The 56792-nt window shown below is 62.0% G+C and carries 53 protein-coding genes and 1 pseudogene (1 of these 54 running past the window's edge); 23 read left to right on the top strand and 31 right to left on the bottom strand.

The annotated features are described in order from the left end of the window. The 7 genes from paaE to ATC00_RS28690 all read right to left on the bottom strand — a co-directional run. A protein-coding gene (gene paaE, locus ATC00_RS28720) for a 1,2-phenylacetyl-CoA epoxidase subunit PaaE (RefSeq protein WP_037387803.1) crosses the window boundary here: on the bottom strand, positions 1-127 show its beginning. 950 nt of this gene lie to the left of the window's left edge; the window shows 127 of its 1077 coding nt (coding positions 1-127); the start codon lies at positions 125-127; its stop codon lies off the left edge, out of view. Between the two features lie 26 nt (positions 128-153). Continuing rightward, the gene (paaD, locus tag ATC00_RS28715; RefSeq protein ID WP_037387805.1) at positions 154-678 is read right to left on the bottom strand and encodes a 1,2-phenylacetyl-CoA epoxidase subunit PaaD; all 525 of its coding nucleotides are present in this window, start codon (positions 676-678) and stop codon (positions 154-156) included. Between the two features lie 9 nt (positions 679-687). Further along, on the bottom strand, positions 688-1470 hold the full coding sequence (gene paaC / locus ATC00_RS28710) for a 1,2-phenylacetyl-CoA epoxidase subunit PaaC (RefSeq protein ID WP_064255308.1): 783 nt from the start codon (positions 1468-1470) through the stop codon (positions 688-690). Beyond that, positions 1470-1754 carry a 1,2-phenylacetyl-CoA epoxidase subunit PaaB gene (gene paaB / locus ATC00_RS28705; RefSeq protein ID WP_026614670.1) on the bottom strand — a complete coding sequence of 95 codons (285 nt, stop codon included), beginning with the start codon at positions 1752-1754 and terminating at the stop codon, positions 1470-1472. Before paaB ends, paaC begins: the two co-directional genes overlap by 1 nt. A gap of 18 nt (positions 1755-1772) precedes the next feature. Next, positions 1773-2774, bottom strand: a complete 1002-nt coding sequence (gene paaA / locus ATC00_RS28700) for a 1,2-phenylacetyl-CoA epoxidase subunit PaaA (RefSeq protein ID WP_037387812.1) — start codon at positions 2772-2774, stop codon at positions 1773-1775. 156 nt (positions 2775-2930) lie between these two features. Further along, positions 2931-3146: a hypothetical protein gene (locus ATC00_RS32705; protein ID WP_037387814.1), complete on the bottom strand. Its 216-nt coding sequence runs from the start codon at positions 3144-3146 to the stop codon at positions 2931-2933. A 419-nt stretch (positions 3147-3565) separates the two neighbouring features. Next, on the bottom strand, positions 3566-4042 hold the full coding sequence (locus ATC00_RS28690) for an Lrp/AsnC family transcriptional regulator (protein ID WP_037387816.1): 477 nt from the start codon (positions 4040-4042) through the stop codon (positions 3566-3568). A 101-nt stretch (positions 4043-4143) separates the two neighbouring features. Here ATC00_RS28690 and ATC00_RS28685 point away from each other — a divergent pair, with 101 nt between their 5' ends. The 7 genes and pseudogenes from ATC00_RS28685 to ATC00_RS28655 all read left to right on the top strand — a co-directional run bounded on the left by ATC00_RS28685 (position 4144) and on the right by ATC00_RS28655 (position 12052). Beyond that, positions 4144-5331, top strand: coding sequence for a diaminopropionate ammonia-lyase (locus ATC00_RS28685; RefSeq protein ID WP_064255307.1), 1188 nt, complete (start codon positions 4144-4146; stop codon positions 5329-5331). A gap of 3 nt (positions 5332-5334) precedes the next feature. Further along, positions 5335-6573: a Zn-dependent hydrolase gene (locus ATC00_RS32410; RefSeq protein ID WP_064255306.1), complete on the top strand. Its 1239-nt coding sequence runs from the start codon at positions 5335-5337 to the stop codon at positions 6571-6573. A gap of 3 nt (positions 6574-6576) precedes the next feature. Then, positions 6577-7732: pseudogene (locus tag ATC00_RS32405) on the top strand (M20 aminoacylase family protein). Positions 7733-7838: 106 nt separating this feature from the next. Continuing rightward, positions 7839-8762, top strand: a complete 924-nt coding sequence (gcvA, locus tag ATC00_RS28670; protein WP_064255305.1) for a transcriptional regulator GcvA — start codon at positions 7839-7841, stop codon at positions 8760-8762. 265 nt (positions 8763-9027) lie between these two features. Continuing rightward, on the top strand, positions 9028-10068 hold the full coding sequence (locus ATC00_RS28665) for an alcohol dehydrogenase (protein WP_064255304.1): 1041 nt from the start codon (positions 9028-9030) through the stop codon (positions 10066-10068). After that, a complete protein-coding gene (locus tag ATC00_RS28660; RefSeq protein WP_064255303.1) occupies positions 10055-10735 on the top strand; it encodes a cupin domain-containing protein in 681 nt (226 codons plus the stop codon). Before ATC00_RS28665 ends, ATC00_RS28660 begins: the two co-directional genes overlap by 14 nt. Before the next feature lie 207 nt (positions 10736-10942). After that, the gene (locus tag ATC00_RS28655) at positions 10943-12052 is read left to right on the top strand and encodes a flavin monoamine oxidase family protein (RefSeq protein ID WP_064255302.1); all 1110 of its coding nucleotides are present in this window, start codon (positions 10943-10945) and stop codon (positions 12050-12052) included. Positions 12053-12161: 109 nt separating this feature from the next. On the opposite strand, the gene ATC00_RS28650 is transcribed toward ATC00_RS28655, so the two are convergent. Continuing rightward, positions 12162-13061, bottom strand: coding sequence for a LysR family transcriptional regulator (locus ATC00_RS28650; RefSeq protein WP_064255428.1), 900 nt, complete (start codon positions 13059-13061; stop codon positions 12162-12164). A 118-nt stretch (positions 13062-13179) separates the two neighbouring features. Here ATC00_RS28650 and ATC00_RS28645 point away from each other — a divergent pair, with 118 nt between their 5' ends. The 7 genes from ATC00_RS28645 to ATC00_RS28615 all read left to right on the top strand — a co-directional run bounded on the left by ATC00_RS28645 (position 13180) and on the right by ATC00_RS28615 (position 21256). Next, a complete protein-coding gene (locus tag ATC00_RS28645; protein WP_064255301.1) occupies positions 13180-14418 on the top strand; it encodes a MalY/PatB family protein in 1239 nt (412 codons plus the stop codon). Positions 14419-14428: 10 nt separating this feature from the next. Then, entirely contained in the window at positions 14429-14902 is a 474-nt protein-coding gene (locus tag ATC00_RS28640) for a RidA family protein (protein WP_064255300.1), read from the top strand. 113 nt (positions 14903-15015) lie between these two features. Further along, complete coding sequence (locus ATC00_RS28635; protein WP_037387835.1) at positions 15016-16032, top strand: amino acid ABC transporter substrate-binding protein; 1017 nt, start codon at positions 15016-15018, stop codon at positions 16030-16032. A gap of 116 nt (positions 16033-16148) precedes the next feature. Further along, positions 16149-17402 (top strand): amino acid ABC transporter permease, encoded by a 1254-nt coding sequence (locus tag ATC00_RS28630; RefSeq protein WP_064255299.1) that lies wholly within the window; start codon positions 16149-16151, stop codon positions 17400-17402. A 1-nt stretch (position 17403) separates the two neighbouring features. Continuing rightward, positions 17404-18693, top strand: coding sequence for an amino acid ABC transporter permease (locus tag ATC00_RS28625; RefSeq protein ID WP_064255298.1), 1290 nt, complete (start codon positions 17404-17406; stop codon positions 18691-18693). A gap of 11 nt (positions 18694-18704) precedes the next feature. After that, positions 18705-19496: an amino acid ABC transporter ATP-binding protein gene (locus tag ATC00_RS28620; RefSeq protein WP_037387839.1), complete on the top strand. Its 792-nt coding sequence runs from the start codon at positions 18705-18707 to the stop codon at positions 19494-19496. A gap of 1235 nt (positions 19497-20731) precedes the next feature. Further along, positions 20732-21256, top strand: coding sequence for a tetratricopeptide repeat protein (locus ATC00_RS28615; RefSeq protein ID WP_037387841.1), 525 nt, complete (start codon positions 20732-20734; stop codon positions 21254-21256). Positions 21257-21475: 219 nt separating this feature from the next. Here the strand turns inward: ATC00_RS28615 and ATC00_RS28610 are convergent, their stop codons facing one another. The 14 genes from ATC00_RS28610 to ATC00_RS28545 form a co-directional block, all read right to left on the bottom strand. Beyond that, positions 21476-22036, bottom strand: a complete 561-nt coding sequence (locus tag ATC00_RS28610) for a hypothetical protein (protein ID WP_064255297.1) — start codon at positions 22034-22036, stop codon at positions 21476-21478. A gap of 124 nt (positions 22037-22160) precedes the next feature. After that, positions 22161-23453: a hypothetical protein gene (locus ATC00_RS28605; protein WP_064255296.1), complete on the bottom strand. Its 1293-nt coding sequence runs from the start codon at positions 23451-23453 to the stop codon at positions 22161-22163. Between the two features lie 18 nt (positions 23454-23471). Then, the gene (locus ATC00_RS28600; RefSeq protein ID WP_064255295.1) at positions 23472-24413 is read right to left on the bottom strand and encodes a type II secretion system F family protein; all 942 of its coding nucleotides are present in this window, start codon (positions 24411-24413) and stop codon (positions 23472-23474) included. 9 nt (positions 24414-24422) lie between these two features. Further along, a complete protein-coding gene (locus ATC00_RS28595) occupies positions 24423-25376 on the bottom strand; it encodes a type II secretion system F family protein (RefSeq protein WP_064255294.1) in 954 nt (317 codons plus the stop codon). Beyond that, positions 25373-26824, bottom strand: a complete 1452-nt coding sequence (locus ATC00_RS28590; RefSeq protein WP_064255293.1) for a CpaF family protein — start codon at positions 26822-26824, stop codon at positions 25373-25375. The genes ATC00_RS28595 and ATC00_RS28590 overlap by 4 nt, the downstream gene beginning before the upstream one ends. 18 nt (positions 26825-26842) lie before the next feature. Continuing rightward, positions 26843-27376 (bottom strand): L,D-transpeptidase, encoded by a 534-nt coding sequence (locus ATC00_RS28585; protein WP_064255292.1) that lies wholly within the window; start codon positions 27374-27376, stop codon positions 26843-26845. A 56-nt stretch (positions 27377-27432) separates the two neighbouring features. After that, entirely contained in the window at positions 27433-28575 is a 1143-nt protein-coding gene (locus ATC00_RS28580; protein WP_064255291.1) for a hypothetical protein, read from the bottom strand. A gap of 28 nt (positions 28576-28603) precedes the next feature. Beyond that, complete coding sequence (locus ATC00_RS28575; RefSeq protein ID WP_064255290.1) at positions 28604-29227, bottom strand: TadE/TadG family type IV pilus assembly protein; 624 nt, start codon at positions 29225-29227, stop codon at positions 28604-28606. Then, complete coding sequence (locus tag ATC00_RS28570) at positions 29221-29703, bottom strand: TadE/TadG family type IV pilus assembly protein (RefSeq protein WP_064255289.1); 483 nt, start codon at positions 29701-29703, stop codon at positions 29221-29223. The genes ATC00_RS28575 and ATC00_RS28570 overlap by 7 nt, the downstream gene beginning before the upstream one ends. Continuing rightward, positions 29700-31298: a TadE/TadG family type IV pilus assembly protein gene (locus ATC00_RS28565; RefSeq protein WP_064255288.1), complete on the bottom strand. Its 1599-nt coding sequence runs from the start codon at positions 31296-31298 to the stop codon at positions 29700-29702. Before ATC00_RS28565 ends, ATC00_RS28570 begins: the two co-directional genes overlap by 4 nt. Before the next feature lie 283 nt (positions 31299-31581). Beyond that, positions 31582-31902 (bottom strand): hypothetical protein, encoded by a 321-nt coding sequence (locus ATC00_RS28560; RefSeq protein ID WP_064255287.1) that lies wholly within the window; start codon positions 31900-31902, stop codon positions 31582-31584. Then, the gene (locus ATC00_RS28555) at positions 31883-33370 is read right to left on the bottom strand and encodes a type II and III secretion system protein family protein (protein WP_064255286.1); all 1488 of its coding nucleotides are present in this window, start codon (positions 33368-33370) and stop codon (positions 31883-31885) included. Before ATC00_RS28555 ends, ATC00_RS28560 begins: the two co-directional genes overlap by 20 nt. A 65-nt stretch (positions 33371-33435) precedes the next feature. Beyond that, positions 33436-34434 carry a Flp pilus assembly protein CpaB gene (gene cpaB / locus ATC00_RS28550; RefSeq protein ID WP_064255285.1) on the bottom strand — a complete coding sequence of 333 codons (999 nt, stop codon included), beginning with the start codon at positions 34432-34434 and terminating at the stop codon, positions 33436-33438. Between the two features lie 97 nt (positions 34435-34531). Next, positions 34532-34732: a hypothetical protein gene (locus ATC00_RS28545; protein WP_064255427.1), complete on the bottom strand. Its 201-nt coding sequence runs from the start codon at positions 34730-34732 to the stop codon at positions 34532-34534. 318 nt (positions 34733-35050) lie between these two features. Between ATC00_RS28545 and ATC00_RS28540 the strand changes: the two genes are divergently transcribed. After that, positions 35051-35608 (top strand): prepilin peptidase, encoded by a 558-nt coding sequence (locus ATC00_RS28540; protein ID WP_064255284.1) that lies wholly within the window; start codon positions 35051-35053, stop codon positions 35606-35608. Positions 35609-35717: 109 nt separating this feature from the next. Here ATC00_RS28540 and ATC00_RS28535 read toward each other — a convergent pair whose 3' ends face one another. Then, a complete protein-coding gene (locus ATC00_RS28535) occupies positions 35718-37013 on the bottom strand; it encodes a pilus assembly protein TadG-related protein (RefSeq protein WP_064255283.1) in 1296 nt (431 codons plus the stop codon). 206 nt (positions 37014-37219) lie between these two features. On the opposite strand from ATC00_RS28535, the gene ATC00_RS28530 reads away from it, so the two are divergent. The 4 genes from ATC00_RS28530 (at position 37220) to ATC00_RS28515 (ending at position 40829) form a co-directional block, all read left to right on the top strand. Further along, positions 37220-37732 (top strand): A24 family peptidase, encoded by a 513-nt coding sequence (locus tag ATC00_RS28530; RefSeq protein ID WP_064255282.1) that lies wholly within the window; start codon positions 37220-37222, stop codon positions 37730-37732. Between the two features lie 115 nt (positions 37733-37847). Beyond that, positions 37848-38639: a Flp pilus assembly protein CpaB gene (gene cpaB, locus ATC00_RS28525; protein ID WP_064255281.1), complete on the top strand. Its 792-nt coding sequence runs from the start codon at positions 37848-37850 to the stop codon at positions 38637-38639. A 25-nt stretch (positions 38640-38664) separates the two neighbouring features. After that, positions 38665-40407 (top strand): AAA family ATPase, encoded by a 1743-nt coding sequence (locus ATC00_RS28520; protein WP_064255280.1) that lies wholly within the window; start codon positions 38665-38667, stop codon positions 40405-40407. Further along, entirely contained in the window at positions 40404-40829 is a 426-nt protein-coding gene (locus tag ATC00_RS28515) for a TadE/TadG family type IV pilus assembly protein (RefSeq protein ID WP_064255279.1), read from the top strand. Before ATC00_RS28520 ends, ATC00_RS28515 begins: the two co-directional genes overlap by 4 nt. A 15-nt stretch (positions 40830-40844) precedes the next feature. Here the strand turns inward: ATC00_RS28515 and ATC00_RS28510 are convergent, their stop codons facing one another. Then, a complete protein-coding gene (locus ATC00_RS28510) occupies positions 40845-41342 on the bottom strand; it encodes a pilus assembly protein N-terminal domain-containing protein (RefSeq protein WP_064255278.1) in 498 nt (165 codons plus the stop codon). A 267-nt stretch (positions 41343-41609) separates the two neighbouring features. On the opposite strand from ATC00_RS28510, the gene ATC00_RS28505 reads away from it, so the two are divergent. The 4 genes from ATC00_RS28505 to ATC00_RS28490 all read left to right on the top strand — a co-directional run bounded on the left by ATC00_RS28505 (position 41610) and on the right by ATC00_RS28490 (position 45338). Further along, the gene (locus ATC00_RS28505; RefSeq protein WP_064255277.1) at positions 41610-41771 is read left to right on the top strand and encodes a Flp family type IVb pilin; all 162 of its coding nucleotides are present in this window, start codon (positions 41610-41612) and stop codon (positions 41769-41771) included. Positions 41772-41884: 113 nt separating this feature from the next. Beyond that, the gene (locus ATC00_RS28500) at positions 41885-43309 is read left to right on the top strand and encodes a CpaF family protein (protein ID WP_064255276.1); all 1425 of its coding nucleotides are present in this window, start codon (positions 41885-41887) and stop codon (positions 43307-43309) included. Positions 43310-43359: 50 nt separating this feature from the next. Further along, positions 43360-44361 carry a type II secretion system F family protein gene (locus tag ATC00_RS28495; protein ID WP_064255275.1) on the top strand — a complete coding sequence of 334 codons (1002 nt, stop codon included), beginning with the start codon at positions 43360-43362 and terminating at the stop codon, positions 44359-44361. Between the two features lie 8 nt (positions 44362-44369). Then, positions 44370-45338: a type II secretion system F family protein gene (locus ATC00_RS28490; RefSeq protein ID WP_064255274.1), complete on the top strand. Its 969-nt coding sequence runs from the start codon at positions 44370-44372 to the stop codon at positions 45336-45338. A gap of 87 nt (positions 45339-45425) precedes the next feature. Here the strand turns inward: ATC00_RS28490 and ATC00_RS28485 are convergent, their stop codons facing one another. From ATC00_RS28485 to ATC00_RS28455, 7 genes are all read right to left on the bottom strand, one after another. Continuing rightward, on the bottom strand, positions 45426-46472 hold the full coding sequence (locus ATC00_RS28485; protein WP_037387887.1) for a chemotaxis protein CheB: 1047 nt from the start codon (positions 46470-46472) through the stop codon (positions 45426-45428). An 8-nt stretch (positions 46473-46480) separates the two neighbouring features. Next, entirely contained in the window at positions 46481-48598 is a 2118-nt protein-coding gene (locus ATC00_RS28480; protein WP_064255273.1) for a hybrid sensor histidine kinase/response regulator, read from the bottom strand. Position 48599: 1 nt separating this feature from the next. Then, positions 48600-50225 (bottom strand): methyl-accepting chemotaxis protein, encoded by a 1626-nt coding sequence (locus ATC00_RS28475; protein WP_064255272.1) that lies wholly within the window; start codon positions 50223-50225, stop codon positions 48600-48602. Next, the gene (locus tag ATC00_RS28470) at positions 50203-50865 is read right to left on the bottom strand and encodes a chemotaxis protein CheW (protein WP_064255271.1); all 663 of its coding nucleotides are present in this window, start codon (positions 50863-50865) and stop codon (positions 50203-50205) included. Before ATC00_RS28470 ends, ATC00_RS28475 begins: the two co-directional genes overlap by 23 nt. Next, entirely contained in the window at positions 50862-52223 is a 1362-nt protein-coding gene (locus ATC00_RS28465; RefSeq protein WP_064255270.1) for a CheR family methyltransferase, read from the bottom strand. Before ATC00_RS28465 ends, ATC00_RS28470 begins: the two co-directional genes overlap by 4 nt. A gap of 179 nt (positions 52224-52402) precedes the next feature. Further along, entirely contained in the window at positions 52403-53092 is a 690-nt protein-coding gene (locus tag ATC00_RS28460; protein WP_037387899.1) for a LuxR C-terminal-related transcriptional regulator, read from the bottom strand. A 172-nt stretch (positions 53093-53264) separates the two neighbouring features. Further along, positions 53265-56531, bottom strand: coding sequence for a PAS domain S-box protein (locus ATC00_RS28455; protein ID WP_064255269.1), 3267 nt, complete (start codon positions 56529-56531; stop codon positions 53265-53267). Positions 56532-56792: the final 261 nt, after the last annotated feature.

Here is a 56792-nt window from a genome sequence, read left to right as displayed (position 1 = left end):
TCAGGTACTGACCTTGCGTGAAATCGAAGGCGGCGCGGTCTTCTTCCCGCGGCGCGAGCGTCACGACCACGGCATCGCGCGTTTCGCGCCGGACTTCGGTGACTTGCAGCGGGTGGAAACGTGCCATTTAAGCGGGCCTCACTCTGGATCGCGTCAGATGCACTTGAAATAATCGAAGGGTTCCAGGCAGTCGGAGCAGCGATAGCTCGCCTTGCAGGCGGTCGATCCGAACTGGCTGATCTTTTCGGTCCGTGAGGACCCACAGCGGGGACAGCCAACCGTCAGGCTCGAGCGACCGGAGAGACGGTCGAGCCGCTTGAGCAGCGTTACGTCCGCGGCAGTACCGTCGACCGGCGGCGCGATCCCATAGGTCTTGAGCTTGCTGCGGCCCTCGGCACTGATCCAGTCGGTGGTCCAGGCGGGTGAGAGCCGGCGTTCGAGCCGTACACGCTGGAGCCCCTTTTCCTTGAGCGCCCGTTCAATGTCCAGGTTGATCACCGTCGTGGCGGGACAGCCCGAATAGGTCGGCGTCACCGTCACCACCAGCGTGTCGCCGTCCCAGGCGACATCGCGAATGATGCCGAGATCAGTAATCGAAATGACCGGAATCTCCGGGTCGGGCACTTGCGCCAGCCATTCCCAGATATCCTCGATCGACGGGAGCGTCGCGGTCGCCATGTGAGCCTCCTACCAGGGGGCGCCCGGATAGGCGCGCTGCAGGAACTGCAGCTCGGCGAGCACGTAGCCGAGATGTTCCGTATGGATGCCGCGCTTGCCGCCCTTGTGCATATGGCCCTCGGCGGGCTTCTTCAGCGTCGCCTCGGAGAGCGTTTCCGCAACCAGCGCATCCCATTCCGCCTTGAGGCTTGCGGGCGGCGCCACGCCGGCAGCGACAAGGGCTACGTCGGAGGCTTCGTTCACGAACATCTCGCCGGTATAGGGCCAGAGATCATCGAGCGCTTCCTGCATGCGCGCGTGGCTTTCCGCCGTTCCGTCGCCGAGCCGGACGACGAGGTCGCGGCTGCGCTCGATATGGTAGGCCACTTCCTTGGACGCCTTCTCGGCGATCGCGGCGACGCGCGCATCGGAAGAGCCTAGCAGCGCCCCCAGACAGAGATGGTGCCACGCGTCGAAGAGAAACTGGCGCATCAGCGTCTTGCCGAAATCGCCGTTCGGACGTTCTGTAAGCAAGAGGTTACGGAAATCGCGCGCGTCCCGGAGATAGGCAAGATCGTCCGCGCTGCGGCCCTTGCCTTCGACCTCGCTCGCGAGACTCAGCCACAACTGCGTTTGGCCGATAAAGTCGAGCGCCGTGTTGGCGAGCGCAATGTCTTCTTCCAGCGCCGGGGCGTGGCCGCACCATTCCGAAAGGCGATGGCCGAGGACAAGGGTGCTGTCGCCCATGCGCAGCAGGAATTCGAAGAGTACGGCCCGGTCGACGGTAGTGTCCGTCACGGTTGCGCTACCCATTACATGTGCCCCACTTCGTCGGGAATGTCGAAGAAGGTCGGATGGCGGTAGACCTTCGAGTTCGAAGGCTCGAACAGCGGCCCTTTTTCGGAGGGCGCGCTGGCGACGATGTCGCTCGAACGCACCACCCAGATGCTGACGCCCTCATTGCGGCGGGTGTAGACGTCGCGGGCGTTGTTGATCGCCATTTCCGCGTCCGGCGCATGCAGGCTGCCCACGTGTCGGTGGTTCAGGCCGTGCTGGCCGCGGATGAAAACCTCCCAGAGGGGCCATTCGCTGGACATGTTGCTATCTCCCTGTCGCTACTCGGCGGCGACCGACTTGGCGCGCCGAGCCGCTACTTTCTCGGCATGCGCCGTCAGACCATCGCGGAACCAGGTGCCATCCCCCCAGGCCTTCCTGCGCGCCCCGAGGCGTTCGGCATTGCAAGGGCCATTGCCGGCGATCACCTCGAAGAACTCGCTCCAGTCCGGCTCGCCGAAATCATAGCCGCCCTTCTCCTCGTTCCACTTGAGGTCCGGATCGGGAACGGTGAGTCCGAGGTACTCGGCCTGAGGCACCGTCTGGTCGACGAACTTTTGACGAAGCTCATCGTTGGAGTTCTGCTTGATCTTCCAGGCCATCGACTGGGCCGAGTGGACCGAGGCATCGTCGGAGGGGCCGAACATCATCAGCGACGGCCACCACCAGCGGTCCAGCGCATCCTGGACCATTTCCTTCTGCGCCGGCGTGCCTCTCACCATCTTCGCCAGAATGTCGAAGCCCTGGCGCTGATGGAAGCTTTCCTCCTTGCAGATCCTCACCATGGCGCGCGCATAAGGCCCGTAGGAACAGCGCTGCAGCGGCACCTGGTTCATGATCGCCGCGCCGTCGACCAGCCAGCCGATGGCTCCGATATCTGCCCAGGAGAGCGTCGGATAATTGAAGATCGAGGAATATTTCGCCTTGCCGCTGTGCAACTGCTCATACATCTGGTCGCGGCTGATTCCGAGCGTCTCGGCGGCGCAGTAGAGATAAAGGCCGTGGCCGGCCTCGTCCTGGACCTTCGCAAGCAAGATCGCCTTGCGTTCCAGCGTCGGCGCGCGGGTAATCCAGTTGCCTTCCGGCAGCTGACCGACGATCTCCGAATGGGCGTGCTGGCTGATCTGTCGAATGAGCGTCTTGCGATAGGCTTCCGGCATCCACTCCTTTGGCTCGATCTTTTGGCCCGTATCGATGCGCTGCTGGAAGACCCGCTCTTGCGGATCCATTTCGTCGAGACCCTTGATGCGGGCAGCGTCGGTTTTCACCATTTGCGCATACATGGTCCTACTCCTCCGTCGGGCGCGCTCGAGAATGATGGCAATGCCTGCCGACGCCGATGCACATGGTCCACAGCGCATAGCGGCCGCCCTGGCGATGAAGGTGATATATGGCGGCCGTCACTATGCGCGCCGCCCGTGCTGAGCGGACGAACCTGCTCACTTTGCCGCGGCCCCGCGCGCCTGGTTGCCTGCGGCCACTGCCTGCAGATCGGCGCGGCTGACGCCGAAATCCTCGAACACATTGTCGGCGGTCTCCGGCAGGGAATCAACACGGAAGGCCGCCCGGAGCTTCGGGCTCGCGAAGCACCGGACGATGCTGATGTCCCACAAAGGTTCATAGGGGTGCGCGCCGCAGATGAAAGCCTCGGGCATGTGATCCCTCCTACCGGATCGCCAAGTTTCATTAACCGACCGATCGGTCAGATATAGCGTAAGTTATGTCACATTTCAACGGCGATTCCAGATTTTTTTGTGACATATCGGGAGAGCTGGCCGCCGGGACGAGCCTGTGCGTCATTCCCGCGGCCTCGCAGCGGCAAAGGCCGGACTGCTATCGCACCATAAAGGATGAGAACGCCACCTCGCCGATCATCATCAGCTTCAGGCGCGACGAAAGGCCGAATCGAAGAGATCAAGCAGTTCATTCGCGAAATCTACGCAGACAACCCGCCTTGGCTGCAACTGCCCAACGTGCAGATCGACGATGCGTGAGGCGTCCGATCCGCTGCCGCGATGAAGGTCAGCAAGCGTCATTGGCGCAGCTAATCTGTGCTTCCCGCCCAAAGCGGCCCTTACGTCGGAACGCTCAGCCCCACCTTGATCCGGTCCATGGCGACGAAGGTGCGGAAGCGTTTGACGTTGTTATTGCCGAAGAACAGGCGGCGGGTGAGCGCTTCGTAGTCGGCCATCGAGGGCACGACGATGACGAGGACGAAGTCGGCTTCGCCGGTCACGTAATAGCATTGCTGGATTTCCGCGGCGGCGGCGAATTCGCGCTTGGCCTGCTCGATCTGTTCCGCCGTCTCGCTGATGACCTCCACCTCGACGAAGATGGTAATTGCCTGGCCGACGGCGCCGGGCTCGATAACGGCGACATTGGCGCGAATGACGCCCTCTTCCGTCATGCGCTTGATGCGCCGCTGTACAGCGGGTGCCGAGAGGTTGACGGCCTCGCCGATCGTCCGTTGCGGCGTCGTGTTGTCGCGCTGCAGGATTTCGAGAATCTTGCGGTCGAAGGCATCGAGCTGCGGTGCGCTAGAGGGCGGCATGGTAGCTCCTGCGAAACAAACTTGCAAAACGAGGGTCGAATATCAGCGCCTTTTTCGTGTCCTTTGCAATATGTTTTCAACAAACAACAAGCGAGGCCTTCATGTTCATCCTCAATACGAATGCGGACTATCGACGACCGCTCGAACCGGCGGATGCGGCGATCCTCGGCTTGGACGCGGCCGCGGGCGTGGAACGCCACCTCAGCTTCCGCGACCAACACGCCGAGACGCCGCTCGTCTCCCTACCCGCTCTCGCAGCCGAAACCGGCGTTGCGGCCATCCATCTCAAGGACGAAGGCCAGCGGCTGGGGCTCGGCAGCTTCAAGGCGCTGGGTGGCGCCTATGCCGTCATCCGCCTCGTTCTCGAAGAAGCGGAAGCAAGGCTGGGAAGGCCGGTCGATATGCCCGAGCTCTATTCCCCTGACATTCGCAAAATCGCCGGGACGATGACCTTCGCCTGCGCCACCGACGGCAATCATGGCCGGTCGGTCGCCCAGGGCGCCGAGCTCGTCGGGGCGCGGGCGGCGATCTTCGTCCATGCCGGCGTTAGCGACGAGCGTGTGGCGGCGATCGCGCGCTTCGGGGCCGCGATGATCCGTGTCGCGGGAAGCTACGACGACTCCGTCAAGGAGGCCGCGCGTGTTGCCGATGAACGCAACTGGACCATCGTCTCCGACACCTCCTGGCCGGGTTACGAGCGCATTCCCGGACTGGTGATGCAAGGCTATACGGCTCTTGTGCGCGAGGCGCTCAGGCAGATGCCTGCGCCGCCGACCCATGTCTTCATTCAGTCCGGCGTCGGCGGCATCGCCGCTGCGGTCGCCGGCCATCTGGCGATCATGCTCGGTGAGCGGCGGCCGGTCTTCGCCGTCGTCGATCCGGCGCGGGCCGCCTGCCTGTTCGAGACGGCGCGGGCCGGCCGGCCCGTGACGGTGCCGCATGGCGAACCGACCGTCATGGCAATGCTGGAATGCTACGAGCCGTCGCTCGTCGCCTGGCGCATTCTGTCGCGCGTCGCCGATGCCTTCATGACCGTCGGCGAGGAGGACGCCGTTGCGGTGATGCGGCGGCTTGCCAATCCCCTCGGAACCGATCCGGCCGTTGTCGCCGGCGAGAGCGGCGGTGTCGGCCTTGCCGGATTCCTGAAGGCCGTTGCCGATCCCGAAGTGAAGGCGGCGCTTTCCATCGGCGCGGAATCGCGCATCCTCCTGGTCAACACCGAGGGCGCGACCGATCCGGGCAAATACCAAGAAATCGTCGGGCTTTCGCCTTGTGAAGTCGTGAGGTGAAGCATGAGCAATCATTCCATCAATGTCGCCCGGCTGCTAGGCCGGCTTTCCGAACTCGGTGCGATCGGCCGCGATGCGGATGGCAGGCTGGTACGCCTTGCTGCATCCGATGCGGACCGGGAGGGCCGCGACCGGTTCGTCTCATGGATCGAAGCGGCCGGCCTCGAGGTCGCGGTGGATCGGATCGGCAATATCTTCGGCATCTGGGCTCCGGCAGACGTTACCGACGTCCAGCCGCTGATGCTCGGTTCGCATATCGATACGGTCATCGATGCTGGGATCTATGACGGATGCTATGGCGTGCTCTCGGGTCTCGAAGTCATCGAGACACTGAAGGAATCCGGCTTCGTGCCGACGCGCCCCATCGTCGTTGCCGCCTTCACCAATGAGGAAGGCGTGCGCTATGCGCCCGACATGATGGGGTCGCTTGTCTATGCCGGCGGGCTCGATGCCGATGCGGCGCTGGCCACGATCGGAACCGACGGATCGAAGCTCGGCGACGAGCTCCGGCGGATCGGCTATGCGGGCGACAGGGTACCGGGCTTCCTAAAGCCGCACGCCTATATCGAACTGCATATCGAGCAGGGACCGGTGCTGGAGCGCGAGGGCGTCCCGCTCGGCGCGGTCGGAAACCTCCAGGGCATTTCATGGCAGCGGGTGACGATCGAAGGCGACGCCAATCATGCCGGAACGACGCCGATCTCCATGCGCCGCGATGCCGGCCACGCGGCCGCGCGCGTCGTCATCTTCCTGCGGGAGCGCGCCAAGGCCGCGAACACGCCGACGGTGGCGACCGTCGGCTGCATGGAATTCGAGCCCAACGCCATCAATGTCATCCCCTCGCGCGCGACATTCACGGTCGACCTGCGCGACCCGGACGAGGAGCGGCTGAACCAGGAAGAAGCCGCCCTTGCCCGCTTCCTCGAAACGCTCTCGGACGAAGAGGATGTCACGATAACGGTGGAGCGACTGGCGCGTTTCCAGCCGGTGAAGTTCGATGAACGGATCGTCGCTGCCATCGAGGCTGCCGCCGAGGCGCGCACCCTGCCTTGCCGGCGGGTGACGTCGGGGGCCGGCCATGACGCGCAAATGATCGCGCGGATTGCGCCCACGGCGATGATCTTCGTGCCGAGCATGGGCGGCATCAGTCATAACCCGAAGGAATCCACGGCGGACGATGACCTGATCGCGGGCGCCAACGTCCTGCTCGATGTCGTTCGCAAAATGACGGAAGAGGAATAGGCGATGGATCTCGGGCGACTGGTCTCTGAGATGCGGGAGTGGCGACGCCACCTTCACGCCCATCCGGAATTTGGCTTCGAGGAAAGGCAGACCTCGGCTTTCATCGCCGCAAAGCTTCGGGAGTTCGGCCTCGACGACGTCGCCGAAGGAGTGGGCGGCACGGGTGTCGTCGGCACGCTGAAGCGCGGGAATGACAACCGGTCGATTGCGCTCAGGGCCGACATGGACGCCCTGCGCATACCCGAACAGTCGGGCTTGCCCTATGCGTCGCGCAATCCCGGTATCATGCATGCCTGCGGCCATGACGGCCATACGGCGATGCTGCTCAGCGCCGCCCGCATGCTCGCGGAGGAAGGCGGCTTCGACGGCACGGTCCGATTCGTGTTCCAGCCTGCCGAGGAATGGGGCAAGGGCGCGCTCGCGATGATCGACGACGGCATCATGCGCCGCTCCCTTTCGAAGAGATCTACGGCATCCACAACATGCCCGGCCTTCCGGTCGGCCACTTCGAGACCCGTGCCGGTGCGATCATGTCCGCCGAGGATAATTTCGAGATCGTCCTGGGCGGCGTCGGCGGTCACGCAGCGCGACCCCATCGCGGCAACGAAGTGCTCGTCGCAGCCTGTGCGCTTGTGACGAACCTGCAGACGATCGTCTCGCGTCGCCTCAGTCCGACCGACATCAGCGTCGTTTCCGTGACCGAGCTTATCACCGACGGTACCCGGAGCGCGCTGCCTGGTCTCGCCAGAATCTTAGGCGACGCGAGAAGCTTCCGCTCCGAAGTGAGTGCCGAGATCGAAAAGCAGATGCGCGTGATCGCCGACGGCACGGCGCTCGCCTACAATGTCACCGCCGAGGTCAGCTATACGCGGGAATTCGTGCCGCTGTTGAACGACGCTACGCTGGTCGACGAGGCCTTCGCTGCCGCGGGGTGTTCGAGCCCGGCAGTTTCGCGGTGCGCAAGGAGCCGATGACCGGCTCGGAAGATTTTGCCCGCTTCCTCGATTTCGTGCCCGGATGCTTTGTCTTCCTCGGCAACGGGAAGGAGTCCGCGCCGTTGCACAATCCGACTTATGATTTCAATGACGATGGGCTTGTCTATGGGGCGAAGTTCCACGCGAGCATCGTCCGCAGGCGTCTTCGCCCGGCCACGGCCTGAGCCGAGTTCGCAGGTCGGATCTGCGCATGGCACAAAAAAACGAAGAGGTTACCGTCGTATCGTTATAAGGATCAGTCCTTCTCAATTTCCGTAAGAGAAAGTTGCCTTGAAGAGGAAATCGCCGGTCTATCTCAATGCGCTGCGTGCTTTTGAAGCCAGCGCGCGCCACGGCAGCTTTTCGGCCGCCGCAGAGGAACTCAATGTCACCGCCGCGGCGGTTGGGCAGATGGTGCGCGGTCTTGAAGACTGGCTGGGCATGCCGCTGTTTCAGCGCAGTCCCAGCGGGAAGACGAGACTCACCTTGACGGCAAACGCAGAGCGCGCGCTTCCTGATATTCGAGCGGGCCTGGATCGGCTGAGTATCGGACTGGAACGGCTTCGGGAGTCGACAACGAGCGGTATTCTGAACGTTACCGTCAGTCCGGCCTTCGCGGCCAAATGGCTGCTCCCGCGCATCGACCGCTTCCAGGCGAGATGTCCGGAGACCGACATCCGCCTCGAGACGAGCTTGAAGCTTGTCGACTACAGGGCGCATGGAATCGATGTGGGGGTCCGATACGGAGACGGAAACTGGGCGGGCCTGGTTGCGGAAAAGCTGATGGACGAGGAGATCTTTCCGGTCTGCTCGCCCGGTTTCCCTGACATTGGCAATCTGGCCGAGCCGGACGATCTCACTCGAACGACTCTCATTCACGACCTCTCCGTCGATCCGGCGATCGGATTCGTCACCTGGGACATGTGGCTGCGAGCGGCCGGCGTGTCCGAGAGCCAACCGCAGAGGGGCATGAGGATCGATAATTCCGCCGCCGTTCTCCAGGCTGCGATCGAAGGGCGAGGCGTTGCCCTTGCGCGAAGCATCCTGGCGCGCGACGATCTGGCAGCCGGGCGGCTCCAGCGTCTGTTTCCCGGGTTCCAGGTGCCGTCGAAGCTGGCCTACTATGTGGTCTATCGTGCGGAATACGCTTCCCTGGCCAAACTGCAGGCTTTTCGCAACTGGCTCATCGAGGAAGCGGCCACGATCCGCGCCTGATCAGCAAAAGCCGCGCGGACTTCACGACCGCCACCAGCCCGGTAAAGATTTTCTTTGTCGCCTGCAAGAACCTCTCATTTGTCAGGGCAGCCGTTTAGCGGCAATCAAATGTCGCAGGCGCAAATCTCGACACTGGACCATCTCCAGCGAAATGGCCCGCTACCGATGGTCCGCTGATCCGTCCGCCTGTGTGCGAGGCGAGACTTGAGGGGATGATCATGACCGGTCCCGAAATCACGTTCGGCCAGTAAGGGGAGTGGAAGGCATGAAAGCAACCTATCGGGCGATGCAGATCACCAGGCAGGGCGGCCTCGAACTGGTGGAGCGGCAAACGCCTGCGCCCGAAGCGGGCGAGGTGCTGATCGCGGTTGAAGCCTGCGGCATCTGTGGCGCCGATGCCAGTGACATCGACAAGGCCGATCCCGGCTTGAAACCGCCTCGCGTTCCCGGGCATGAGGTGGTCGGCCGTATTGTCGCTCTTGGTCCGAACACGCCTTCGATGTGGAAGACGGGGCAGCGCGTCGGCGTCGGTCGTCTCGGAGGGCATTGCAACGAATGCAGCGAATGTCGCCGGGGGCGTTTCAATCTGTGCCGCAACCAGCCCGTCGTCGGTTCCTCCTGCGACGGCGGTTATGCCGAGATGATGATCGCGCGGGCGACAGGGCTCGTCTCCATCCCCGATGTGCTGTCGTCAGAAGAAGCGGCGCCAATCCTCTGCGCCGGCATTGCCACGCTCAACGCGCTGAAGAAATCCGGCGCCGAGGCGGGTGATAACGTCGCCATTCTCGGAATCGGCGGCCTCGGCCACATGGCCCTCCAATATGCCCGCAGAATGGGCTTCCGTGTGGTGGCCGTGGGGCGAGGTGAAGATATCGCCGCGGATGCGACGAAGCTTGGCGCCCATTGTTATATTGACACGGATAAGGAAAGCGCACCCGATGTTCTCAACGCGATCGGCGGCGCAAAAGCCATCCTGACGACGATAGCCAATCCAGCGGCCGTCAGCGCCCTGATGCCTGCCCTCGCGCCGGAAGGCCGTCTCATCGTGCTCGGCGTCGGCAAGGATCCGCTGCCGGTTTCGACGGGTTATCTGGTGGGTGCCGAACGCGGCATCGTCGGCTCGATCACGGGATCACCCTTCGAGAACGAGAAGGCGCTGGATTTCAGCGTGCTGACCGGCGTGCGGCCGATGATCGAGACCATGCCGCTCGAGCGAGCCGCGGAAGCCGTTCAAAAGATGAGGTGCGGTGACGCGAAATTCCGGATCGTCCTGACTATGGGAGACCAGTCCAATGCGCATCAATGAAGACCTGACAAAACCGGTCGTCGTCCACGCGGCCAAACTTGACTGGGTTTCGAGCCCTTCCGCGGGCGTCGATCGCCGCATGCTCTACCGCATCGGCGGCGAGATCGCCCGCGCAACATCGATCGTGCGCTACGCACCGGGCAGCGCCTTCCCGCGCCACGTCCATAGTGGCGGCGAGGAAATTCTCGTGCTCGAAGGGACTTTTCAGGACGAGCACGGCGACTATCCGGCGGGAAGCTATTTTCGCAACCCGCCGGGCACCTCGCATGTGCCCGCCTCGGAAGGCGGCTGTACGATCTTCGTTCGTCTCTGGCAGTTCCGGGAAGGTGACGACGCGCAGGTCGTGCGCCCGCCCGCCGAGGGCGAGGCAGTACCCTTGCGCGAGGGAGCCGACACGGCATGCGTGCTGTTCGACGACGGCAGGGAGCGCGTTGCGATCGAAGAGTGGCGGCCGGGTTCAGCGATAGCGGTTGAAAATCACCGCGGTCTCGAATTCCTGGTGCTTGCCGGCAGCCTGACCTTCCAAGGCGAGAAGCTCGAACCTCAGAGCTGGGGGCGTCTGCCGGCTGGCGAACCGCTTGAGGCGATGACGGGCACGGAAGGCGCTCAGATCTGGATCAAGGACGCCCCTCTCCAGCACGCCGACGTGTTGCCGATGCCGGACTGAAGCAAGCGGAAAGGAATTTCATCCGCCCTGCCGCTTCATTCGTGCAGCTCACGAAAGGAGCATTATGAGCGCTGTTCATCGACCCATGAAGCAACGCCATTTTTGGTTGGCGAACCCTCATGGTATGGCCGCGTGGATATCGCCCCGCCGACCCGCTGCTTTGAACGCCGCACTCGCTGCTGGGGAGGGCCTTCCGGAAAAGAGACAATGATGGACACAGAGGTTGCGATTATCGGCGGGGGCTTGGCGGGGCTGAATGCGGCGCGCCTGTTGCACACGGCGGGGATCGAGTTCCTGCTCCTCGAGGCAAGGGCCACGCTCGGCGGTCGGATCCAGACCGTCAATGAGACAGGTCGGCCTGATACGGATGGCTTCGACCTCGGCCCATCCTGGTTCTGGCCCCGGATGCAGCCTGCGATCGCCGCACTCGTCGCGGAACTCGATCTTCCCACCTTCGCACAGAATAGCGACGGCGACGTAGTCTTCGAGCGAATGTCGCGGGAAGCGGCAAGGCGCTATCCTGGCCTCAGCCAGGAACCCGAAGCGCTGCGGCTCGTCGGAGGGTCGGCGGCGTTGATCCGAGAGCTGGCACGAGACCTGCCTGAAGCAAGGCTCCTATGCGGAACGCAGGTGACCGAGATGCGCCTATCGGACGCCGGGGTGGGGCTGTCAGTCCGATTTGCCGACGGACGCGGGGAGATCGTGCAGGCGTCACAGGTCATCGCGGCCCTGCCGCCGCGTATCCTCCAGGCGACCGTTCGGTTTGAGCCGCCGCAGGAACCTGCGACGGTTCGGCTTTGGCAAGAAACCCCTACCTGGATGGCGCCGCACGCGAAGTTTTTCGCCGTCTATGACCGTCCTTTCTGGCGGGAGGCAGGGCTTTCGGGTACGGCACAAAGCATGGTCGGACCATTGGCGGAGATCCACGATGCGACGACGTCCTCCGGCAGCGCAGCGCTGTTCGGCTTTGTCGGGATGGCGGCGGAGCAACGCGCGGCGATCGGCGAGGAAGCGCTGACGCATGCCTGTATTCAGCAGTTGGCTCGCATCTTTGGGCCGCAAGCCGCCCATCCGCGGGCGACGCTCTACAAGGACTGGGCCGCCGACCCGCTGACAGCAACATCTACCGATTGGTTTTCGGCCGGCCATCCCCATACCCCGGATGATGGCTGGATCACTGGCCCGTGGAAGGAGCGGCTCGCCCTTGCCGGCAGCGAGACGAGCCCGAACGAAGCCGGCTATCTGGCCGGCGCCGTGGAAGCATCGGCTCAGGCTGCCGCCGAGGTGATCCAGAAATTCGCCGCGAACAAAAGCTGAAAGGCACTCGCACATGGGATAGTCGATGCGAGTTTCCGCGAAAGGGTTGATGTGGCGGAACGACCGAAAGCGGCTCCCACATCGTCATCTCCTTGGGGCGTTCCACGGATCACGGCAAGGGCGAGCGCCCCAGCCCGCGTGCAAGCTTCAGGAAGCCGTCGACGTAGGTGGTCGTCTCCTCGCCGCGCCGTACACCCAGATTGATGCTCTTCTGGATGCCGGCATCTCCCAGACGGAGGGCGCGGATCGGCAGCCCGGAAGCATCCTCCTGCAGCAGCCAATCCGGCAGAACCGTAACTCCCCGGCCCGCGCATACGAGCTGCAGCATCAAATCGATGGTCTCGGCCGTGCGGTGCTGGCGGGGCCGGCAGTGCGCGGGAACAAGGAAACGGGTGTAGATATCCAGGCGCTCCAAGGTGACGGGAACCGTGATCAGTTCCTCATCGAGCAGGTCTTGGGGTTGTACGTGATCCCGGCTGGCGAGCGGATGCGTCTCGTGCACCATCAGGACCAGCTCATAATCAAAAACCGGGATGAACTGTAGTTCCGGCGTCTCCACCGGGTCCGGCGTGATCAGCAGATCGATCTCAAACCCAAGGAGTGCCTCAATGCCATCGAAGCGGAAAGCGGTGCGCACGTCGAAGTCCACGTCAGGCCACTCAGCAAGATAAGGCGTCGCAATTCTCGTGAGCCACCGTTGGCAGGGATGGCATTCCATGCCGACACGAAGCGCCCCCCTCCTCCCTCGCGCGAAGTCGGTCAGGACCCGCTCCGCGTGCTCCATCTGCGGCAAGATCCGCTCGGCGACACTCAGCAGATACTCGCCCGTTTGCGTCAATCGCAGCCCACGGCCCGTCTTTGTCCAGACCTTGATGCCATGCCGCTCCTCGAACTTGGCGACCGTATGGCTCAAGGCCGACTGCGTGACGTTCAGCTTCTCGGCGGCCGCAGTGACGCTGCCGCGGCGGTGCACTTCTCTCAAGATTGCAAGGTGCTGCCGGTCGATCATTATGATGCCCATTCATGATTCAATGAAATCATACCATTTCCGCTCATAATGCGATGCGGCTAACCTTTTCGTCAACCGGGCCCCATCGGGTGAGCCGAACGGACGAAAGGACACCGAAGTGACGAAATTGGCGACTGCATACCCTCCCCTTGCGGATCAAGCGCGAACCTCGTCGATCTTCGACGAGGTCGTCGATCGCAAGACCAGCAACTCGATGAAATGGGCTTACGCCAGCAAACTGTTGGCGCCTGACGAAGCCGCGGCCGATCCACTGCCGATGTGGGTCGCCGACACCGATTTCAAGGCGCCGCAAGCGGTCATCGATGCGCTCCACGAGGCAGTCGAGCATGGTGTCTTCGGCTATCCGGGCGGCGCAACGTCATCCTATGTCGGCGCAGTCGTCGGTTGGCAGCAGCGCCGTTTCGGCTGGGATGTCGCCAAGGATTGGATCCTCCCGACGTCGGGCATCATCACCACCTTGAAGACGGCCGCGCAGGCTTTCTCGGCGCCTGGCGACAGCGTTCTGATCCAACCGCCGGTCTACGCGCATTTCCACAACGACGTCCTGTTGAACGGCCGTCATCTCGCCTACGCACCGCTCGAATTCACCCACGACGGCTATCGGTTCAACGAGAAGACCTTCGAGGCGGCCATCCGCAGCAATACGAAGCTCTTCATCCTGAGCCACCCGCATAATCCGACCGGAAACGTCTGGTCCGAGGACGAACTCAGGACGATGGGGGAAATCTGCGCCCGCAACGGTGTCCTGGTCATTTCCGACGAGATTCACGAGGATCTCATCCTGAACCCGGAAATGAAGCACATCCCGTTCGCGTCGCTCGGCGAAGAGTTCGCCCAAAACAGCATTACCTGCACCGCGCCGAGTAAGACCTTCAATCTGCCCGGCCTGCAAAGCGCCAACGTCTTCGTCCCCAACAAGAGGCTGCGGGAAGAACTGCGCCGCCAGTATGAGCGCAACGTCTTCGAACTCGTCAACGTATTGGGGATGGTCGCCGCGGAGGCAGCTTACGCCTATGGGGAACCCTGGCTCGAGGAGATGCTGGACTACCTGCGGGCAAATCACGCGCACTTCGCCGCCGCGGTCAACGAAGCGGATTCGCGCCTGAAGGTTCTTCCGACCGACTCCCTTTACCTGGCCTGGATGGATTGCCGCAGTCTCGGGATGAATGCCGAGACGCTCAACAAGTTCATGCTGACTAAGGCGCGCGTCTGGCTCGACAAGGGCCAGAAGTTCGGGATCGAGGGGCACGGGTTCATGCGCGTCAATCTCGGCTGCCCGCGCGCAACCGTCGATGAGGCGATCCGGCGTATCGCCGCCGCCGTCGCCGAACTTTGAGGGCGAGTCAATGTCTCAGACGATTGAGAAGCGCTGGGCTGAGTTGGGGATCGAACTGCCGGCTGCGGCGAAGTCCATGGCGAACTATCTCCCGGTGACCGCAAGCGGCAGTCTTATTCTCACCTCCGGCCAACTGCCGCTCGCCGACGGCAAACTGATTGCCACAGGACTGCTCGGCAGGGACCTCGACGTCGCTGCCGGTGCGCTCGCCGCCAAACAGTGCGCGTTGAACGTCCTCGCCCAGGCCCAGGCTTATCTCGGAAGCCTCGAAAGGATTGCCAGGCTCGTCAAGATCACCGTCTTCGTGGCATCCGCTCCGGACTTCACGGAGCAACACCTCGTCGCCAACGGAGCGTCGGATTTCCTCGTCGCCGCAATCGGCGAGAAGGGCAAGCACGCACGCTCCGCCGTCGGCGTCGCCGCCCTTCCGATGAACGCGCCCGTCGAAATCGAAGCCATCATCGAGGTCGTCCAGGAACAATGAGCGTCTTCGGCCGTGGCCGGTGACGAGGAAGAAATCGGGAACTCAATCGATCCGAGCGGCGGAGAGAACCGGCAAAAGCCACCGCCGCTGGATCACAACTGGGGAGAATGCCAATGAAAATGACGATTGCTCTTGCCGCGATTGCCGCGGCAACGCTGACGGCCGGCGCCGCTTCGGCCGGCACGATGGCCGACGTTCAAGCGCGCGGCAAGCTGAACTGCGGTGTTACCGGCGGTCAAGCCGGCTTCTCCGCGCCGGACGCGTCGGGGGTGTGGCACGGCATGGACGTTGCCTATTGTCGGGCTGTGGCTGCTGCGGTCCTCAAAGACCCGAACGCGGTGACATTCGTTCCGACAACGGGGCAAACACGCTTTACGGCGCTTGCCTCCGGCGAGGTCGACATCCTGTCGCGCACCACGACATGGACGTTTTCCCGCGACGTCGACCTCAAATTCAGCTTTGCCGGCGTGAACTTCTATGACGGCCAGACCTTCATGGTGCCGAAGGCGCTCGGCGCCAAGACTGCAAAGGATCTGGACGGCGCGACGATCTGCATCCAGACCGGCACCACCACCGAACTGAATCTTGCAGAGTATTTCCGCAAGAACGACATGACCTATGAACCCGTTCCGGTCGAAAACAACGCCGACATCCAGCAGAAATATCTCGCGGGCGCCTGCGACGTGTATACTTCCGATGGATCGGACCTTGCTTCCACGCGCTCGAGCTTCAAGGACCCGCAAGAACATATCATTCTTGCGGACGTCATCTCGAAGGAACCATTGGGGCCGCTGGTGCGCCAGGGCGACGATCAGTGGGCAGACGTCGCCCGATGGACGCTGAATGCACTGATCGCCGCTGAAGAGTTCGGCATCACCACTGAAAACGTCGAGAAACTCTCCGCCGGCACCGACAATCCCGAGATCAATCGCCTGCTGGGCAAGGAAGGCAATCTCGGCGAGCAGTTGGGGCTGGATGCCGCGTGGGCCAAGCGTGCAATCGCAGCCGAAGGCAATTACGGGGAAATCTTCGCCAGGAACGTCGGTGAAAAGACGCCGATCGGGTTGGCTCGCGGTCAGAACGCTCTGTGGGAACAGGGTGGACTGATGTACGCGGTGCCGTTCCGCTAAACCGCCTCCATGGCGCGGGCTTGCCCCGCGCCTTTTCGTTTTCCCCGTACCCGTTTGCCCCGAGCGCACTCATCGTGCGCCGAAGGTAGCGCAGCGAACCTTCAGGGAGATCCCTCATGGCAATGAAGAGCGGCGCTTCGCGCGAGCCGTTTCAATTGAGCATGCTCTTTAACGACTCTCGCTACCGGGCCCGGACGATCCAGGTCTTCGCGTTTATCATTCTGGTGCTTGCGGCGACCTGGCTTCTCGATAATACGATCCGCAACCTCGCTGCCCTTGGAAAGGACTTCTCGTTCGGCTTCCTGTGGAGCACCGCCGGTTACGACATCTCGCCGCGCGCCATCGACTATTCGAGCACAAGCAGCCATGCCCGCGCTGCTCTGGTCGGACTGCTCAACACGCTGATCGTCGCGGCGATGGCCTGCGTGACGGCAACGATTCTCGGCGTGTTTGCGGGCGTTCTCAGGCTTTCCAACAACTGGGTCGTCGCCCGGCTGATGACCGTCTATGTCGAGAGCTTCCGAAACGTGCCGGCCCTCCTTTGGATCATCGTCGTGGCCGCTGTCATGTCGGAGGCCATGCCCGCGCCCAATGCATTCCGCGGCGAAAACCCTAGGGCCTCCATGGTGCTGTGGGACAGCGTCGCCGTCACCAACCGCGGCATCTACCTGCCTGTGCCCGATTTTACCCGGAGCCTTGGCCAAGCCGAGCTTGCCCTCGGCGCACTCGACCTCAATGACATCGCGATCCTCGGAGTACTCTCGCTCTCGTTTCTCATCCATCGCGGCCTCGTCAAGCACGCTCAACGGGTCCAAAGCGCGACCGGGCGGCGTCCGATCACCTGGTGGAAGAGCCTGTGCATCTTCGCACTGCCGATGGTCGCCCTGCTTTACGCACTCGGCTTTCATCTCGACTATCCCGCCTTGAAGGGCCTGAACTTCACGGGCGGCCTGCAACTGCGCAATTCCTTCATCGCGCTGTGGATCGGGCTCAGCGTCTACACCGGCGCCTTCATCGCAGAAATCGTCCGCTCCGGGATCCTCGCGATTTCGCGGGGGCAGACGGAAGCCGCTCTTGCGCTGGGGCTTTCTCCGGCCCGCACGATGCGTCTGGTGATCCTGCCGCAGGCCCTGCGGATCATCATTCCGCCGCTGATCTCGCAATACCTCAACATCACCAAGAACACGTCGCTGGGTCTTGCTGTCGGCTACATGGATCTTCGCTCCACCCTCGGCGGCATTACGATCAACCAGACCGGCCGCGAACTCGAGGGCATGCTGCTGATGATGCTGACCTATGTCGCGATCAGTCTGTCGATCTCCGTCGTCATGAACATCTACAATGATCGCGTCAGGCTGCAGGAGCGTTAGGATGAACATGCACAACGTCTCCTGGGTGCGCCAGGACATGGTTTCCCCGTCAGCAAGACCCGATCGCCAAAATGGCCGACTGGAATGGACGAGAAAGAATCTTTTCAATGGCTGGGTCAGCACCTTTCTGACCTTGGCGTCGGTGGCCGCGATCCTATGGCTCGCAGTGGCCGTCGCACCATGGCTTGGCAATTCCGTCTGGCAAGCCACTTCGCTCGCCGAATGCCGGCAACTTCTGGATGGAGCGCCAGGCGCATGCTGGGCCGTCATCCGTGACCGGTGGCCGCAGCTTCTGTTCGGCTTCTATCCGCCGCACCTCTATTGGCGACCGGTCCTGGCCTTCGCGCTGCTCTTCGCAGCCTTCGCGCCGGTTCTGTTCCGCTCCCCGCCGGCCCGTGCACTCTGGTTCAGTGCCGTCTACCCCGGTATCGCCTATTGGCTGATCTGGGGCGGAAGCCTTTGGTTCCCGACCGCCGTCTATCTCGGCTTCGCCGTCGCCGTTGGACTAATCTCGTTGAGTGCGCGCATCAGCCACGGATTTGCCATCAGCGTCGCAATCCTCGGCGCAGTGCTCTGGTGGCTGTATGCCGTCGAACCGCTCACGTCGACGGCGAACGCTCTTCTGCCGATTACTCTTGACGTCGTCGCATCACGCGACATTGGCGGCTTCCTGCTGTCGATCGTGATCGGCGTGACCGGAATCGCAATGTCGCTGCCGCTCGGGATCTTGCTCGCGCTCGGCCGCCGTTCCAGCCTGCCGCTCATTCATTTGCTAAGCGTCGTCTTCATCGAATTCATTCGCGGCGTGCCGCTCATCACGCTGCTCTTCACCGCATCGCTGCTGCTCAACTACTTCCTACCGCCCGGCACGAATTTCGACCTCATCCTGCGCGTCGTGATCATGGTGACGCTCTTTGCCAGCGCCTATATGGCCGAGGTCATTCGTGGTGGTCTGGCAGCCCTGCCGCGCGGCCAATACGAGGCCGCGGAAGCTCTGGGGCTCGACTATTGGAAGGCCCAGCGCCTCGTCATCCTGCCGCAAGCCCTCAAGATCTCCATTCCCGGCATCGTCAATTCTTTCATCGGGCTCTTCAAGGACACGACGCTCGTCATGTTCATCGGCCTTCTCGACCCGATCGCCCTCGCCGCCGCCATCCGCGCCAACACGAACTGGCAAGGGATCTACTGGGAACTTTTCATCTTCATCGGCGCGGTGTTTTTCGTCTTCTGCTTCGGCATGTCGCGCTACTCGATGTATCTCGAGCGCCGGCTGAAAACGGACCATCGTTAGGAGAAACGCGCATGACAAACACCATGACGCTACAAGCACTCGCGCAGGACGACCGGCTCGATCCTGCCAAGGCCGCCGTCGAGATCACGGCCGTGAACAAGTGGTATGGCGAGTTTCACGTCCTGCGCGACATCAATCTGACCGTGCGACGGGGAGAGCGGATTGTCATTTGCGGACCGTCGGGCTCCGGCAAATCGACAATGATCCGCTGCATCAATAGGCTTGAGCAACATCAATCCGGCACGATCGTCGTCGACGGCATCGAACTCTCCAACGACCTGAAGAAAATCGACGACGTCCGTCGCGAAGTCGGCATGGTCTTCCAGCACTTCAATCTCTTCCCGCATCTGACGATCCTCCAGAACTGCATGCTCGCCCCGATCTGGGTCCGCAAGATGCCGGAAAGCGAGGCCAAGGAGCTTGCCATGCATTTCCTTGAGAAGGTCAGGATACCGGATCAGGCGCATAAATTTCCGGGTCAGCTCTCCGGCGGCCAGCAACAGCGCGTGGCGATCGCACGATCGCTGTGCATGAAGCCGCGCCTCATGCTGTTCGATGAACCGACGTCAGCTCTTGACCCCGAGATGATCAAGGAGGTGCTCGATACGATGATCGAGCTCGCCGAAGAGGGCATGACGATGCTCTGTGTCACCCACGAAATGGGCTTTGCCCAAGCCGTGGCGGACCGGGTGATCTTCATGGATCAGGGCCAGATTATTGAACAGAATGAGCCGAAGGCGTTCTTCAGCGCGCCGCAGTCGGAGCGCACGCGAACATTCCTCGGACAGATCCTGGGTCACTGAACGACAGTGCACCGCCGCGAACGTAGGCCCGGCTTGCCAGCGCGACTTCGAGCGCAGCCATCTCTCGGTCGATGTCATGGTGCAGAAAGGCCACGGCGGAATGCGCGTCCAGATGGTGAGGGCACAGCGCCCCGCCCCCGCTCCGTTCAGAGCGATGACGTCGTAGCCGGCGGTCTCGGCAAGGCTTACCGCCATCTTCAGTTCGATTGAACGTCTGCAGAGAACGATGCGCGTCGCGGGATGATAGGTGGTGATGAAGCTGTCCTGCACCCACCTCGGCGCTGCCGTTGGCTCTTGGAACACGAGGAATTGAGCCTTCGCATCATAGCGCAAGCGCCGGCCCGCTTGCGCCTGGCCATTGCGGCAAGCACTTCATCGAGCGGTTCGCTCCGCCTGACCACGTGTATGGCGAGCGTTATCCCGCCGCCGCAGGGAAGAACGATGCCGAAGAACTTCGAGCCTTGTCCGAGAACAAGCGAACGGTCGCATCCGGCCCTGGGCGCCTCAAGAGCTTCCGCAGCGACGGCGGCCTCGACGGCCGCGCTGCGGCCAGGGAACCGGATCGTCTGGTCGGTCGCATGAGATGCGGCGCCCTGCCCGGCAAAGACCGTTATCGAAGGCCGGTTCAATGTTCTGCAACATCACCGCTATCTGGCGAACCTCGCGGGCCGTTTTCGAGGTGCAGGGACGGGATTTTGCGGCGTTGTCTGTGATTTGGTTGCGGGAGCCTGATCACACTGAGGCTTGTAGTGGATCCGCTACTGAACAACGGTTGAGGCGTACTGCTGTTTTTGGAACGTCCTTCGTGCCGTGAATGCGGGGTTCGCGCGCTTCCGTTTGCTCGCGCCACCAACATCGCAAGTGGCGGGGCGAGAGCAAAAAGCACGACCGGCATGAACCAACTCGTCTAGGGGCCGACGAACATCGTTGGAGCGAGGGTGCCGTGAACTGTTGAAAACCTTTCAGGGGAAAACTGAACGGAACTCCTCCACACTCCAGATCAGAGCGCCTAAGTTGCGCTTCTAAAGCTTACAGTAGAAAGCTCGTCTGCCCCTTCAACTCGCCCGGCTGGACGCAAAACCTCCCTTAGGCAGCGCAATCGCGGTCGGAGGCATGTGTCTCTTTATGGCGACTCATGGCGCGAATTCTTTATTTGTTAGCTTCTATCGCATAAGATTTTACGTGAGCGCGAGCGAGCGTGAGTCTAGGTTGGCCCAGTGTTTAGGGGATGAATATTGACCTATCAAACTCAGTCACGACTTAGTCGTCTTTCGCCATTGCTGTTGGTCGCACTCATTCTTAGCGGATGCCAATCGGCTGCTTTCGACGACGTTGCGGCATTTGGCGATAGTGCCAAAACGCTCGAGGACGACTCGGCCGTCGCCTTCTACAAGAACGACGAACTGATCACGACCGGCAAGTTGCAGTTCAAGGAAAAGAACTACGGCAAGTCCTACGCAATCTATAAACGTGCGGTTGCCGTTTTTCCGCAGGATCCTGCTGCTTGGCTCGGCTTCGCTGCCTCTGCTGACATGATCGGACGGTTCGACACGTCGGATCGCGCCTACCAGCAACTCTCCAAGATGATTGGCAACAGCCCTGTCTATTACAACAACATCGGCTATTCCCACCTTCTGCGCGGCGACTTGCCGCGCGCACGCCAGTACTTCCTCAAAGCATACGAGCTTGACCCGGCGAATGAAACGACTGCCAGGAATCTCGAGCTGATGAAGAACAGCGTCAAGTACGCGCAGCGGTGATGGCTGGCAGACTGCCTACTGCACGTTTCGTTAAAATCATACAGTTCCGCGCGTCTTATCAGACGCGGGGCTGTATGATTTTGAATGCTGCATGACTTTGTCGATAATCCTTGAACCGGATACAAATTAAAAACTGCTCAAGTTCTATCGCATGTTTCCTATCACATAACGCCGCTGCAGCCAGCGCGTTCTCGCCGCTACGAGCGCCGCATAGCTTCGCTATCGCACCTTCCGCAGGATCAACTTGCCTTCGGGCGAAATCGACCTTTCGTAGCGCGGCAAGTTGGATTCGGCGCTCTCGGTCCCGATAGCGGGCAGGCTGCCGTCCTGGGGCTGCAACTCCGTGGCAGCGGTCGTCAGCGAGGGCTCGAGGCGCTGCGTCGCCCCCTTGCCGGGCGCGCTCAGGATGACCGAGCCGCCGGAACTCGGCAGACCCGAGCGCATTCCGTCGTCCAGTTCCGAGACCGCCTTCTGCAGGTTCTCCACGCGTTGACGAACGATCGCCAGCTCATCGGCCCTTGCGACCCTGGCGACATTGCGGCCCTGTTTTTCGAGTTGAAGCTTCAGTCCATCGATGGAGCGCTTCACGCCTGCGAGTGTTTCGCGGCTTTCTCGGACGTCGGCTGCGTTCTTGGCCGTGTAGAGCAGGATACCCGCGTTTAGCGGCAGGAACACCAGTGCCAGGGCAATGAATGGCGCAGCCCGTTTTCGTACAGGCTCATCCGCCTTCCGTTCGCGCCGCGCGTCGGGTTCGACTTCGATATTCGCCATGCCAACCATAATCTCACTCCGCCGCAAGCCGGGCCGTGGCCCTCGAACTGCCAATCCCCGAGATATTGGGGCCGATTTAGCCGAGGCGAGCGCCCCGCCTCAATAGTCTTGGGACTTCTACGCCACCCAACCGCTAGTCCGCCGTGAAGACGCCTTCCCAAGCCCGTTCGAGCATCTCCAGCGACGCCACTTTCTGCAATCCGTTGAACGCGCAATAGGATCCAATGAAGTCCAGAAGATACTTTGGATGGTAGCAGGAGCCCAGTGATTCGCCACCGTATTTGCGATCGTAGAACAGTTCCAGGTCCGCCACAGACATTTCTACCGCCACGCTTTGGGCGTAGCCCTCGAATATCCGGATATATTCTGCTCGCGAAGGATTGTTGACGAATATTTTGTATTTCAGCCGCCGCAATCCAGCCTCGTCGGAAAGTTCCTTCGGGGCAATGTTGGTCGAAAAGACAACGAGTTCGTCGAAGGGGACTTTGAACTTCTTTCCTGTATGCAGGGTCAGGAAGTCGTAGCCGCGCTCGAGTGGCACGATCCAGCGGTTGATGAGAGCCTGCGGCATCACCTGCTGGCGCCCGAAATCATCGATGATGAAGACGCCGCCGGAGGCCTTGAGATGCAGCGGCGCCTCGTACACGGTCGAGCCTTCGCTGTAGGCGAGGTCGAGCAGGTCGAGCGTCAGTTCGCCGCCGGTCTTGATCACCGGACGCCGGCATTCGACCCAACGCTGATCGGCCTTGGGATAGGGCATCCCGTTCACCGGCTGGTGAACGGCTTCGTCGTAGAAACTGATGACGTAGCCGCCGACCTCGATGGCATAGGGTACCCAGATCGTCTGTCGGAACAGGCGCGAGGTGCGCTCGGCGATGCTGGTCTTGCCGTTACCAGGCGGGCCGTAAAGCAGGATGGATTGCCCCGAATTCATAGCGGGACCCAGCTTCTCGACGAGCGACGGTGACAGCACCAGCCCCTCGAGGCTGGCGAGCAGGCCGTCCTGGGTCACGCGCTCGTGCTGAATGGACTGCAGGCCGAGTTGGCGACAAAAGGCGTCGAGCGAGACCGGCGCCGGCCCGACATAGGAGGACTGGCGGATGGCTGCATGGGCATACTCCATGCCCTTGGTCGAAAGCGCGTAGCGGATGTCGGACCTAACGTCCTCTCCCGCCAAGCCCCTTGCCTCCATATAGGCGAGCTTCACGAGTTCCTTGATCAGAGGATTGATCACCGCCTTGGGCAGTTTCATCCGTTCCGCCAGGTGCGATGGCGTCACCGTGTCCTGCTCGGTCGCGCATTTTGCGGCGAGCCGCAGCAGAAAGGAGAACTCGAGCCCCGTTTCTTCCACGCTCATCGGCGCCAGCGGCATACGGGCGTCGAGTGCCGGAGCGCTATCGTCATGGATTTTTTCGAGCGAATGCATGGTGACCTCGCTTTTTCTTTAACCGCCGGGCGACATGCCGATGATGAGGCTGACAACGCGAATGACAATCGGCACGAGCACGATGACGAGGCTCACCGGAAACAGGAAGGCGCCAAGCGGCAGCAGCATCTTGATCGGCAATGAGTTCGCCTTTTCCTCCGCCCGGACGATGCGCAGGTCGCGCATTTCCTTGCTGTAGACACGAAGCGTCTGTGTGACGCTCGTGCCGAGTTCCTCCGACTGGCGGAAGAGGACCGCAAGTGCGCGCGCCTCGTCGATTCTCAGTCGCGCCGCAAGGTTTGCGAGCGCCTCGCGCAGCCGCCGACCGCCGCGAACCTCCAGCATCATGATCGAAAGATGCAGTCCGAAGTCCTGCCTCTTGCTGACGAATTCCCGCGCTACGCGGTTGGCCGCCGCTTCGAGGCTCATTCCCGCGTCGAGGCAGACGATCAGCATATCCATGAAATCGGGGAAGAGGCGGCGATATTCGCGCTCTTTCGCGTCACCGCGCCGATCGATGTAGATGTTCACCAGGATGAAGGTCATGCCGGCGGCAAACATCGAGATTACCAGCGTCATGAGCCGCGACGTCTCGGGGAAGAAGCGGTTGAATGCCCAGACCGTCAGGACCATCATACCGATGCAGACGATAGCGCGGATCGCCTGGAAGGTGGTGACTGCATTGGCGCTGAAATAACCGGCGCGAATGAGCCGGTTCTGCGTGGAATTCACGTTGGTGTCGTGGCGGGTGATCTCGAAATAGCGTCGGATCAGCCGGTTCTCGGCCTCGCCGAGATCCGCCATCGCGCCATCCACGCTATCATTGCCCGCCGCCCGCGATTTGGCCTCCGAAAGCCGGACACCCACCTCGCGTCGCCGGAAGACGACTTCCGAGGCGGCGGCGGAAAAGATCAATACCGCAAAGAAGACGATGAGGTATATGCCGTATTCGTTCCACATGGCGGCGCCTCAATACTCAAAGTTGACCATTTTGTAGAGGATGACATTGCCGATCGCCATCACCACAAGAAGCGACGACACGATGATCGTGCCGTAACCGCTATCCCAGACCGGGTCGAAGTAGGTCGGCGCCAGTGTCCTGATCATTCCGAAGAGCAGGAACGGATACATTGACATGAAGATGGCGGTGATACGCCCCTCGGCAGAGATCGACTTCACCTTCGCCTTCAGCATGAAGCGGTCGCGCAGCGTCTTCGAGAGATTCTGCAGGATTTCGACGAGGTTGCCGCCGGTGCCAGCCTGGACGCTCAGCGAGATGGCCAGAAGGTTGAGGTCTTCGACACCAACGCGATCGTTGAGGTTCATGAGGGCGTCGTCGAGCGTGACGCCATAGGTCAGTTCGTCCGACAGCAGGCCGAACTCGGTGCCGATGGGGTCGGGCATCTCTCTCGCAACCAGCGTGATCGCCGCCGGCAGCGGATGCCCCGCCGCAAGGCTCCGGTTGGCAACGTCGAGCGCCTCGGGAAGCTTCTCGGTGAATTTGCGGATGCGCTTGGCACGCGCCCGCCAGACGACAACTGCCGGTACTAGCAGGCATACAAGAAGGAAAAGCGGAATCCGGACGAGGTTGATCGGCACTAGGTATTGGACGACCAGCCAGACGCATATGGCGCCGACGACCCCGAAAAGGGAAAATCGCTTTTCGTCGAACTTGAGGCCGGATTGCACGTAGTACTGCCTCAGCCGCTGCATCAGCGGAAGCGATCGCCAGTCCTGGTCGATACCGCGTGCTTTCAGCATCTCACGGTAGGTCTCGCGATGGTTCTCGCTGCCTTCGAGCAGGCTCAGGCGGTGATTTACCGCCTTGTGGCGTTCCGAGCTCCGGAAGTAGGTGCGCAGCAGCGCTTCTGCAGCGACCAGCGCTGCGACAAATACGGCGGCATAGAGAAGGATGAGGGTCATGACTTGCTAGGCCCCGTTTGAAGAGGTTTTCCGGGTTCGAAGATCGCCGCGGGAATGATGATGCCGAGTTCCGCGAATTCCTCGACGAAGCGCGGTCGTAGGCCGGTGGCGCGGAACTCGCCCTGAATGCGGCCATTTTCGTCGGTTCCGGTCTTCTTGAAGCGCATGATTTCCTGCATCTGCACGACCTCGCCTTCCATGCCGGTGATCTCCGAGACGGAGACGACCTTGCGGCTGCCGTCGCTCAACCGCTGCACCTGGACGATAATCGTGATTGCCGAGGCGATCTGTGAGCGCACGCTTAGCTGCGACATCGGCATGCCGGCCATGCCGACCATCTGTTCGAGGCGGCTCACCGCATCGCGCGGCGTATTGGCGTGAATGGTGGTCATCGATCCTTCGTGGCCGGTATTCATCGCCTGCAGCATGTCGAAGGCTTCCTCGCCACGCACTTCGCCGACGATGATACGGTCAGGCCGCATGCGCAGCGCATTCTTCAGGAGTTCGCGCTGGCGGATCTCGTTGCGGCCGTCGAGCGTCGGCGGCCTGGTTTCCATGCGGCCGACATGCGGTTGCTGGAGCTGCAGTTCCGCGGCATCCTCGATGGTGATCAGCCGTTCCTTCTCAGAAATCTGCGAGGAAAGCGCATTGAGCAGGGTGGTCTTGCCCGAGCCGGTACCGCCCGAGATGATCATCGACACCCTGCCCTTGACCGCGGCGCTGAGCAGAATGCGCATCTGGTCCGCCATGGCGCCGTATTCGACGAGGCGCTCGAGCGTCAGCGGCTTGCGGGTGAATTTGCGGATGGAAACGAGCGGCCCGTCGACGGAGATTGGCCGGATCGCGACGTTGACGCGCGAGCCGTCCTTGAGGCGGGCGTCGACCATCGGTGTCGATTCGTCGACCCGTCGCCCGACGGCGGAGACGATCTTGTTGATCACCCGAAGCAGGTGATCCTCGTCCTTGAAGCGGACCGCGGTGCTCTCGAGCTGGCCGCGGCGCTCCACATACACGCTTTTGTGGCCGTTGATCAGGATATCGGCGACGGTTTCGTCGGCCAGCAGCGGTTCGATCGGCCCAAGCCCCAGCATCTCGTCGGTGATGTCGCGGACTAGGTCATTGATTTCCTTGGCATTAAGCGGCGAGTTGTTGCGACGGATATATTCTTTGACCAGCGGCCGGATCTCGGCGGCAATCTCTTCCTCGTCGAGTGTGTCAAGGATGCCGAGATTGATCTGGTCCAAGAGGTGGCGGTGCAGGTTGACCCTTTCGGACACCATGTCGAGACCGAGCGGCCCCTGCTCTTCTGCGGCCGCTTCGATGATCGCTTCTTTCGGCGCGGCAACAACCGCGGCTGCCCCGTTGGCGGCAATCTCGGCAATCTGCCTGAGCCCCGCACTCTCCTGCGGTGGCTGCTTGTAAAAGCGTCCTATAAACCCGTTCGCCATCAGCCCTACTCCTTACACCTACTTGACGACCACCGTGGCCCCGACCTGCACGCGCTTGTAGAGATCGATGACGTCGGCGTTGCTCATGCGGAAACAGCCGGAGGAGGCAAATTCACCGACCGTCGACTGCTCGTTCGTGCCGTGGATGCGGTAAAGCGTGTCCGCATTGCCTCGGTAGAGATAGATCCCTCGCGCGCCCATGGGATTGAACGGCCCAGCGGGCACGAGTTCAGGAAGCCCCGGCACCCGCGCTTTCATCTCGGCGGGCGGTCGCCAGTCGGGCCATTCGGACTTTCTTCCGACTTTCACCACGCCGCTCCAACGAAAGCCGTCGCGGCCGACCCCGATCCGGTAGCGGAGAGCACGATCGCGGGAGAGAACGAGATCGAGCGTCCGCTTGTCGCTGAGAACGACAATGGTGCCCGGCGGATGGCTCTGCTCTGCGGTCACAATGGTTGCCGTGCTCGGCCCGAGGCTTCGCGGCACCTGCTGGTTGGCCCCCGCTTCGTCGGCTAGGTCAACCAGGCCGAAGACCAGTGCTGCGCACACCATCCAGTTCCGCCATCTCCCCTGGCGCCCCGGTATCCTGTTCTCCGCTACGCGAGCCTTCATCGTACGAGTGCTCCGAGTTTGCCGACACCGCGGCAGAAGTGAGAACGGGCATTGACCTCAAAGGGCAGCACGCCGCGGTTGAGTGCCTCGCTCAGAGTTTCCCAGTCATAGTCGATGAGATGCGCCTGGGTGTCCGTGAACACCTTGTCGACCTGTTGCCGGCGGAGCCCCAGGCTGAACAGGCTGCTTCGGTGCTTGTTGATGACGACGAAAATGGAATCGGAACTGCCACGCAGCCGCGTGAGATTGAGGAACAGATCTTTTGCCTGGTGAAGCGCCGGAATCGTCATATCCGTAACGATCGTCACGCTGTTGACCGATCCGAGCACGTCATCCTTCCATGGCGTCTGGTAGTAGGGCACGTCCAGGATGGTCTGGTCGCTCTCGAAGGCGACGACATCGAGCATGCGCAGCACCAGTTCGGCCCCCTTGGGCGAGAGGAGGACGGAAGGCTGCTTGAATGACAGCAGCGAAAAGCCGCCTGAATGACGCTTGCGCACCAGATCGACAAATTCGACGTCGACGCGTGATGGATTGGCAATGACCGGCACCAGGTCGTAGTCATTGACGAGATTGAGATACTGCCCGAGCGATCCGGACGAAAAGTCGAGGTCGAACAGATTGACCCGCGGTGCGGAATTCTTCGTCGGCTGTGCAAGAATATGGGCGAGCGAAGAGGCGATCACGCTGGCCCCTGCCCCGCCGACCGCCGAGACGACGGCATGGACGCGGCTGTCGCTCGCGCCCGCTGTCGGCGCATGCAGGGAGATCATGTCGATCAGCGCACGGCGTTCCAACGGCTTTTTCAGCCAATCGTTGCCGTTCAGTCGGAAGAGAAGCCGCAGCCTGTCGTCCCGCAGCTCTTCGGAGACGACCACGAGCGGGATATTGCGGTTGTTCGTTCGGAAAGCGATAAGCTCCGGCCGTTGCAGGACATCGCCATTGTCGACGTCGAGGACGATCATGTCGAACTGCGTCGGGTCGATCCGCCCCTTTTCGCCGAGGGCCTTCAGCGCCATGTGCCGTACGTCGTAGCGCGAAAGCGAGCCAAAGGTGTCGAGCATGAAGCTTGCGGCCGCCGCGTCGTCTGAAAGGACGAGGATCTTTGTGGTCGCTACGAAGTTCATATGCGCTGTCATTTCGCAATCCCCACGCTATATCAAGGGTTTAGCACGTCGAGCATGTTTGCAGGTCTTCGGTCGTGATCGTCACCGGATGCGCTGGTATGGTGACGTCGTTTAGCCCTAGCAGTGCACCAAGAACCGGGAGTTCGAATGTTACGTCGCGGACCTCGAGCCGCATGGTGAGCACCGGCCCCTCCGGTCGCCCCCAATATCCGAGCCCGGAACGCTGATAAGTGACCACGAGGTTTTGCGGCTGGATGCGCGAGTTGATGTCGCAGATACCGGGGCGGGCATCACCCGCCACGCCGCACGCGCCGTCGCTGCCAAGTACGATCCGGCTCAGTTCCGCGGTGCAATTGGCAAGCTCGGGACCGCAAGTCGAGGACACGGTCGCGTCGTTCGGCGTCGCATCGCCATTGTTCAACGGATTGGCGGCCTCCGTCGGAAACGCCGTGTTGAAGTCGCTCGTCAGCGGATCGGAAACCGCCGCGAGTCTCGCGCCAAACTGCAGCGCCTTCACCGTCTGGTTCCATTGCGACATGGCAAAACCGAACTCGACGAAAGCCGCAAAGACGAGGAGGACGATCGGAAACGTGATCAGCGTCTCCGAGAGAGCGATGCCGCTCTCGTCCCGCCCGAAAGGCTTGAAGAAACGAGAGGCTACCATCCCATATACCTCTCTTCATGCGAGGCGCTGATGGTTATTTCGTCAATGCCGAGCCAGCCGAATATCGGCGAGGTTTCGTAGAGATGCGCGGTCTGGATCGTGAACGTCCCGTCAGCGCCGACCGGATTGACCGTGATGTCGGCAAGGTTGGGGCCCCAACCTGGCACCCGCAGACCTGCGTCCGCTGCCGGGCTTTGCGTTCCATAATAAGCGATCAGTTTCGCGGTCGCCTCCGAGCACGTCGAGGTATAGGTCGGTGACGTCGGCCGGCAGCGCGACAGATAGCGCCCGGCATCGCGCAGGGCGGCATCGATCTGCATCCGCTCCCAGAAGACATTGCCGAATTCGAGGATGCCCGCGGCAAAGATCGTAATGAAAGGCACGGCGATTAGAGCCTCCGCGAGCACGGCACCTTCTGAATTCAACCAGAAAGCGAAACAGCATCGACGGCTCAGGAAATTCTTGAACGCGTTCATCGGACCAACTCCGCTTCTTCGCGCAGGAACTCGTCCAGCGTGCCGCGCCCGCCCTTACCCGTGATGTCGATCATTTCCAGCGAAAGGAAGCGCTCGCTGCCGGCCTTGATTGCCGGCTTCGTCAGGAACATGCGGGCGAAGGCGACGGCCTGCGTCTCCTTGTGGCCATTCAGATGGCCGGCGGCATTTTCGTAGCCACAGTTGACGATGGCAGCGAAGATCTCGCGGCGATCACCATAATCGCCGTCCGTGTAGTTCGAGAGGTCCGGCCCCGTGTAGCACTGGCCACCGGTCCGAGGCGCGCCGGTCTCGCCGCTGGCGGAGGCGTGGTTGATCAGTGCGGAGTTATTGAGCTCGTAGCGATACACATCGTAGGCCGAAGGCTGCGACGGAGAGCCGGTGGGCGATGGGTAGCTCGAATGATTGCTGAGGATCGTGCTGACGGACGGAGTGGAACTCCCCTGGGCGACGTTCCAGTAGCTGTTGTACTGCCAGTCGTTGCCGCTGCTGATCTTGCCGCCGGCCAGAGAGGTCATCGACGCGCCGTAACCGAGCGGCACGGCCTTGGTCACGTCGCCGACGGTGCTACCGCTCATCAGGGGATTGTATTCGCCGCAGATCTTGTTGGCGCCGCCGGTTTGATTCTGTGCCGAGCGCACGTTGCGGGACGGCCGGTAGCTGGCATCGTTACGCGCATTGCCGAATGATCCGGAATACATGCCGAAACGCGTGTTGAGTCCCGCCTCCACTGGTCCGGCCATTGCACCCGTCTTCGTTTCCAAGGCGTCCTGTTTGTAGCAGACGCCCGGCGAACCGGTGGCCAGCGCTTCCGCAAGGACGTTGGCGCCGTTGCCGTAGGTTGCGAGGAACCCGAAGTTACCGGGGCCCGGAGCCGAAGAAGAGGTGCTGTGAAGCTCGATCTGGCGGCCGTAGAGATTACCCGCCGCGAAGTTCGCGTGCAGGGCATCCGCTGCAGCCTGGTTTCCCGCCTCGGTGGAGTTACCGGCTGCCTCGAAAGGATTGCAGATATAGATCGGTGTCACGTCGCAGGCGCTCGACCGGTAAACCGCCACCGCCTCGGCTGATACGTTGATCGTGTCACGGTTGAAGCCGACGGGGATCGGGAAGATCGTCGTCATCGCCTGATCGTCAGCGACGACCCGGGCATAGGAGGCTGCGTTCGGATCCGTGGTGATCATCGAGGCCTCTATCGGATCGTCGTCGTCGGCCGGGATTTCCTTGAGGTAGGTGACCGTGACCGTACTTCCGGCATCGTTGCCTGCGTCATAGGTCACGGTGATCTGCGAGCCGAGCGACATGCCTGTCCCGCCGCCTCCAAAGGCGGCGCGGTTCGCGAGCGCCTCGATTGCCTCATCGGCACGGGTAATCGCGTCGTCGCGGCCGTCGAGCTCGCGGGCGCCGGCCAGCGCCATGGCGTCGACGGCGTTCTGCAGGTCAGTGTGGAGATTGCCGCTGCGGCCGACATCAATGACGAGCAGCGAGAAACCGAGCAGGAGTGGCATGGAAATCAGCGTCAACGCTATGACGTAGCCACGGTGGTCATCCAGGAAGCGTTTAACAGCCCTACGCAACATCGGCATGCTCCTCGGATCGCGGCGGTCTTCCGCCGAGATACTTACGCGTCGCCCAACACAGCGCTCAGCGCCCTCAGGGCAACGACACTTAAAAAAACGAGAGCGGTTTTTTGGAAATCATGAGCGGTAATTCGCTCGCATCCCGCGTCTCAGCTAATAAAATATATTAAAGTCGGATCGCTTTACTTACGATCCTGGGCCGATTCGACCCAAGATCGTCATCCCAGTATTTCTATTTACATCCCTTTCCGGCCCGGTCGCCGTTCTTCAATTCAGTCCGTCACTACTGCCCCGTCGCTCCGCCCGTTCCATTCGGCGGCGTTGCCACCGGCAGGATCACCGCCGAGGGCGCCGGCGCGCTTGTCTGCCCGCCGCCCTGATAGCTGCGGATCGCACGGTTGATCACCTTTCCGTCGGTGGCGATCTGCGTGTTGTACGCCGCCCGCGGGAACGGATCCTGGATATGGATGCCCTTGTTGGCCTCCATCGCATTTCCAGCCCCGAAGGTGATCGTGTCGCGATGGTTCAAATAGTCGGCACAGCCCGAGAGAAGACCCGCGGCGGCAAGGACCAGGACAGCGCGTTTACTTCTTGGAAAGGACAACTGCGCCTCCCACGTCCAGATCGAGACGATGGCCGTAGGGCCCCTTGACGCCTTCGCCATTGCGGAAGCGGCGCAGCATGTCCTTGTCAACCTCGAGAATACCAAGCGCGAAAAGCTCGACGTCGTTGGAAGAACGCGTCTGTTCGAGCGGGCTGTAGAGGTCTTCGCCGGGCTTCGACGGCCGAACGATATGCGGGGTGACGACGATGACCAGGTCCGACTCCCTTTTTAGGAAGCTCGTCGAGCGGAACAGCGCGCCTATCACCGGAACCTGCCCCAGCCATGGCAATTGCTGAACGTCCTTGGCATTGACCGATTGCAGCAGGCCCGCCATCGCAAAGCTCTGTCCGTCACGCAGCGCGACCGTCGTGCTCGCCGCACGCGAGATGAAGCCGGGATTGCCGTTGACGTTGATCGAGGTGTCGAGTTCAGAGACTTCGGGCTCGATCTTGAGACTGATCAGCCCGCCATCGAGCACCACCGGCGAAAAGGTGAGCCGCACACCGAACGGGCGATAATCGGTCTCGGTCGCAAGCGTCGCGCCGTTGGCGACAGTCGACTGGATCGGCACCTCGCCGCCGGCGTGGAAGCTTGCGGTTTCGCCGCTCATGGCGATCAGGTTCGGCTGCGCCAGCCGGCGCACAAGGCCCTTTTGCTCCAGCGCGTTGATGACGATGTCGATCTGGCCGCCGGAAATTTCAAGCACCTTGGCAATCAGCTGGCCGAAAGGCTGCATGCCGGTCGCCGCACCAGCGGCGTCCTCCAGGGTGCGGACGAGCGATCCCTTTTCTACGCCGATGCCCTGGCTGGTCGTCGCCTTGCCGATGCCATTGTTGCCCCGGCCGGACCAACCAATACCGAGGTCGCGGCCGGTCTGACGCGAGGCTTCGATTACCCGGACCTCGAGCATCACCTGCTGCGATTCGGCCACACGCAACTGATTCAGCACCGGTGTTTCGGAATAGGACTGGGCGATCTCCAGAACCCGCTGCAGCTCGACGGCGTCGCGGACCGTGCCGGTCAATCGGATACGATCGTTGGAATTGAAGACCCGGACCTGCGCCGAGGGCGCCGTGGAGCGGATCGCCGACGCCACTTCGCTGAAATCGGCGGCCACCCGCACGTCGATAACACCGACAAGCGCCTTATTGTCGTCATAGACGGAGATATTAGTAGCACCCATCTGCTTGCCGCGGATGAACAGCGACTGGTCGGAAAGGGGCACCACGTCGATCATCTCGGCGCTGCCGATGACCAGGTCGCCGAAAGGCTTGCCGGTCCTGACCGTTATCGTGTCGTTTGGCGCCAGCGTCACCTGCTGCACCGAGCCGGTGAGGCTTATGAATTTTTCTTGGGCCTCGGCGGGACCCACAACGCCGGGACCCCCACCACCATAGGCAATTAATGCCGCGGCTACCGCCGCGAGGGTTCCGGCTCTGGCCGCCCCCTTCATGATTCCCCTGGACATTCCCGCTTCAGCCTCCGCTCCTCGTTCAGCCACAGCGCCTGCGGGCAAAAGCCGCTCCCCTCGCTTCACTGGATTATGCCGACTCGGTGCTCTTCGCGCTTCGTCGTGTTCCAGACGCCGACCGTGGCCCATTTTGGCTCTACGGGCAAGAGTGGTTCTGCCTTTCGCTCTGCAATCTGTACCTGTTTTTCCTTAACGGGCTGTTTCATCTTGCTTTCGACAGAGTCAATCCGGCTGCCGAGTTCATCTCCAACCTTGCGGACGAGATCCTCGATCGTCGCGAATCGCCCGTCGTCCGACGACCTCGCGAGGTCCGCGGAGACCAAACCGCCACCGAGGTCCGCAACCGTGATCGGCCGCGTCTGTTCGACGTTGGATGAGGCGATGTTGCGAAGCGTGAGCGACAGAGTGCCGATGCTGGCGCCCAGTGTCAGGCGCTGCGCCTCGTCGGTCGTCACCTCGAAGGTGACCGTTTTTACGATGGAAGGCTCGTCCTTGCGTTCGTCCGCGGTCTGGTCGACCGCCAGGACCTTCACGCCCTGGAGCAGCACGTCGACATAGGTCTGCTCGCTGTTGTTTTGCTGACGGACCACCCGGGTGAGTAGAACGTCGACGCGATCCGAGGGACGCACGAAGCCGGAAACGCCGAGCACGTCGTTTACGCGAATGGAAACGGCTTTCATGCCCTGGTCGAGCGCCGCCGATAAAGTGGCGCGCTCACCCGTACCCGTGATCTTTGACGTCAGCACCGGCTCGCCGGGATCGATCGCCTCCATGGCATAGCGCGGCTCCGTATCGTCACCGAGTACCGCCTCCATCGTCTGAAATGAACCTTCCGGGCGCTCTTCGGAGGGCCAGGGAATGGCTTTCAGATTTTCCGAGCGCACACGGTCGCCGAAACGCATGGGCTTGGCGGCGACAACAAGCGTTCTCTCCTCGGATTTGGGAGTATTCGCAGCCGCAAGCCGCGCCTGCTGATCGGTGAGATAGGTCCGGGTCGCAAAAACCGCGACGAAGGCAAGTAAAACAGCAACAGCGAGACTGATGATCGTCGAGGACCGCATCGCCGATACTCCATACCTAATCGAAAATACTTTTCGACAATTATTTAAAATATGGGAGAGGGGTTATCATACCCCTCTCTCGCAGCAAGCATAGTAATCAGCCGGCAGGGGTCGCGTCGTCCAACACGAGGAACCAGCCGCTCCAGTTGGTCCATGCCGTGGACAGACTGCCACCCGCGGTGGTAACGGCGCCAATCACACCACCGACCAGAAGCCCAAGGAGAACGAGATACTCCGACAGCGCAACACCGTCTTCTTCCCGCGCGAAAGCGGATACATTAGCTACAAAAGCTTTCATCGAGAAATCCTTTTCAAATATACTTCGCGTGCCGCCAAATTCCCCGGGCCGCGCTGCCGTCGAGACCATCTCTCCGACTGGGTCGATTAATAGAACGTTAACTACTACATCGTCAATCATTATATTTAGCAATTTTCAGAGGGCATTGCTTATGGTTAAGATAACAAACGAGTATCTCTGGATTTATAGCGGAAAAAGTGGTATAGAATTGACGCTGTTCGAGTTATATACTCGGTGTTGTATAGCCCAAAAGGATTAGAAGCCCTTCGGAATTTTCTTAAAATAATCAATTTTAACTGCGTATGGAGTACGAGAAAGATGATTTCTGGAATCAACATTTTAATTGTGGCAACAGTATTACTTTTGCTTTATGCCGCCTGGAGCGATTTCCGGTTCTGGAAGATCCCGAACGGCGTCGTGCTCGCCCTGATAGCGGTCTACGCCCTCGGCGCCGCCCTGAAGCTTCTGATGGCCGAACAGGCCGGCGGAGCATTAGGGGAGTTGATGGCCGATGATCTCGGCGCTGCGCTCTTCTCCGCCTCCGGCATTGCCGGCGATGTCGGAGCCGGCATGCTGCTCTTCATACTTGGCTTCGGCCTCTGGTCGTTCAGGCTCTTCGGCGCCGGCGACGCCAAGCTGTTTCTGCCGATCGGCTTCTTCATAGGTTGGCACGGCATGCTGCCCTTCGCGATCTTCCTGCTGATCGGCGGCATCGCGGCATTGTTGATTCTCAAATTGCCGATGCCGCTGCAGCTGGCGCACTTTTCCGTGGTGATGCGGCTGGAGGAGATCCGCACGACACGCAAGATACCCTACGGCGTCATCATGGTCGCAGCCGCGCTCGCCGTAATGGCTCACCGGCCGGGTTTTGCCTGAGCCTGCTATTCGACGCTCCACACAGAGGGGTCCCGCGGTGGCTGGCGGCCAGCCATGTGGCGCAGCGCAGCCCTCGGGCCTGCTGTCCCTCCCATGGGCAGTTCCCCGACTACTCAACGAGCGACACCGTTCGGCCCACGACGATCTCGTCGGTTGGCGAGGCGCAGGTCTCCATCGTCGAGTTGCCCGTGAACGTGATCTGGTCCGCGACGATCTGGGTGCAGCCCCCGGACACGGTCGAATTGCCGGTGAAATCGATACTGCCGGTGGGAATGTAGAGGTTTCCTTCTAGGGTCGATTCGGAATTGCCCGTCACCTGATGGGCGACACCGGTGTCGCGCCGACTGCCGAAGAAGAGCAGGCCGGCGAAAGGCCCGGTGGTCGGAGCGGATAGATCGATATCGCCGTTGCCGAGCAATTTCGCGGCGGCTCCATTGGTGAAGAACAGGGTGACCCCGTCGCCGGAGAGCTTTGCGCCCGCAGTGACCGTGAAGTCGCCGCCGTCCATGATGTAGAGGCCAGGCTTCAGTGTAATCGTGCCCTTGATCTCCAGTCCGCCGCAGAACCGGATTGCCGGGGTCCCGTTCGCAAGCTTGTCGAACGTGTAGGCGGAATTCGAGATATAGGCGAGCGTTCGACAGGGAAGCTGCTCGACATGCAGCTTGTCGGGCTCGGCGATGGAGGCAAAAGGATCCGCCGTCGGCGGCACCCGCTCCGCGGGTTCGCTGCAACCGGTCAGCGTCAGGCCCGTCGTGGTCACGGCCTCACCGACGGTGTAAACGCAATCGGTCGACATCACTGCGCTGCCGTTCTTCATCAGGAATGCGTCGGCGGCGCTCGAATTCGAGACCACGCTGCAGCCCGACAATTGCACCTGGGTCGAGCCGGTAACGGTGACTGCGCCGGACGCGGAATTCGACAGCGCAAGCACGCAGGCCTTCGAGCCGCCCTTGACCTCGGCGACCGCACGGGCCGAGATCGTCACGGGCTGCCCGATGAAGACGGAGGAGAACAGGCGCGCATGCGTCTCCGTCAGCTCGACCGTGATCTTGCTCGATCCGGCGCTCAGCCCCGGTTTGGTGCTGACGGTCAGGGTGCCGGGCGAGTAGCCGGAGGCGCGTGCGATCCTCAGCGCCGTGCTCTCAAGGCCCGATTGCTGGTCGCCCGCGCGATGGCGGATGGCTGCGGCATGAGCCGAGACGTCCGCCGCATGCTGCAGCTTGCGGCTCTCCATATGCCAGTAGCCGCTTTCCGCCCCGAGCCCCATGGCGCCAACCAGAACGGGGAACACGATCGCGCCGATAACGGCGACGGCGCCGAGATCGTCTTCCATGAAGGCGCGCGAAAGGCGCCGCACGTGCGGCGACGTTTTCTCGACTTCGATGACGTTTTTTGCTTTGCGCATCCGAGTGTCCTGGAGTGCCGATGGTCCGGCCGAGGATATATCCCCGGCCCGAAGCGGTTGCGATTCGGCCGGTTGGCCTAGTCCTCCCCATGCGCCTTGCGTCCTCCGCTTAGACCATCAGGCCGAATAGCGACCCGGCGACGCAGAAGGCATATTCCGCAGCACGTGAAACGGCCTTCCCGGCCCTCGTGAAAGGCGCCCTTGTGATGATCTCCACATCCGCAGCTTTACTCGCATTCCTAATCTTTGCCGGAACGATGACCTATGCCGGCGTGAAGGACGTGGCGACGATGACGATTTCGAACCGTCTCGTCGGTTTTCTGCTGGTCGCCTTCGCGGTGCTCGCGCCGCTCGCCGACGTCGATCTTTCGACGATCTGGTCGAGCATCCTGGTCGCCTCGGCGGTGCTCGCCTGCACCTTCGCCTTCTTTGCCCTCGGTTGGATCGGCGGGGGCGACGCAAAACTGCTGCCGGTGGCGGTGCTCTGGCTGGGCCCGGCGCTTGCCCTCAATTTCGTCGTCTACGCCTCGGTGCTCGGCGCAGTTCTCACGCTGACGTTGCTGCAGTTCCGCAGGGTGCCGCTGCCGGTCGTCCTGAAGAAACGCGCCTGGTCGAGGCGGCTGCACCAGCCGCAATCGGGTATTCCCTACGGCGCGGCGATGGCGCCTGCAGCACTTCTGCTGCTGCCGGAAAGCCACTGGTTCTCCGCCCTTCTCTGAAGAGACCTACAGCGCCGCGCGTCATTTCAGACGCGCAAAGGACGCTGTAACACTTTGAATCAACGCATTTCCGATTTTCGGGCGATGCTCTAGTCCGTAACGCACAGGTCCTGCCATGATCCGCTTGGTCATTCTCCTTTTCGCACTCGCCTCCGGCGGTGCCGCCTCGTGGTTAGCGCTCGGCTTCACCGAACAGCCGACCGTCGAGGCAGCCGAAGTTCAACCGTCTCCCTCGCAGGAGGTGCTCGTCGCCGCGCAAGAATTGGCCCGCGGCACGACGCTCGAGGAGTCGCACCTGCGCTGGCAGGCTTGGGAGGGAGAGATCCCGCCGGTGTTCATCAGCCGCAGCGCACGACCGGACGCGATGGTGACGCTCAAGGGGCTGCTCGCCCAGAGCAGTTTCGTCGCCGGAGAGCCGATCCGCGAGGATAAGCTAGCCCAACGCGGCAGCGGTTTCCTCTCCAGCATGCTGCCTTCGGGAAAGCGGGCGATAGCCGTCCGCGTGACGGCGGAAAGCACGGCCGGCGGCTTCATCCTGCCGAACGACCATGTCGACGTCATCCACACCGTCGCGCGCCCGGATTCATCTGGAAAGGACGGCAAGGTTATCAGCCGGGCAATCCTCTCCAACATACGGGTGCTCGCCGTCGATCAGACCGTTTCCGAAGGCGCCGACGGTACGTCGGTGGTCGGCAAGACCGCAACACTGGAGGCAGACCCCGAGCAGATCGCCGTCATCGCCGCGGCAGAAGCTTCCGGCACCGTGTCGCTCGCGCTGCGGGCTGTCGCCGACAACCTGGAAGCTCCGGTTGTCGAGACGGAAGGAAACCGACCAGGGGTCGTGCGCGTTGTCAGCGGTGGGCGGCTCTCTACGGTCGAGGTTCCCTCCCGCTCCGGTGGCAGTTGATCGATTTTCAGGGAATGACGGACAGATGAAACAGCTCAACGCAAAAATCCAGGACATCCCGCGGGAACCGGTCGCGCCGCTCCTGTCGATCCCGAAGGTGGATATCGCCGTCTTCTGCCGCTCGGAGGCGTTGAAGGAGACGATCGGCTCGGCCGCCGTCGATCGCCGCATGGCGCGCGCCTCCGTGACGGTCAAGGAAGGCGGCCTGAAGGAAGCGACGGCGCTTTACGCGGGTGTCACGTCGCCAAACCTCGTGGTCGTGGAGAACACCGAAGACGAGGAGCGCCTGATGAATGCGCTCGAAGCCCTGGCGGTTGAGTGCGTCACCGGAACCAAGGTCATCGTCGTAGGCTCGTCCAACGACGTGGGACTCTACAAGAGGCTCGTGGATGCGGGCGTCAGCGACTATCTGGTCATGCCGCTCGACCCCATCGACTTCGTGGCGGCGGTGCATCGCTGCTTTCGCGACTCCGTCGAAGAGAAGCTCGGGCGCATCGTCGCCTTTATCGGCGCCAAGGGCGGAACCGGATCGTCGACACTCGCCCATAACGTCGCCTATGCGATGTCGAAGCGCGTCGATGCCGATGTGCTGGTGGCCGACCTCGACCTCCAGTTCGGCACGCTGGGGCTGGATTTCGATGTGGAGGCGGTCCAGGGCATGACCGACATCCTCAGCAGCCCCGAGCGACTGGACGACGTCCTGCTGCGGCGCCTGGCGGTTCCCTATACGGAGCATCTACACCTGCTTCCGACGACCACCGATCTCAACAGGTTCTTCTATCTCAAGGAGGAGCATGTCGATCATCTGCTCGATGTCGCCCGGTCCAGCGCCTGGCAGATCGTCGTCGATCTGCCGCACATCTGGATGCAGTGGACCAGAAAGATCCTGCTTGAGGCCGACGAGATCGTGATCACCGCAACGCCCGACCTCGCCTCGATGCGCAACGTGAAGAACCTAGTCGACCTTTTGAAGAAGGCGCGCCCCAACGATCCGCCGCCGAGACTCGTGCTGAACAGGACGGACACACCGAAGCTCGCCGAGATCAAGCCGAAGGACTTCGTCGCCGCCGTCGGGCTTGAGGAAAGCGTATCCGTTCCCTTCGATCCCCAGCTGTTCGGCAAGGCGGCCAATAACGGCCAGCTGGTCATCGAATCGGCGTCCGAGTCAAAGGCAGGACAGGCGATCGTGTCGCTTGCCTGGCGCGTCGGCGGCACGAGGGAGAGACGGGCGCGGAAGAAAGGTATTGCAGGACTGGTGCAGAGATTCACGCAACGGCGAAAGCAGAAGGCAGCGGCGGGGCTTCGCAAGAAGGCGCAGGAGCTGAAGAAGTCAGAGGCCGGCGCTTCGGCCGTGGAATTTGCGCTGTTTGCACCGGTGCTGGCACTGGGCCTCGTCGCCATGGCCGACGTGGCACTGGCGCTCCACGAGCGGATGACGATCGACCACGTGCTTCGGGCCGGGGCGCAAGCCGCCATGGCCGATCCCGGGGCGACGCAGGTCGATAAGGTGCTGCAGTCGACCCTGGCGCAAAGCGCGACGCCGGCCAATGTCGCCCTGGCGCCGGTACAGCGTTACTGCGCCTGCCCGGAAAACGCCAATGTCAACCCTGAGGCCGCGCCGCAATGCGGGACGACACCCTGCGCAAATTCGGCGCAGCAGCTGGTCTTCTATCGTCTCCAAGCGGCGAAGAATTACCAGCCCATGTCCCTGCCGGAGGCGCTCCCGCCCTTCCAGCTCAACTCCTCGATGCAGGTGCAGGTCCGATGACGCGGTCGTTGCGCATCCTTCGTCGCGCCTGGCGCAGTCAGTCCGGTGCGACGGCGGTCGAGTTCGCAATCGTCTGTTTTCCCCTGCTTCTGCTGATCCTTGGCGTCGTCGAGTTCGGCCGCGCCTTTTACGTGCGCAACGACCTGTCCTATGCCGCCGACTTTGCCGCCCGGCAGGTGCTTATAGGCCAGATCGCGCGCGATGCGCCGGACAGCGAAGCGCAATCGAAACTGGCGAACGCCGTCCGCGACAAGTTCGACAGCGGCGATCCCGATCTGCTGCAAATTGCCGTCAGCAAGCAAACGGTCGACGGCATCGATTTTCGTGTCCTGTCGATCCGCTATCCATTCCGGTTCTTCGTCCCCGGGCTGGCCGAGACTCCGTTCAGCCTCGGCCTTTCCCGGCGTATCCCGATCGGCTGAGTGTATTGGTCGCTGTCATTGTTCGCCCCCTTCGTCGAGCGGCGGAGCGCTCGGCGGAGGAGGCGCCGTCGTTTCATCGCTGGGCTGAATCGGGTCGCAATGTTCCGTGCAGCTATAGGTCGATCGCCCGCCGCCGCCGTGCACGGTGACTAGGCGGCCGCCCGCTGCGACGACATCGAGGACGATGTTGGCAACCTCTCCGCCTTGGGCATCCATGACAATGAGGTTGGTCGAGCCGGGCGTCTTGCCGGTCAGGATGACCGTCTTGTCGTCGCTGAGCGTCGCGTGGGCGATGGCGGGATTGCCGATGATGAGCGTGCTCGCCGGTCGGGCGAGGATCAGTGGCCTCGCAAAATCGACAATGACCCTGACGACGCCCTCGGTCTGGCGGCTAGGCTCCAGGGCCGTGGACGGGGGGCTCTCTTCCGCCGCCTGCGCCGCGCTAAGGACGGTACAGGTCATCAGAGCGAGAACAACCCACCCGGCCCCGTCATGCCTTGGAACCACTCGCATTGTTCGCTCCCGATCTCTGTGAACGGACACACCATCCGTTCGAATAGGCTGGCAAAGCAAGAGGATAGTGCGGCCGGACGATTGGACTAGGCCAACAGGCCGACCTTACCGCGGAAGTGGTATCGGCCATCAGGCTGAATGGATCAAAAGGGTTAATAAAGTCTATATCAAGGCCACACAGCAAGCGGGAAACGAGCAGAAGCCGCCCCGGCCTGTGATGCCGAACTTGGCGTCGGCGCAACCCCAACCCACTCGAAGGATCGTCTCATGAAAAATCTTCTCGTCCGCTTCGTCCGCAACGAATCCGGCGCCACCGCCATCGAATACGGCCTTATCGCAGGCCTCATCGCGGTCGTCATCATCACTGCCGTGCAGACCGTCGGCACCGACATCGGCGCCAAGTTCACCGCCATCTCGACGGCCCTCTAAGGCGACGACCCCAAGTTACTGCGTCGGTCGCCAAGCGAAGCGGAAGGCACAATCGCCTTCCGCTGTCGCATCTGAAGAGCACAGACATCTCAACGACGAGCGAAGCGACAACGATGTTCGGCAGAAAATCCACCCCGGATCAAAAGGTTACCGAAACGGAAGCGCATGAGGCCGCGCGCGAGGCACACTCCGCCGTGCCGCGGGAAGTGCCGCGGCTTGCCGAAGTCCCGGCCGTCGCCAAGGCGGAAAAGGCCGACCAGTATTTCAGCTTTAAGAAGGAAATCTTCAGCGCGCTGATCGCCACCATCGACGTGGCGGCGCTGTCGAGCATGGACGGCGATCAGGCGCGCGAGGAAATCGGCGCGATCGTCAACGACATCGTCGCGGCCAAAAAGGCCGGAATTTCCATGGCTGAGCAGAACGAGCTGCTCCGCGACATCTGTAACGACATTCTGGGCTACGGCCCTCTCGAACCGCTGCTCGCACGCGATGATATTGCCGACATCATGGTGAATGGCGCCGAGCAGGTCTTCATTGAGGTCGGTGGCCGGGTGCAGCAGACCGGTATCCGTTTCCGCGACAACGAACAGCTCCTCAACATCTGCCAGCGCATCGTCAGCCAGGTCGGCCGTCGCGTCGACGAAGCAAGCCCGATCTGCGACGCGCGTCTGGCCGACGGCTCGCGTGTCAACGTGATCGCGCCGCCGCTCGCCATCGACGGACCGAGCCTGACGATCCGCAAGTTCAAGAAGGAGAAGCTGAACCTCGACCAGCTGGTGCGGTTCGGCTCAATCTCGTCCGAGGGTGCCGAGATCCTGAAGATCATCGGGCGCGTCCGCTGCAATGTGCTGATTTCCGGTGGAACGGGCTCCGGCAAGACGACGCTTCTGAATTGCCTTACCGGTTACATCGACGACGGCGAACGCATCATCACCTGCGAGGATGCGGCCGAGCTGCAACTGCAGCAGCCGCATGTGGTGCGGCTCGAAACCCGCCCGCCGAATATTGAGGGCCTGGGTGAGATCACCATGCGCAACCTCGTCAAGAACTGCCTGCGCATGCGTCCGGAGCGGATCATCGTCGGCGAAGTGCGCGGGCCCGAGGCCTTCGACCTGCTGCAGGCCATGAACACCGGCCACGACGGCTCGATGGGGACGCTGCATGCCAACTCTCCGCGCGAAGCGATCTCGCGCGTCGAGGCGATGATCACCATGGGTGGCCATTCGCTGCCCGGCAAGGCGATCCGGGAAATGCTGGTTTCATCGGTGGACGTGATCGTCCAGGCGGCGCGCCTGCGCGATGGATCGCGCCGCATCACCCACATCACCGAAGTGCTCGGCATGGAGGGCGACGTCGTGACGACGCAGGATCTCTTCGTCTATGACATTCTCGGAGAGGATGCGAAGGGCAACATCATCGGACGGCACCGCTCCACCGGCATCGGCCGCCCTGCCTTCTGGGATCGCGCCCGCTATTATGGCGAAGAAGCGCGCCTGGCCGCCGCCCTTGACGCGGCCGAGATCAAGGCGGCCGCCTGACGGTCGCTTCGTTGAACTGCCCCGAGCATCTGACAAAGGCTGATACGAACATGCTGAGTGCTTCGTTGTTTCCCGTGCTCATCTTCTTCCTGGCGTCGACCTCCGTCGGCGGCGTGATGCTTGCTGCGCTTTATCCGCGGGCCGCGAAAGCCAGCGCCTATCGGCAGAGGTTTGAGCGCGTCGCCGGACGCACGGAAATCACGGCGACAGAGACGACCGACGAGGAACGCCGCGACCGCCGCCGCTCCGTGGAAAAGACGCTGCGTGAGATAGACGAGCAGCAGAAGGCGCATGCACGCAAGGGCGGCAAGCCGAAGCTCGACGTCAGGCTTCGCCAGGCCGGTCTCGGCTGGTCGATTCGCACCTATTGGTCCGCTTGCGCCGGGTCGGGCCTTGTCACCTATTTTCTGGTGACGCTGCAGGGCCTCGGCGGTCTCACGGCACTGGGCTTCGCCATAGCTGGCGGCCTTTTCCTGCCGCACCTCTATGTGAACGCGAAGCGCAATATGCGGATGAAGCGGTTCGCTGCCGAGTTTCCGAATGCTGTCGACGTGATCGTCCGCGGGCTGAAGGCAGGTCTGCCGATGACCGATTGCCTGCGGGTGATTGCGGCCGAAGCGCAGGAGCCGGTCAAGGGCGAATTCCTCACCATCGCGCAGGACCAGACGCTCGGGCTGCCGGTTGACGAAGCCGTCGAGCGCCTGTGCGATCGCATTCCCTTGTCCGAGGCCAGGTTCTTCGCGATCGTCATCGCAATTCAGAGCCGCACGGGTGGCAGCCTCTCGGAGGCTCTTGGCAACCTTTCCAAGGTGCTGCGCGAGCGCAAGAAGATGAAGGCGAAGATCAAGGCCATGAGCGCGGAGGCGAAATCCTCGGCTGGCATCATCGGCGCGTTGCCGTTCCTGGTCGCCGGCGCCGTGTACCTGACGAGCCCCGACTACATGTCGCTCCTGTTCACCACATTCGCCGGAAAGATGGTGCTTGTCGGCTCGGCCCTGTGGATGAGCATCGGCACGCTCATCATGCGCAAGATGATCAACTTCGATTTCTGAGAAAAGACATGAACCTTGGCGCCCACATCCCCGATCCCGACCAGCTTTCCGCGATGTTGGCTGGCCTTGCCGCCTTTTCCGCCGTCGTGGCGGTTTCCTGGCCCTATGTTTTTCGCGATACGCTGGCCGAGCGGATGCGCAAGGTGGAGGGCGAGCGCGAGCGCATCAGGCAGCGCGAGCGCACTCGGCTGAATGCCGAGAAGAGCAAAGTTTCCCTGCGCGTAGAGCCCAGGCGCTTCTTCCAGGCGATCGTCGAACGCTTCAACCTTGCCAAGCAGGCGGAGGATGGCGATATCCTCCGCATGCTGAGCATGGCGGGCTACCGCGGCTACGCGCCGGTGACGACCTTCCTTGCCTTCAGGCTGATAGCGCCACTCGTGCTCTTCGCCGCTTGCCTCATCTATATCTTGCTCGTGCTTCGGCCCGAGGCGCCGTTGCTTGTCGTCATCGCGGTGGCCGGCGCGATGGGTTCGCTCGGCTATTTCGCGCCAACGATTTTCATCCGGAACAGAATTACCAAGCGCCAGCAAGCGATCCGCCGCTCGTGGCCGGAGGCGCTTGACCTGTTGTTGATCACCGTCGAATCCGGCATGGGCATCGAAAGCGCCTTTCGCAAGGTGGGCGAAGAGATTGGCGCGCAATCGCCCGAAGTCGCGGAGGAGATCCTGCTCACTACGGCGGAACTCTCCTATCTCCAGGACCGGCGGCAGGCCTTCGAGAACCTGGGGCAAAGGACGGGCGTCGACGGGGTCCGCGCCGTGGTGACCAGCCTGATCCAGGCGGAGAAATATGGAACGCCGCTTGGTCAGGCGCTGCGGGTGATGGCGCAGGAGAACCGCGACATGCGCATGAGCGACGCGGAGAAGAGAGCCGCCGCACTTCCCCCGAAGCTAACCGTGCCGATGATCCTGTTTTTCCTGCCTGTTCTGTTCGCGGTGATCGTCACGCCGGCGGCCATTCAGATCATGAGTGTGTAGGTCGATTTAAGGACACATCCAGTAGAGTTGGGGTGGGCGAGCGCGGCGCTGCGTGTCGAGTTCGACGCGTAGCGCCGCAACTCTCTTTCAAGGCTCGTGCGTTCCGCTCGTAAGAGCAGTGATCTTCCCGGCTATATCGTCGAGGGGCAGAACGAAATCGACGAGACCGGCCGCGATCGCCGATTTCGGCATGCCGAAGACGACGGAGCTTTCTTCATCCTGCGCAATCACCTTCCCGCCCGCAACATGCAGCGCCCGAAGGCCCTCGGTGCCGTCTTCGCCCATGCCCGTCAAGATGACGGCAAGCGACTCGTCCTTGAAAGCGCGAGCGATCGAACCGAATAGATAGGATCCGGACGGCTTGAAGCCCTGGATGGGATCCTCGTCCACGACCCGCAGGCGCGATCTGCCGGAGACGCCGAGCTGGTAGCCATCAGGGGCGAGGTAAACTGTGCCTGGCCGCAGCCGTTCGCCATTCGCGCCAACTTTTACCCGGAGCGCAATCGTCGCATTGAGGGACGTAGCAACGCCTTCGATGAAGCCGTTCGACATATGCTGCACGACGAGGATGGGTGCGGGGAAATCGGCGGACAGGTCCTTCAATATCGAGCGGATCGCGGCAGGCCCTCCCGTGGAGGCAGCGATGCCCACGATCGCGAGCTGGGTGTTGGCCGCAGGCTGCGGCGCCTCCTTGCGCTGGTGATCGCCGCGCCCTTTCTTGCGCCATTGACGAACGACCTTCACCTGCGCCATGGCCTTGATCGTCGACAGGAACTTCTCCTCCATGGCTGCTTTCTCGAGCGACGTGCCGGATGCAGTCGGCGAAGGGATGACCGCGAGCGCGCCCGAGTCGAGCGCGCGCGAGGCCATGACTCCCAGGTGCGAACCGTCCTGATAGGCCACCATGACGACTGGCGTCGGTGCGGTGATCATGATCTCCTTGACGGTTTCGGCGGTGCCGTCGTCGCGCAGCTCCACTGCAACAATGTCCGGCAAAAGCTTGCCGGCCATCTTCACCGCGTCCTTGCCGCTTCTTGCGACGCCTATGAGCTCGACGGAGGCGTCGCCGAGAGTCGTCCTTCTGACGAGATTTTCAAGATCGGGCGTCGATGTCGCAAGAAGAATACGCGTCATCCTCGTCCTCACACGACCCGGCGCATCGTCTCCAGGAAGTCCTGCGCATCGAACTGGTCCTTTCTCAGATAGGCATTTGCGCCGGCACGCAGCCCCCGCACCTTGTCTTCGAGCGCTTCCCGACCGGTGACGAGGACGACGGGCGTGTTGGTGAAACGATCCGACCGACGAATGGCCTCGGTCAGTTCGAAGCCGTTCATCGACGGCATGTCGACGTCCGCGACGACCATATCGGCGCCTTCGTCAATAAGCTGCTCCCAAGCCTCCCGGCCATTGCTTGCCATCGCCACATTATACCCCGCGCCCTCGAGGATCAGCTTCACCAGAGTTCGGACGTATTTTGAATCGTCCACGACGAGCACCTTGCGCCGCGCGGCCGGAATTGGCCGGGGCATGCGTGCGCCGTCCATTGATCGCACCCGGGCGGCGGCCTCGGCGAGTGCTGCAACGTTCAGCAGGAGGGCGATGCGCCCGTCGTCCAGGACCATGCCAGCGCTATAGCGACGAACCTTCGCAAGCCGCGGACCGAGCGGGCGGGCGAGAAGCTCCCGCTCCCCGGCAACCGCATCGACAAGCACCGCCACTGGTCCGCCCGGAGCGTCGAGCACGACCGCCGGCACGGCATGCCCGATATCGGAGCGACCCGACCGCACCCCGAGCCAATCGGCGAGATCCACGAAAGGCATCGGACCGGTCGGGGTGCTGAGGATGTCCCTCCCCTCAGACGTTGCAAAGTCTTGCGCATGAACGCGCATCACCCGCTGGACCGATGCCGTGTCGATCGTGAACACATGCTCCCCTGCCATGACCTCCAGTACACGCACCATCGCAAGAGTCAGAGGAAGCGTAAGGGTAAAGGCGGCCCCTCCCGTCGACACTTGCGAAACCTCCGCGGTACCTCGCAGTGTTTCGACATTGCGTTTGACGATGTCGAGGCCTATCCCGCGACCCGACAGGCTGGTGACCGTCGCCGACGTCGATACGCCCGGCTCGAAGACACGCCTCAGGAGCTCCGCTTCGTCTTTCGCCTCTTTCAGATGTTCGCCCGCCGCGTTGCTGAGCCGGACTACATCCAATCCGCGGCCGTCGTCCTCAACGCGCACCTGCATCCGATCTCCCGATATGGCCGCTGCAATGAGGACTCTTCCCCTCTCCGGCTTTCCCGCCTTTCGGCGTTCCTCGGGCGACTGTATGCCATGTGCAACCGCATTGCGCACGAGATGGCGAAGCGAGTCCTGCAGACCCGAAAGAATGGAACGGTCGATCTCGATCTCTCCACCCCTGATTTCCAGTTCCGCCGATTTCCCCGATGCGACCGCCATGTCCCGTACGACCCGGTCGAGCCCCTTGCAGGCTTCGACGAAAGGTTGCGTGCGTGCGTGCCGTACCTCGTGATCGAGTGCTGTCGCGGCACTCTGCATCAGTCTCATATCCCGGCGCAGCGATGTCGCAAGCTGACGCAGTCCGCTTTCGATATCTGCCGCCAGTGCGGCGGGCTCGGAGCCCATCCCCCGCAGTTTCCTTGCCTGCTCCCGCAGCAACGCTGCATCCTCCGTGTGGCGCCGAATGACCGCGTTGAAGCTGAGCAATTCGCCACTCCTGTAGAGAAGCGCATCCAGTCGATCGGCGGAGACGCGCATGGAGCCGTCGGTATCGCCGGTGCGAACGGGCACCTGCGCCGTCTGCCGCGGATTCGACTTGCCGCTGGGGCCATCAGCCCCTGTCGCCACGGCAGACTTCAGGTCATCGATCACGCTCTCGCCGTGCGCCGGCGAGGGTATCTCGCCAATCTCCAGGAGACGGCCCGCGTCCTGGATTGCGTCGGCGGCCGACAGAAGCAGCTCGAGCTTGGCTCTGTCGAGCACCAGCTGTGCATTCATCGCGATCGAGAGTATCTCTTCCATCCAGTGACAAATCGCTTCCACGCCTCGCACTTGAAGCAGGCCGGCGGCGCCCTTGAGGCTATGCACCGTTCTTAAAAGCTGCTCCTGCAGGCGGAGTTTCTCGTCGGCTTCGCCGGCGTCCTCGATGGCGAGCAAAGCCTGCTCGATGTCGGACGCACGTTCCCCCACTTCCTGGGTGAACATCTGCAGCAATTCGCGGTCGAATTGGTCGGATTTGGTCATGTCAGCTACCATGGTCGGCGAGCATTTCCTTGAGCCTGGAGCCGAGTTCGTTCAGATCTTTCGCGGCCTCTTCCGCTTGCCGGATCGCCGAAAGGTTCTGGCTGCTCGCTTGCTCGATGTAGTGCATCGCATCGTGAATCTGCTTCATGCCCGCTCGTTGCTGGCCGGCCGAGGCGGCGATCTGGGCGACCGACCGTGCGGAATCGGCAACGATCGCCTCGAGCTGCCGGATCGTTTCGCCCGCTTCGTTCACCGTCTCGAGGGCGCGGCTGACACTCTTCGTGCCATCCTCGGCGCCAATGACCGCCGCATTGGTCGCTTTCTGGATTTCCATCAGAATTCGACGCACCCGAGTGGTCGCGGACTTCGACTGGTCAGCAAGTGTCCTGATCTCACTGGCAACGACGCTGAATCCCCTCCCGTGCTCGCCTGCGCGGGACGCCTCGATGGCCGCGTTCAGCGCCAACAGGTTGGTCTGGTCGGCGATCTCGGCGACGACCGTGACGATCTCACCGATTTCCAGGCTATTTTCTGCCAGGGATAGAATGTCCCCGGCAATCGCTTCGGTGCGGGCGCTCACCGCTTTCATCACATGCACGGTATCGTCGAGCGCTCTGCGGCCGTCATTGCTGATCCTGACGGCCTGGTCATAGGAGCCGGCAACCTGCTGCGCGCGCTGCGCCGCCTGTTCCGACGTCTGCAGCACCTCATCGACGCTCGTAACGGTCTGGGCCACCGCCGAGGATTGCTCACGCATGCCTTCGACCTGTTGCGTGGTTCCGGCAAGGATTTCGGCAGCGGACGACGAAAGATGTTGCGCCGTGTCCGAGATCGTGGCGAGCAGCTCTTCGAGCCTCTCCCTGCTGCTCCGTTCGCTGTCGATCATCCCGGCAAGCCTCCCCGTCATTGCATTGAAGGAGAAGCCGAGGACAGCGAGTTCGTCACTGCCTTCTACGGCGGCCTTCTGCGTCAGGTCGCCGGCGCTGACCCTTTCCGCCTGGCCGGCGAGCGCTCGCGTACGGCGGACGAGGCGGCGCGCGACCCGCAGCACGTGGAGAAGCATCAGAACGGCGAGGACGGCAAAACCCAGTTGCAGCAACTGAGAGCGCTGGAGCCGGGCCACTCCCGCCTGCTCGATCCGATTGATCAGTTCGTCCATGCCCGCCGCAAAGTCTCTGATCCTTGGATCGAGTTCATCCAGTGCCGCGGGACCGAGTGGCCCGCCGGCGATCGTGCTCTCGAGCGCTGGCCGCACCTGCTCCCGCCATTGTTGGCGGGTTTGCTCGAGCTGCGCGAGGGCGGCAGGATCCGTCATTGCCTCGAGTCCGAATCTTTCGTCTCCATCGGCCAGACTGGCAAGCAGTCGCTCATTGCGCTCCACCAGGCCGCGCAGCTCATCGGCAGCAGCGATCCGGGCGGGGCCTTCCGCTCTTTCCAGGCGACTGGCGACGTAAATCAGCTGATAGGCAAGGCGCTGCTTGCCCAGCGATGATGTCGCCGCAAGATCGGCTCGCACCCGCTGCAGGGCAACCGAGCTCGACCCGACGAGCAGCGCCGAAGCGGCCGCGAACAGCAGCATGGCCAAGCCCAAGGTGCCGTAGAGACTATTCGTCAATCGCGGGCTCATGGATTTCGGTCCTTTCCGTCTCACCGGTGGCGATCATCTGCTCGTCCTCGAGGAAGAAGCGGCGATCGTTCAAGAGAAGGTGGCCGTCCAGAAGGACGATGCCGGCGTCCGTCGTGGCGCAATCGAAGGATCCGTCGCCCTTACCGCGCTCCGCCGCAGCGAATTCCTCCAGTGGAAGCGCCACGATTTCGGGAACGGAATCGGACAGGATCAAGAATTCGGAATGCGCCTGCCCGCATACAATGGCCCAGTCGCTGGCGCTGCCGGCCGATCGCGGGAGGTCGAACAATCTGCTGAGGTCGAAGGCAGGGAGCAACTCACCGCGCAGATCATAGACGCCACAGGCGTGCGAGGGCATTACGGGAAGCGGACTGACGCGTGCCTTCGAAACGATCTCGCAAACAAAGCGTATCTCTAACGCAAACCGCCGATCCGATAACATGAAGGTCACAAGGCCGACTGTCTGCTCATCGCTCGGGCCTGCGAATGCATCGCCGGTCGATAGTGGTGATTGCTCGTACTGCGCCGCTTTCTGTGCCGTTTCCAAAAGCGCTTCGGTCTGTTCGATCGCTGCCTCCATGCGTCTTCTGACCGCGATCCAGTCGACCGGATGAGCGGCGGGCCGGGAAAGCATCGTCATCGGCTTCCGCTCCCCAGAGGTCGGCGGATCTTGCCGATCTCCCGCCGTGCGCGCTCAACCAGATCTCCAGCCGTCGCGTTTGCCATCAGCGAGACGCGTTCCTGTGGCGGACGAGAGAGGCAGGACTGCAGCACGTTTTCGAGAGCACGCAAGGACGCTTCAGGGTCGCTGTGCTGGAGGCAGATCCCGAGGAAGAACTGCGCGGCTGACAGAGTGCTGTCCAGGTAGACGACCCGTCGCAGTGCCGCCGCAGCCGCGTCGGTCTCACCGTCGGCCAACTGGGAGAGCCCCTGCAGGAAATGCAGTTCCGCTGAGAGCGGATGACTTTCAATCGCCTGCGCAGCGAGGCACGCAGCTTCGCGGGTTTCACCCATGTCGTAACGCGCGCGGATATTCCGGGCAATGGCTCTGGAGGCCTGGTCGCCGGGCGCTTTCTGCGCATCCGTGACGCAAGCTTGAGCGGCCGCCGTGCGGGTAACGGGTTTCTTGGGCTGGCCTTGCGCGGAGACGATGCCTGAGGTCGGGCTCTTGCGAACGCCTCGATGAACTATCATGCGCCGGTAGACAACCCCTGCCGGCGTGATGCCCGTTTCGAACGGGGCGTACTTCCACAAGGGCGGATCGGTCGGCGCCGTCAACAGCCAGCCGCCATCCGCAAGGCAGGCGAATAGCTGCCGTGCAATCCGACGTACTTTACTCGCGTCGAGATAGACGAGAACGTTGCGACAAAGGATCAAGCCGAAGTCTGCCAACCCCCTTTCCGGGGCCGGAAGGTCGGCTTCGCCAAGATTGAGGACAGCGAAATCGACCTGCCGGCGCAGTCGGTCGTTCAGTCGAAAGCGATCCTCACATGCGGTGAAGTATCTCTCCTTCAGCTTGCTGTCCGTGTTCCTCAACGACCATTCGCCATACTCGGCGGCCCTGGCCGTGCCGAGCGCCCTTCTCGAGATGTCCACTGCACATATTCGAACCTCTTCCGAGAGACCTTCCTCGTCGCAGAGAATGGCCAGGGAGTAAGGCTCCTCCCCCGTTGCACAGCCGACGCTCCAGATCCGGGTAGGCCCGCCGTCGGTCCGCCGCGTGAGTTCGGGAAGAATTTCCTGCCGTATCAGCTGGAATTGCTCGGGGTCTCGAAAGAAGTGCGTTTCTCCGACCGTGACCGCAGCGATGACGTCGTCGGCCAAATCCTGATCCAGCCCAAGCCGGAGAAGAAGCAGGCTGCTGTCGTCGATGCCGCGCCGCGCCATGATCCGGGCGATCGCCGAGGCCACGGACCCTTTTCGCGATGCGGGAACGCTCAGGCCGACCCTGCAGGCGACCTCGTCGGCAAGCTTGGACGGAAGCGCGTGGCCAGTCACCGAACGCCTCCTGCCTCGATCGCCGCAGCGGCGCAAAGAGGCCCTCTGGATAAGCTGGCTATGGAACCGGGCTGCCGCATTTTTGTCCCTCGATTCATGGCTCTGCCCTCGTCAGTACGTCCTCACATGCATTTGGGCTATTCGGCCGGATGGATTAGAAGGCGGCCTGTCCGGCCGGACTAGTGCGGGCTCCCGGTCATGGGTAAGAGGCGCGCCCCTGCGGCAGCGGCCTCCTGACGGTTCCTCACCCGCAAACTCCGGAACAGTGCTGCCATGTGGATCTTCACCGTACCCTCGCCGAGTTTCAGCTTGCGAGCGATCTCCTTGTTCGAGAATCCCTCGACGAGAAGCAGGAGGACCTCGCGCTGCCTCGGCGTCAGGAACTCGATTGTACGATGACTTCGTGCGTCCTGGTTTCCGCGGGTGACCTGAGGCAACTCTACTTCCTCGGGAGGGGCAGGACGGCCCGCTATGGATGGCGGTACGTAAACAGCGCCGTTGAGGATCGAGCCGATTGCTTCGGCCAGTTCGCTCGCCCCGAGCCCCTTCGGCACATACCCGTTTATGCCGGCAGTCAGGGCAGACAGGATGTCCGACCGGCGCGACGACGCCGATACGACGGCGACCTTCAGATCCGGATGGACGTCGCGAACGGCCGCAAGGCTCGCCGCACTTTGCATTCCCGGCATAGCCAAATCGAACAAGGCGAGCGATATGTCCTCGTGCTCACTGAGCCTTTCGATAGCTTCATCAAGCGAACCGGTTTCGATGATTCCGGTGAAGTGCAATTTGCTCTTCAGGATAAAACCCAGCGCGATCCGGAAGAATTCATCATCATCGGCTATAAGTGCGACGCGTGAGGTATTCATTACACTTCCCTCGCCGGTTGTCTGGCGCTTAAAGGCCTTCTATTCGGCCCGCTGGCAGGTCTGCAACTAACGATCGTCTCAGCGAATGCGTTCCCGTCATTGCCAATCAATGCGCGGTAGTACCAAAATTGTGCCACACACGCCTTGAGAGGTGTAGGGCTAAATGCTGCTGCTACCACTCAGGACTGTTCGCAAAACGTTCGTAAACGGGTGATGCGCCGCCCTTTTCGAGCGGTCCGTCAATCAATTTTGAGACTTCCGACGCAGGCAGGGGACGCGAGAAGATATACCCCTGCACCTCATGAAATCCTTCGGCGTTCACGATCGCCAGTTGATCCTCGGTCTCAATGCCCTCGATCGTCGTCGTCATGCCCAGGCTGTGGCCTAGGCCCGCGACGGCCTTGACGATGGCGAGCGACTCTCTGCCATGCGGCAGATCGCGGACGAAGGCTTGATCCACCTTGATCTTGTCGAAAGGAAAAGTTCGCAGATAACCGAGGGATGAATAGCCCGTGCCGAAGTCGTCCATTGCGATTTTCACACCGAGGCTGCGCAACTCCTGGAGCAGTTGGAGATTGTGTTCGCTCTCATCGAGCAGAACCGATTCCGTGATCTCTAATTGCAACCGCGCGGGCGTCAGGCGAGAGGCCGAAAGGGCATCGGCCACCGCCTTGACGAGGTTGCGATGCTTGAACTGGACCGGGGAGAGGTTGATCGCAATGCTGACGTGCTCCGGCCATTGTGCGGCCTGGCGACAGGCTTGATTGAGAATCCACTCGCCGATCGGCACGATCAGACCGGTCTCTTCGGCAATGGGGATGAACTCCGAAGGAGCAACCATACCTCTCTCGGGATTGCGCCACCGCAAGAGCGCTTCGCAGCCCGTTACGCGGCGCGAGCTCAAGCTTACCAACGGTTGGTAATGCAGCTCGAATTCGTTCCTTTCCAGCGCACCTCTGAGCGCGATCTTTACCTGCTGGTGCGCTTGCAACTGCGCATGCATGGCCACGTCGAAACGCTTGTAAGTGCCGCGGCCGCTGGACTTGGCGTTGTAGAGGGCGATGTCGGCGGCCTTGATCAATTCATCCGCGGAAGATCCGTCATCCGGCGCAAAAGCGATGCCGATGCTCGCCCCGATAGTGGCGCTGACGCCCTCTATTGTGAACGGCTCGCAAAGCGTGTCGATAATCCTCTGGGCGAGACGAACGGCCTCGTTAAAACTCGTCGCGAGAGGACGTATGATGGCAAATTCATCCCCCCCGAGGCGCGCGACGACGTCGATTGGTCTCACAGACTGGACGAGCCGCGCTGAAACCTGGCGCAGCAAAGCGTCGCCAGCGGGATGTCCAAGCGTATCGTTGATTGCCTTGAAACCGTCGAGGTCCAGGCACAGCACAGCCATGCGGCCGGCGGCACCCTTTTCACTGAGAGCCCGCTCAAAGCACTCTCGGAAGAACATCCTATTTGCCAACCCGGTTAGCATGTCGTGCCTGGCCAAATGGGCCATCTGCTTCTGGGCGAGCAACTTGTCCTCCTCTGCCCGGCGGTGCTCCGTTATGTCTCTGCAGAAAATGGAAATGCCGTCTTGCGTCGGGGAAGCATTTGCTTCGATCCAGCGATCGAGGGACGGCAAGTAGTCCTCGAAGAAGGAACGGACACGGCGGTCCATGACCTCTTGGCAATGCTTGGCAAAGTTCCCCCTTTTTTCTTTTGGGAACTGTTTCCAGAAGACTTTCCCCAACGACTCGTCGCCGATCCGCAAAAGCCTTCTGGCGTTCTCGTTCAAATAGCGGATGCGCCACTGGGGATCGAGGAGCATGACGCTATCCATGGTGCTCTCGAGAACCGAGGAAAGCTGATCAGCCGCCGCTTCCGCCGTCCTTTGTGCGCGCGCGATTTCGTCGCTGGCGCGCTTCGCATCGGTAATGTCGCGCCAGATCGAAAGCATTCGGGCCGGGTTTCCTTCGCGCCCGATGATGGGGGCTGCGATCACGTCCATGCATCTTTCTTTGCCCTCGGCATCCCGGATCGTAATCTCGAAACGGGCAGTCTCGCCGACTCTCACCTTTGCCCAGCCTTCTCGGACCTTTTTTGCATCGGACTCCTTCCCGATAACATCCCATGTTGTTCTTGTGAGCGGCGCTGCGTCCGCCAGCCCGAAGATTCGCCGGCCAGCCTTGTTCATGAGCAACGGTCGCCCTTCGAGATCGAGCACGCGTACACAGTCGGGACTGCTGTCGAAAATGCTCCGGATGAACGCTTGTGATTCCTGTTGGGCGAGCTCGGCGGCGCGGCGTTCGGTGATGTCGAGCACCGAGCCGACATATCCGAGGAACGTTCCATCGTCTGAAAAACGGGGTTGGCCGACATCGATCACCCACGCCCAGCTTCCATCGGCCCGCCGCAATCGGTATTCGCTTCGCACCGGTGCCTTTCCCGACGTCGCGCTGAAGAATGCTTCCTGCACTTTGTCGCGGTCGTCGGGGTGGATCACATCGACCCACCCGAACCCGAGGGCCTCGGCTTCCGTTTGTCCGGTGGTTTCCAGCCACAAGCGGCTGAAAAAACTCGTATCGCCCGATGGATCGGCTACCCAGATCATCACCGGTGCGTCATCGGCGATTGCCCGGAAACGCGCCTCGCTTTCGCGCAACGCTTCAGTCGCGCGACGTCTTTCATCGACGTCCTCCAGGACACCGTACCAACGCGCGATTTCTCCCGTGGCAGCGTGCTTGGCGACCGCCCTGGCTCGGACCCAGCGATAACGACCAGTTGCGGTCAAGAGGCGGTATTCGACATTGAGCGGATCGCCACCCGAAAGAGAACTTTGCCATTGCTGGCGGACCATAGCCGCGTCGTGCGGATGCACGGCTTTTGCCCAACCGCTTCCAAGGGTTTCCTTTTCGCTCAACCCGGTGAACTCGGTCCAGCGCGGGCCGACGTCCAATACCGCTCCCGTCGGACCCGCGGTCCAGGGAACTTGCGGATGAAGGTCGATGAGCGAGCGGTAATGATCTTCTCTTGCCCGTAGCGCCTCTTCGGCCTCGCGCAGTTTCGTGACGTCGACAATCACCGCGACCAGGAACCTTTCCTCGGTCAGGCCGGCCGGTATGCGCACGCAGCGGTTCTTGATCAGGAACGTCCCGGTGGCGCCATCCGCTGTGGTGATCTGCGCTTCGACATGGTGCTCCTCGCCCGTGGAGAGCACGGCCCGGTCGATAGAAATGATCCTCTCGGCCTTCTCCTTGGGCAGAATGTCGTGATCGGTACGCCCCAGGAGTTCATCGCAGCGGCGACCGAGGATCTCGCACCCCGCGCTGTTCACGTAAATGAACCGCGAGCGATCGTCCTTGACAATCACCGGTTCAGCGATGCCGTCCATCAGACACTGGAAGAAATCATGAGACTTCTTGGACGAACGTTCTGGCGGAGCGTTCATGTCACCGGCTCTTCGACTGGTTGGCGACAGACCCTCCCGCTACAGTGGAGCCCCCGCCTGGTTGCGCAACCTAGTTTAACTATTTTCGCCCGCAAGTGGTTCCCAAGTGGTACGCTCATTTTGTCGCTCGGGGGGGCGCCGGTGCGCGGAAACCCGACGCGCAGCGGTCGCGCGGGGCAGGAACGCAAAAAGGGCTCCGAGAATCTCGGAGCCCTTGATGTTGCTTGTGATTTGGTTGCGGGGGCAGGATTTGAACCTGCG

Origin of the sequence: Sinorhizobium americanum (assembly GCF_001651855.1) — a bacterium.
In the GTDB taxonomy this organism is placed as follows: Bacteria; Pseudomonadota; Alphaproteobacteria; order Rhizobiales; family Rhizobiaceae; genus Sinorhizobium; species Sinorhizobium americanum.
This window is presented reverse-complemented; position numbering and strand designations above follow the sequence as displayed.

Excerpts from the sequence above, each read along its gene's own strand:
- ATC00_RS28605 (WP_064255296.1), bottom strand. The coding sequence starts at position 23,453 with ATGCATTCGCTCGAAAAAATCCATGACGATAGCGCTCCGGCACTCGAC.
- ATC00_RS28600 (WP_064255295.1), bottom strand. The coding sequence starts at position 24,413 with ATGTGGAACGAATACGGCATATACCTCATCGTCTTCTTTGCGGTATTG.
- ATC00_RS28635 (WP_037387835.1), top strand. The coding sequence starts at position 15,016 with ATGAAAATGACGATTGCTCTTGCCGCGATTGCCGCGGCAACGCTGACG.
- cpaB (WP_064255285.1), bottom strand. The coding sequence starts at position 34,434 with ATGCGGTCCTCGACGATCATCAGTCTCGCTGTTGCTGTTTTACTTGCC.
- ATC00_RS28630 (WP_064255299.1), top strand. The coding sequence starts at position 16,149 with ATGGCAATGAAGAGCGGCGCTTCGCGCGAGCCGTTTCAATTGAGCATG.
- ATC00_RS28565 (WP_064255288.1), bottom strand. The coding sequence starts at position 31,298 with ATGTTGCGTAGGGCTGTTAAACGCTTCCTGGATGACCACCGTGGCTAC.
- ATC00_RS28495 (WP_064255275.1), top strand. The coding sequence starts at position 43,360 with ATGCTGAGTGCTTCGTTGTTTCCCGTGCTCATCTTCTTCCTGGCGTCG.
- ATC00_RS28490 (WP_064255274.1), top strand. The coding sequence starts at position 44,370 with ATGAACCTTGGCGCCCACATCCCCGATCCCGACCAGCTTTCCGCGATG.
- ATC00_RS28475 (WP_064255272.1), bottom strand. The coding sequence starts at position 50,225 with ATGAGCCCGCGATTGACGAATAGTCTCTACGGCACCTTGGGCTTGGCC.
- ATC00_RS28510 (WP_064255278.1), bottom strand. The coding sequence starts at position 41,342 with ATGCGAGTGGTTCCAAGGCATGACGGGGCCGGGTGGGTTGTTCTCGCT.
- ATC00_RS28520 (WP_064255280.1), top strand. The coding sequence starts at position 38,665 with ATGAAACAGCTCAACGCAAAAATCCAGGACATCCCGCGGGAACCGGTC.
- ATC00_RS28505 (WP_064255277.1), top strand. The coding sequence starts at position 41,610 with ATGAAAAATCTTCTCGTCCGCTTCGTCCGCAACGAATCCGGCGCCACC.
- ATC00_RS28535 (WP_064255283.1), bottom strand. The coding sequence starts at position 37,013 with ATGCGCAAAGCAAAAAACGTCATCGAAGTCGAGAAAACGTCGCCGCAC.
- ATC00_RS28530 (WP_064255282.1), top strand. The coding sequence starts at position 37,220 with ATGATCTCCACATCCGCAGCTTTACTCGCATTCCTAATCTTTGCCGGA.
- ATC00_RS28485 (WP_037387887.1), bottom strand. The coding sequence starts at position 46,472 with ATGACGCGTATTCTTCTTGCGACATCGACGCCCGATCTTGAAAATCTC.
- ATC00_RS28640 (WP_064255300.1), top strand. The coding sequence starts at position 14,429 with ATGTCTCAGACGATTGAGAAGCGCTGGGCTGAGTTGGGGATCGAACTG.
- ATC00_RS28460 (WP_037387899.1), bottom strand. The coding sequence starts at position 53,092 with ATGAATACCTCACGCGTCGCACTTATAGCCGATGATGATGAATTCTTC.
- ATC00_RS28655 (WP_064255302.1), top strand. The coding sequence starts at position 10,943 with ATGATGGACACAGAGGTTGCGATTATCGGCGGGGGCTTGGCGGGGCTG.
- ATC00_RS28610 (WP_064255297.1), bottom strand. The coding sequence starts at position 22,036 with ATGGTTGGCATGGCGAATATCGAAGTCGAACCCGACGCGCGGCGCGAA.
- ATC00_RS28515 (WP_064255279.1), top strand. The coding sequence starts at position 40,404 with ATGACGCGGTCGTTGCGCATCCTTCGTCGCGCCTGGCGCAGTCAGTCC.
- ATC00_RS28665 (WP_064255304.1), top strand. The coding sequence starts at position 9,028 with ATGAAAGCAACCTATCGGGCGATGCAGATCACCAGGCAGGGCGGCCTC.
- ATC00_RS28480 (WP_064255273.1), bottom strand. The coding sequence starts at position 48,598 with ATGACCAAATCCGACCAATTCGACCGCGAATTGCTGCAGATGTTCACC.
- ATC00_RS28650 (WP_064255428.1), bottom strand. The coding sequence starts at position 13,061 with ATGATCGACCGGCAGCACCTTGCAATCTTGAGAGAAGTGCACCGCCGC.
- paaA (WP_037387812.1), bottom strand. The coding sequence starts at position 2,774 with ATGTATGCGCAAATGGTGAAAACCGACGCTGCCCGCATCAAGGGTCTC.
- ATC00_RS28625 (WP_064255298.1), top strand. The coding sequence starts at position 17,404 with ATGAACATGCACAACGTCTCCTGGGTGCGCCAGGACATGGTTTCCCCG.
- ATC00_RS32410 (WP_064255306.1), top strand. The coding sequence starts at position 5,335 with ATGAGCAATCATTCCATCAATGTCGCCCGGCTGCTAGGCCGGCTTTCC.
- ATC00_RS28500 (WP_064255276.1), top strand. The coding sequence starts at position 41,885 with ATGTTCGGCAGAAAATCCACCCCGGATCAAAAGGTTACCGAAACGGAA.
- paaD (WP_037387805.1), bottom strand. The coding sequence starts at position 678 with ATGGCGACCGCGACGCTCCCGTCGATCGAGGATATCTGGGAATGGCTG.
- ATC00_RS28570 (WP_064255289.1), bottom strand. The coding sequence starts at position 29,703 with ATGAACGCGTTCAAGAATTTCCTGAGCCGTCGATGCTGTTTCGCTTTC.
- ATC00_RS28580 (WP_064255291.1), bottom strand. The coding sequence starts at position 28,575 with ATGACAGCGCATATGAACTTCGTAGCGACCACAAAGATCCTCGTCCTT.
- ATC00_RS28585 (WP_064255292.1), bottom strand. The coding sequence starts at position 27,376 with ATGGTGTGCGCAGCACTGGTCTTCGGCCTGGTTGACCTAGCCGACGAA.
- paaC (WP_064255308.1), bottom strand. The coding sequence starts at position 1,470 with ATGGGTAGCGCAACCGTGACGGACACTACCGTCGACCGGGCCGTACTC.
- ATC00_RS28555 (WP_064255286.1), bottom strand. The coding sequence starts at position 33,370 with ATGTCCAGGGGAATCATGAAGGGGGCGGCCAGAGCCGGAACCCTCGCG.
- ATC00_RS28455 (WP_064255269.1), bottom strand. The coding sequence starts at position 56,531 with ATGAACGCTCCGCCAGAACGTTCGTCCAAGAAGTCTCATGATTTCTTC.
- ATC00_RS32705 (WP_037387814.1), bottom strand. The coding sequence starts at position 3,146 with ATGCCCGAGGCTTTCATCTGCGGCGCGCACCCCTATGAACCTTTGTGG.
- ATC00_RS28690 (WP_037387816.1), bottom strand. The coding sequence starts at position 4,042 with ATGCCGCCCTCTAGCGCACCGCAGCTCGATGCCTTCGACCGCAAGATT.
- cpaB (WP_064255281.1), top strand. The coding sequence starts at position 37,848 with ATGATCCGCTTGGTCATTCTCCTTTTCGCACTCGCCTCCGGCGGTGCC.
- ATC00_RS28660 (WP_064255303.1), top strand. The coding sequence starts at position 10,055 with ATGCGCATCAATGAAGACCTGACAAAACCGGTCGTCGTCCACGCGGCC.
- ATC00_RS28575 (WP_064255290.1), bottom strand. The coding sequence starts at position 29,227 with ATGGTAGCCTCTCGTTTCTTCAAGCCTTTCGGGCGGGACGAGAGCGGC.
- ATC00_RS28540 (WP_064255284.1), top strand. The coding sequence starts at position 35,051 with ATGATTTCTGGAATCAACATTTTAATTGTGGCAACAGTATTACTTTTG.
- paaB (WP_026614670.1), bottom strand. The coding sequence starts at position 1,754 with ATGTCCAGCGAATGGCCCCTCTGGGAGGTTTTCATCCGCGGCCAGCAC.
- ATC00_RS28595 (WP_064255294.1), bottom strand. The coding sequence starts at position 25,376 with ATGACCCTCATCCTTCTCTATGCCGCCGTATTTGTCGCAGCGCTGGTC.
- ATC00_RS28620 (WP_037387839.1), top strand. The coding sequence starts at position 18,705 with ATGACAAACACCATGACGCTACAAGCACTCGCGCAGGACGACCGGCTC.
- ATC00_RS28590 (WP_064255293.1), bottom strand. The coding sequence starts at position 26,824 with ATGGCGAACGGGTTTATAGGACGCTTTTACAAGCAGCCACCGCAGGAG.
- ATC00_RS28545 (WP_064255427.1), bottom strand. The coding sequence starts at position 34,732 with ATGAAAGCTTTTGTAGCTAATGTATCCGCTTTCGCGCGGGAAGAAGAC.
- ATC00_RS28685 (WP_064255307.1), top strand. The coding sequence starts at position 4,144 with ATGTTCATCCTCAATACGAATGCGGACTATCGACGACCGCTCGAACCG.
- ATC00_RS28470 (WP_064255271.1), bottom strand. The coding sequence starts at position 50,865 with ATGACGATGCTTTCCCGGCCCGCCGCTCATCCGGTCGACTGGATCGCG.